The organism is Agrobacterium sp. V1 (genome assembly GCF_030518355.1).
GTDB lineage: Bacteria > Pseudomonadota > Alphaproteobacteria > Rhizobiales > Rhizobiaceae > Agrobacterium > Agrobacterium cucumeris.
Genome location: NZ_JAULSF010000002.1, coordinates 1149368 through 1206298, shown reverse-complemented (window position 1 = coordinate 1206298; position 56931 = coordinate 1149368). Strand labels below are relative to the sequence as shown.

General features: G+C 59.9%; 52 protein-coding genes (1 of these 52 running past the window's edge). 40 read left to right on the top strand and 12 right to left on the bottom strand.

Annotated elements, in window-relative coordinates:
• Window positions 1-114: 114 nt before the first annotated feature.
• From QSV77_RS19460 to QSV77_RS19430, 7 genes are all read left to right on the top strand, one after another.
• Complete coding sequence (locus QSV77_RS19460; protein ID WP_302734729.1) at window positions 115-921, top strand: transporter substrate-binding domain-containing protein; 807 nt, start codon at window positions 115-117, stop codon at window positions 919-921.
• Between the two features lie 72 nt (window positions 922-993).
• Entirely contained in the window at window positions 994-1659 is a 666-nt protein-coding gene (locus QSV77_RS19455; protein WP_065116852.1) for an amino acid ABC transporter permease, read from the top strand.
• A gap of 12 nt (window positions 1660-1671) precedes the next feature.
• A complete protein-coding gene (locus QSV77_RS19450) occupies window positions 1672-2325 on the top strand; it encodes an amino acid ABC transporter permease (protein WP_065116851.1) in 654 nt (217 codons plus the stop codon).
• Window positions 2318-3040: an amino acid ABC transporter ATP-binding protein gene (locus tag QSV77_RS19445; protein ID WP_020811659.1), complete on the top strand. Its 723-nt coding sequence runs from the start codon at window positions 2318-2320 to the stop codon at window positions 3038-3040. Before QSV77_RS19450 ends, QSV77_RS19445 begins: the two co-directional genes overlap by 8 nt.
• The gene (locus QSV77_RS19440) at window positions 3040-4281 is read left to right on the top strand and encodes an FAD-binding oxidoreductase (protein ID WP_302734728.1); all 1242 of its coding nucleotides are present in this window, start codon (window positions 3040-3042) and stop codon (window positions 4279-4281) included. Before QSV77_RS19445 ends, QSV77_RS19440 begins: the two co-directional genes overlap by 1 nt.
• A gap of 13 nt (window positions 4282-4294) precedes the next feature.
• A complete protein-coding gene (locus QSV77_RS19435; RefSeq protein WP_302734727.1) occupies window positions 4295-6004 on the top strand; it encodes an aconitase X in 1710 nt (569 codons plus the stop codon).
• Window positions 6005-6014: 10 nt separating this feature from the next.
• Window positions 6015-7043 (top strand): proline racemase family protein, encoded by a 1029-nt coding sequence (locus QSV77_RS19430; protein WP_302734726.1) that lies wholly within the window; start codon window positions 6015-6017, stop codon window positions 7041-7043.
• A gap of 216 nt (window positions 7044-7259) precedes the next feature.
• On the opposite strand, the gene QSV77_RS19425 is transcribed toward QSV77_RS19430, so the two are convergent.
• Entirely contained in the window at window positions 7260-8282 is a 1023-nt protein-coding gene (locus QSV77_RS19425; RefSeq protein WP_302734725.1) for a LacI family DNA-binding transcriptional regulator, read from the bottom strand.
• 157 nt (window positions 8283-8439) lie between these two features.
• A complete protein-coding gene (locus QSV77_RS19420; protein ID WP_003505663.1) occupies window positions 8440-8760 on the bottom strand; it encodes a hypothetical protein in 321 nt (106 codons plus the stop codon).
• Between the two features lie 296 nt (window positions 8761-9056).
• Here QSV77_RS19420 and QSV77_RS19415 point away from each other — a divergent pair, with 296 nt between their 5' ends.
• The 7 genes from QSV77_RS19415 to QSV77_RS19385 all read left to right on the top strand — a co-directional run bounded on the left by QSV77_RS19415 (window position 9057) and on the right by QSV77_RS19385 (window position 16856).
• Window positions 9057-9860 (top strand): transporter substrate-binding domain-containing protein, encoded by an 804-nt coding sequence (locus QSV77_RS19415; RefSeq protein ID WP_142841962.1) that lies wholly within the window; start codon window positions 9057-9059, stop codon window positions 9858-9860.
• A 68-nt stretch (window positions 9861-9928) separates the two neighbouring features.
• Window positions 9929-10633: an amino acid ABC transporter permease gene (locus QSV77_RS19410; protein WP_302734724.1), complete on the top strand. Its 705-nt coding sequence runs from the start codon at window positions 9929-9931 to the stop codon at window positions 10631-10633.
• The gene (locus QSV77_RS19405) at window positions 10630-11289 is read left to right on the top strand and encodes an amino acid ABC transporter permease (RefSeq protein WP_302734723.1); all 660 of its coding nucleotides are present in this window, start codon (window positions 10630-10632) and stop codon (window positions 11287-11289) included. Before QSV77_RS19410 ends, QSV77_RS19405 begins: the two co-directional genes overlap by 4 nt.
• On the top strand, window positions 11270-12001 hold the full coding sequence (locus QSV77_RS19400; protein ID WP_302734722.1) for an amino acid ABC transporter ATP-binding protein: 732 nt from the start codon (window positions 11270-11272) through the stop codon (window positions 11999-12001). Before QSV77_RS19405 ends, QSV77_RS19400 begins: the two co-directional genes overlap by 20 nt.
• A 23-nt stretch (window positions 12002-12024) precedes the next feature.
• Complete coding sequence (locus tag QSV77_RS19395) at window positions 12025-12960, top strand: 2-hydroxyacid dehydrogenase (RefSeq protein WP_302734721.1); 936 nt, start codon at window positions 12025-12027, stop codon at window positions 12958-12960.
• Between the two features lie 230 nt (window positions 12961-13190).
• Window positions 13191-15365, top strand: coding sequence for a bifunctional diguanylate cyclase/phosphodiesterase (locus tag QSV77_RS19390; RefSeq protein WP_302734720.1), 2175 nt, complete (start codon window positions 13191-13193; stop codon window positions 15363-15365).
• A 447-nt stretch (window positions 15366-15812) separates the two neighbouring features.
• Window positions 15813-16856 (top strand): porin, encoded by a 1044-nt coding sequence (locus QSV77_RS19385; protein ID WP_142841966.1) that lies wholly within the window; start codon window positions 15813-15815, stop codon window positions 16854-16856.
• Window positions 16857-17034: 178 nt separating this feature from the next.
• Here the strand turns inward: QSV77_RS19385 and QSV77_RS19380 are convergent, their stop codons facing one another.
• Window positions 17035-18573, bottom strand: a complete 1539-nt coding sequence (locus QSV77_RS19380) for an amidohydrolase family protein (protein WP_302734719.1) — start codon at window positions 18571-18573, stop codon at window positions 17035-17037.
• A gap of 159 nt (window positions 18574-18732) precedes the next feature.
• Between QSV77_RS19380 and QSV77_RS19375 the strand changes: the two genes are divergently transcribed.
• From QSV77_RS19375 to QSV77_RS19345, 7 genes are all read left to right on the top strand, one after another.
• Entirely contained in the window at window positions 18733-20298 is a 1566-nt protein-coding gene (locus QSV77_RS19375) for an ABC transporter substrate-binding protein (protein WP_302734718.1), read from the top strand.
• 261 nt (window positions 20299-20559) lie between these two features.
• Window positions 20560-21528 carry an ABC transporter permease gene (locus QSV77_RS19370; RefSeq protein ID WP_110759553.1) on the top strand — a complete coding sequence of 323 codons (969 nt, stop codon included), beginning with the start codon at window positions 20560-20562 and terminating at the stop codon, window positions 21526-21528.
• Window positions 21529-21546: 18 nt separating this feature from the next.
• Complete coding sequence (locus tag QSV77_RS19365) at window positions 21547-22494, top strand: ABC transporter permease (RefSeq protein WP_110759555.1); 948 nt, start codon at window positions 21547-21549, stop codon at window positions 22492-22494.
• 5 nt (window positions 22495-22499) lie between these two features.
• The gene (locus QSV77_RS19360) at window positions 22500-23693 is read left to right on the top strand and encodes an amidohydrolase family protein (RefSeq protein ID WP_302734717.1); all 1194 of its coding nucleotides are present in this window, start codon (window positions 22500-22502) and stop codon (window positions 23691-23693) included.
• Window positions 23693-25186, top strand: coding sequence for an amidohydrolase family protein (locus QSV77_RS19355; RefSeq protein ID WP_302734716.1), 1494 nt, complete (start codon window positions 23693-23695; stop codon window positions 25184-25186). Before QSV77_RS19360 ends, QSV77_RS19355 begins: the two co-directional genes overlap by 1 nt.
• Window positions 25179-26162 carry an ABC transporter ATP-binding protein gene (locus QSV77_RS19350; protein WP_174029989.1) on the top strand — a complete coding sequence of 328 codons (984 nt, stop codon included), beginning with the start codon at window positions 25179-25181 and terminating at the stop codon, window positions 26160-26162. The genes QSV77_RS19355 and QSV77_RS19350 overlap by 8 nt, the downstream gene beginning before the upstream one ends.
• Window positions 26159-27166 (top strand): ABC transporter ATP-binding protein, encoded by a 1008-nt coding sequence (locus QSV77_RS19345; protein WP_302734715.1) that lies wholly within the window; start codon window positions 26159-26161, stop codon window positions 27164-27166. Before QSV77_RS19350 ends, QSV77_RS19345 begins: the two co-directional genes overlap by 4 nt.
• Before the next feature lie 9 nt (window positions 27167-27175).
• Here the strand turns inward: QSV77_RS19345 and QSV77_RS19340 are convergent, their stop codons facing one another.
• Window positions 27176-27853, bottom strand: a complete 678-nt coding sequence (locus QSV77_RS19340) for a GntR family transcriptional regulator (RefSeq protein WP_142857939.1) — start codon at window positions 27851-27853, stop codon at window positions 27176-27178.
• Between the two features lie 130 nt (window positions 27854-27983).
• On the opposite strand from QSV77_RS19340, the gene QSV77_RS19335 reads away from it, so the two are divergent.
• Together QSV77_RS19335 and QSV77_RS19330 are read left to right on the top strand one after the other, a co-directional pair.
• Entirely contained in the window at window positions 27984-28613 is a 630-nt protein-coding gene (locus QSV77_RS19335) for a flavin reductase family protein (RefSeq protein ID WP_142857941.1), read from the top strand.
• A 22-nt stretch (window positions 28614-28635) separates the two neighbouring features.
• On the top strand, window positions 28636-29352 hold the full coding sequence (locus QSV77_RS19330) for an aspartate/glutamate racemase family protein (protein ID WP_302734714.1): 717 nt from the start codon (window positions 28636-28638) through the stop codon (window positions 29350-29352).
• 65 nt (window positions 29353-29417) lie between these two features.
• On the opposite strand, the gene QSV77_RS19325 is transcribed toward QSV77_RS19330, so the two are convergent.
• The 4 genes from QSV77_RS19325 to QSV77_RS19310 form a co-directional block, all read right to left on the bottom strand.
• The gene (locus QSV77_RS19325) at window positions 29418-29924 is read right to left on the bottom strand and encodes a DUF992 domain-containing protein (protein ID WP_302734713.1); all 507 of its coding nucleotides are present in this window, start codon (window positions 29922-29924) and stop codon (window positions 29418-29420) included.
• A complete protein-coding gene (locus QSV77_RS19320; protein WP_302734712.1) occupies window positions 29921-30268 on the bottom strand; it encodes a BON domain-containing protein in 348 nt (115 codons plus the stop codon). The genes QSV77_RS19325 and QSV77_RS19320 overlap by 4 nt, the downstream gene beginning before the upstream one ends.
• Before the next feature lie 7 nt (window positions 30269-30275).
• The gene (locus QSV77_RS19315) at window positions 30276-30455 is read right to left on the bottom strand and encodes a CsbD family protein (RefSeq protein ID WP_271363133.1); all 180 of its coding nucleotides are present in this window, start codon (window positions 30453-30455) and stop codon (window positions 30276-30278) included.
• Window positions 30456-30595: 140 nt separating this feature from the next.
• Window positions 30596-32074: a helix-turn-helix transcriptional regulator gene (locus tag QSV77_RS19310; protein WP_302734710.1), complete on the bottom strand. Its 1479-nt coding sequence runs from the start codon at window positions 32072-32074 to the stop codon at window positions 30596-30598.
• Window positions 32075-32264: 190 nt separating this feature from the next.
• Between QSV77_RS19310 and QSV77_RS19305 the strand changes: the two genes are divergently transcribed.
• The 12 genes from QSV77_RS19305 (at window position 32265) to QSV77_RS19250 (ending at window position 46737) form a co-directional block, all read left to right on the top strand.
• Window positions 32265-33200 (top strand): LysR family transcriptional regulator, encoded by a 936-nt coding sequence (locus QSV77_RS19305; protein WP_142841979.1) that lies wholly within the window; start codon window positions 32265-32267, stop codon window positions 33198-33200.
• A gap of 103 nt (window positions 33201-33303) precedes the next feature.
• Window positions 33304-33783, top strand: coding sequence for a formate dehydrogenase subunit gamma (locus QSV77_RS19300; protein WP_046801244.1), 480 nt, complete (start codon window positions 33304-33306; stop codon window positions 33781-33783).
• The gene (locus QSV77_RS19295) at window positions 33780-35336 is read left to right on the top strand and encodes an NADH-quinone oxidoreductase subunit NuoF (protein WP_302734709.1); all 1557 of its coding nucleotides are present in this window, start codon (window positions 33780-33782) and stop codon (window positions 35334-35336) included. Before QSV77_RS19300 ends, QSV77_RS19295 begins: the two co-directional genes overlap by 4 nt.
• A 4-nt stretch (window positions 35337-35340) precedes the next feature.
• Window positions 35341-38223: a formate dehydrogenase subunit alpha gene (gene fdhF, locus QSV77_RS19290; protein WP_302734707.1), complete on the top strand. Its 2883-nt coding sequence runs from the start codon at window positions 35341-35343 to the stop codon at window positions 38221-38223.
• A gap of 67 nt (window positions 38224-38290) precedes the next feature.
• Window positions 38291-38632 (top strand): formate dehydrogenase subunit delta, encoded by a 342-nt coding sequence (locus tag QSV77_RS19285; RefSeq protein WP_142841982.1) that lies wholly within the window; start codon window positions 38291-38293, stop codon window positions 38630-38632.
• A 113-nt stretch (window positions 38633-38745) separates the two neighbouring features.
• Window positions 38746-40398, top strand: coding sequence for an OFA family MFS transporter (locus tag QSV77_RS19280; RefSeq protein ID WP_142841983.1), 1653 nt, complete (start codon window positions 38746-38748; stop codon window positions 40396-40398).
• A 657-nt stretch (window positions 40399-41055) separates the two neighbouring features.
• Window positions 41056-42081: a LacI family DNA-binding transcriptional regulator gene (locus QSV77_RS19275; RefSeq protein ID WP_302735277.1), complete on the top strand. Its 1026-nt coding sequence runs from the start codon at window positions 41056-41058 to the stop codon at window positions 42079-42081.
• A gap of 34 nt (window positions 42082-42115) precedes the next feature.
• Window positions 42116-43069: a substrate-binding domain-containing protein gene (locus QSV77_RS19270; protein WP_142841984.1), complete on the top strand. Its 954-nt coding sequence runs from the start codon at window positions 42116-42118 to the stop codon at window positions 43067-43069.
• Window positions 43066-43869, top strand: a complete 804-nt coding sequence (locus QSV77_RS19265; protein WP_142841985.1) for an ATP-binding cassette domain-containing protein — start codon at window positions 43066-43068, stop codon at window positions 43867-43869. Before QSV77_RS19270 ends, QSV77_RS19265 begins: the two co-directional genes overlap by 4 nt.
• Window positions 43866-44870: an ABC transporter permease gene (locus QSV77_RS19260; RefSeq protein WP_269699981.1), complete on the top strand. Its 1005-nt coding sequence runs from the start codon at window positions 43866-43868 to the stop codon at window positions 44868-44870. The genes QSV77_RS19265 and QSV77_RS19260 overlap by 4 nt, the downstream gene beginning before the upstream one ends.
• Window positions 44871-44874: 4 nt before the next feature.
• Window positions 44875-45942 (top strand): phosphotriesterase, encoded by a 1068-nt coding sequence (locus QSV77_RS19255; RefSeq protein WP_302734706.1) that lies wholly within the window; start codon window positions 44875-44877, stop codon window positions 45940-45942.
• Window positions 45943-45966: 24 nt separating this feature from the next.
• On the top strand, window positions 45967-46737 hold the full coding sequence (locus tag QSV77_RS19250) for a glutamine amidotransferase (protein WP_302734704.1): 771 nt from the start codon (window positions 45967-45969) through the stop codon (window positions 46735-46737).
• A 9-nt stretch (window positions 46738-46746) separates the two neighbouring features.
• Here QSV77_RS19250 and QSV77_RS19245 read toward each other — a convergent pair whose 3' ends face one another.
• Window positions 46747-47643, bottom strand: a complete 897-nt coding sequence (locus tag QSV77_RS19245) for a ribokinase (RefSeq protein WP_302734703.1) — start codon at window positions 47641-47643, stop codon at window positions 46747-46749.
• A gap of 24 nt (window positions 47644-47667) precedes the next feature.
• On the opposite strand from QSV77_RS19245, the gene QSV77_RS19240 reads away from it, so the two are divergent.
• Complete coding sequence (locus QSV77_RS19240) at window positions 47668-48513, top strand: BtpA/SgcQ family protein (RefSeq protein WP_269699984.1); 846 nt, start codon at window positions 47668-47670, stop codon at window positions 48511-48513.
• A 10-nt stretch (window positions 48514-48523) separates the two neighbouring features.
• On the top strand, window positions 48524-49783 hold the full coding sequence (locus QSV77_RS19235) for a Zn-dependent hydrolase (RefSeq protein WP_302734702.1): 1260 nt from the start codon (window positions 48524-48526) through the stop codon (window positions 49781-49783).
• Between the two features lie 120 nt (window positions 49784-49903).
• Here QSV77_RS19235 and QSV77_RS19230 read toward each other — a convergent pair whose 3' ends face one another.
• The 3 genes from QSV77_RS19230 to QSV77_RS19220 are packed head-to-tail and all read right to left on the bottom strand — an operon-like array spanning window position 49904 to window position 52486.
• Complete coding sequence (locus tag QSV77_RS19230) at window positions 49904-50800, bottom strand: dihydrodipicolinate synthase family protein (protein WP_302734700.1); 897 nt, start codon at window positions 50798-50800, stop codon at window positions 49904-49906.
• A gap of 29 nt (window positions 50801-50829) precedes the next feature.
• A complete protein-coding gene (locus QSV77_RS19225) occupies window positions 50830-51711 on the bottom strand; it encodes an SMP-30/gluconolactonase/LRE family protein (RefSeq protein ID WP_302734699.1) in 882 nt (293 codons plus the stop codon).
• Between the two features lie 55 nt (window positions 51712-51766).
• Window positions 51767-52486 (bottom strand): FadR/GntR family transcriptional regulator, encoded by a 720-nt coding sequence (locus QSV77_RS19220; protein ID WP_046801252.1) that lies wholly within the window; start codon window positions 52484-52486, stop codon window positions 51767-51769.
• Between the two features lie 302 nt (window positions 52487-52788).
• On the opposite strand from QSV77_RS19220, the gene QSV77_RS19215 reads away from it, so the two are divergent.
• The 3 genes from QSV77_RS19215 to QSV77_RS19205 all read left to right on the top strand — a co-directional run.
• Window positions 52789-54738 (top strand): ABC transporter substrate-binding protein, encoded by a 1950-nt coding sequence (locus QSV77_RS19215; RefSeq protein ID WP_302734698.1) that lies wholly within the window; start codon window positions 52789-52791, stop codon window positions 54736-54738.
• A 122-nt stretch (window positions 54739-54860) separates the two neighbouring features.
• Complete coding sequence (locus tag QSV77_RS19210; RefSeq protein WP_142841996.1) at window positions 54861-55847, top strand: ABC transporter permease; 987 nt, start codon at window positions 54861-54863, stop codon at window positions 55845-55847.
• Window positions 55848-55856: 9 nt separating this feature from the next.
• Window positions 55857-56931, top strand: partial view of an ABC transporter permease gene (locus QSV77_RS19205; RefSeq protein WP_302734697.1) — the 5' portion only. Its footprint extends 50 nt past the window's final position; only the first 1075 of its 1125 coding nucleotides appear in the window; the start codon lies at window positions 55857-55859; its stop codon lies beyond the right edge, outside the window.

Below are 56931 nucleotides of genomic sequence, written 5' to 3'. Positions count from 1 at the left end.
GCAGCTGAAAAATTCTTTTTGTATACTAGTTGTATTTTTATGTTGATTTATCGGCCCCATAGGGAAATAGTGACCGCGCCTTCAACGGCAGACCAATTGTGGGAGCAATCAAGAATGAAAAAATCGGTCATCATCGCCAGCCTTCTGGCCGCTACTTCCGTTATCACGCCGGCCAAGGCCGACAAGCTTGACGACATCATTTCCGCCGGTACGCTGCGTTGCGCCGTCGTGCTCGATTTCCCGCCCATGGGTTCGCGTGACGACGCAAACAACCCTGTTGGCTTCGACGTCGATTATTGCAACGATCTCGCCAAGGCGCTCGGCGTCACGGCTGAAATCGTCGAAACGCCGTTCCCCGAACGTATTCCGGCACTGATGTCGGGCCGCGTCGATGTCGGTGTTGCCTCGACCTCCGATACGCTGGAGCGCGCCAAGACGGTCGGCATGACCGTGCCTTACTTCGCTTTCGAAATGGCTGTTACCGCCAACGACAAGTCGGGCATCAAGTCCTTCGAGGACATGAAGGGCAAGACGGTCGGCGCAACCGCCGGCACGTTCGAAGCCATCGCGCTTGAAAAGTCGGTCAAGGAGTGGGGAACCGGCGAGTTCCGTCCTTACCAGACGCAGGCCGACGTTTTCCTCGCGCTGAGCCAGGGCCAGATCGACGCCACCGTTTCCACCTCCACGGTTGCGCAGTCCAACGTCAAGGGCGGCAAGTTTGCCGGTATCTCGGTCGTCGGCAAGGCGCCCTACGATATCGATTACGTCGCGCTCTTCACCAACCGTGACGAGTATGGCTTCATCAACTACCTGAACCTCTTCATCAACCAGCAGGTTCGCACCGGCCGTTACGCCGAACTCTATGAAAAATGGGTTGGCGGCGAAGTTCCCTCGCTCACCGTCAACGGCGTTTATCGCTAATCAGGACTTTTCGTAAACGGCGCGGTCAAAATGATCGCGCCGTTGATCGTTTCTGAAAAGGCGGGACGCTTAATGTTCAACTATACATTCCACTGGAATCAGGCGCTGAAGGCTTTGCCGCAGCTTCTGGACGGTGCGGTGGTAACGCTGCAGATCGCCCTTCTGTCGATGGTGATCGGTCTTACCTTCGCCATCCTGCTGACGCTGTTCCGGCTCTCCGGCAACCGCGTTCTCGGCGCTTTGGCCTCCGTCTGGGTGGAGGTTGCCCGCAACACGCCGGCACTGTTCCAGATTTACATGGCCCATTTCGGGCTTGGCAATTTCGGCATCCACCTCAGCCCCTATACCGCGCTTCTGGTCGGTATCGCGTTTAACAATGCCGGTTATCTGGCGGAGAATTTCCGCGGTGCGCTGAAAGCCATACCGGATACGCAGACGCGGTCGGGCCGTTCGCTTGGCATGACCTCGATGCAGACCTTCCGGCTGATCATCCTGCCGCAGATGCTGCGCGTGGCTTTCCTGCCGGCCACCAACCAGATGGTCTGGGCGATCCTCATGACCTCGCTCGGTGTCACGGTCGGCATGAACACGGATCTCGCCGGCGTCACACAGGCGCTCAATGCGCGCTCGTTCCGCACCTTTGAATTCTTCGCGCTCGCCGCGGTCATCTATTACGTGATCGCCAAGATCGTCACGCTCGCCGCCAGATTGCTGGCCTGGCGTCTGTTCCGTTACTGAGAGAGGTGCGCCATGTTTGAAACCGCTCTCACCTGGAGTGATCTCGCCTTCCTGGCCAAGGGTGCCGGCATGACGCTCGCCGTCACCGCCGTCGCCGTCACGGCAGGCACCCTGATGGGGATCATCTTCGGTATCATCCGTTTCCAGTTCGGTCCCTATTGGTCGCTGCCGCTGACCTTCGTGCTGGATATTTTCCGCTCCGTGCCGCTGCTCATCCAGCTGGTTCTCGGCAATGCCTTCCAGTCGATCGCCAAGCTCGGCTGGCCGCCATTCACCACCTCCTGCGTGGTGCTGTCGCTTTATACGGCAGCCTATTGCACCGAGATCGTGCGCGGCGGCATCGATGCCGTGCCGTCCAATACGCGCCGTGCCTGCCGCTCACTCGGCATGACATGGTCGCAGGACATGCGCTACATCGTCCTGCCGCTCGCCACCCGCGTCTCGTTGCCGTCCTGGATCGGACTGACGCTCGGTGTCATGAAGGATTCGGCCCTCGTGCTTTGGCTTGGCCTTATCGAGCTTCTGCGCGCCTCGCAGATCCTTGTGACCCGCCTGCAGGAACCGCTGACCATCCTGATGATCTGCGGCGCCATCTACTTCCTTATCAGCTTCCCCATCGCCCGTTTCGGCGGGTATCTCGAAAGACGGTGGTCCCCCAATGATTGAGATCGAAAACGTCCGCAAATCCTTCGGCCCGCTGGAGGTTCTGAAAGGGATCAACCTCACCGTCAACAAGGGCGAGGTCGTCACCATCATCGGCGGTTCCGGTTCCGGCAAATCGACGCTGCTCACCTGCATCAACGGCTTGGAGCCGATCGACAGCGGCAAGATCGTCATCGACGGCACGGAAGTGCATGCCAAATCGACCGACCTCAACAAGCTGCGCCGCAAGGTCGGCATCGTTTTCCAGCAATGGAACGCCTTTCCGCATCTGACGGTGCTTGAAAACGTCATGCTGGCGCCGCGCAAGGTTCTTGGCATCTCGAAGGAGCAGGCCGAGGAGATCGCAGTCAAGCAATTGACCCATGTGGGCCTTGCCGAAAAGCTGAAGGTCTATCCGAACCGCATGTCGGGCGGTCAGCAGCAGCGTATGGCGATTGCCCGCGCGCTTGCGATGTCGCCGGAATACATGCTGTTCGACGAAGTCACCTCGGCGCTGGACCCGATGCTGGTCGGCGAAGTGCTCGATACGCTGAAGATGCTGGCGGATGAAGGCATGACGATGATCTGCGTCACCCATGAAATGGCGTTTGCCCGTGATGTCTCCAACCGCGTCGCCTTCTTCCATCAGGGCGTGATGGCGGAAATCGGCACGCCGGACCAGCTGTTCGGCGCGCCGCAGCATGCCGAAACCCAGAAGTTCCTGGCGAGCGTGCGGTAATGCCTGCAAATGATGTCATCGTCATAGGGGCCGGCGTTGTCGGCCTCTCGGCGGCAATCGCCGCGCAGGGCCGCGGTCTTTCGGTCACGGTCATCGATCGCGAGGGACCGGCGGCGGGCGCGTCCGCCGGCAATGCCGGCGCCTTCGCCTTCACCGATATCCTGCCGCTTGCATCGCCGGGCATTCTCTGGAAAGCGCCGAAATGGCTCATCGATCCGCTGGGGCCGCTCAGCGTGCCGCCGGCCTATGCGCTGAAGATCGCACCGTGGATGTTCCGCTTCTGGCGCGCCTGCGCGGCATCGAAAGTCGAGCATTCCACCGCCGCGCAGACGGCGCTGATGGACCTTTCCAAAGCAGAGCTGGAGCCGTTTCTCAAAAAGACGGACACGATTGCGATGCTGCGCAAGGAGGGGAACCTTCAGGTCTATGAAAGCGAAGCGGAATTCGAAAGCTCGCTTTCCGGCTGGAAGGCACGCGAACGCCACGGCATCGAGTTCCGGCATCTGAACGCCGAACAGATGGCCGAGATACAGCCCGGCATCGCGCCGCGTTTTACCTGCGGCACCTTTACGCCCGGCTGGTTTTCCATTGCCGATCCCAAGCTTTACACCCTGACACTGGCCGAGCATTTTCGCAGCATTGGTGGCCGCATTGAATGCCTCGATGTCGGCTCGCTCCGACCGCTGGATGATGGCGTCGAGGTGGTGAGCCATGATGGCCGCACCCGCAAGGCCGGCAAGGTGGTGCTGGCGGCGGGGGCTTTCTCGCACCGCATCGCCCGCTCGCTTGGCGAAAAAATTCCGCTGGAAACGGAACGGGGTTATAATACCACCCTGCCTCCAAGTGCTTTCGATCTGCGCACGCAGGTCACCTTCGGCGGCCATGGTTTCGTCGTTACCCGCCTTTCCTCCGGTATCCGCGTTGGCGGTGCCGTGGAGCTGGGCGGACTGGAGCTTCCGGCCAATTTCGCCCGTTCCGAGGCGCTTTTGACCAAGGCAAAGGCTTTTCTGCCGGGCCTGAAAACTGAAGGCGGCAAGCAGTGGATGGGCTTTCGCCCCTCGCTGCCGGACAGCCTGCCGGCCATTGGGCAAGCGCAGCACACGGCGCGGGTGGTTTATGCTTTCGGCCACGGGCATCTGGGGCTGACGCAATCGGCGGGCACGGCCCGCATCGTCGCCGATCTTCTGACGGGGCAAAAGCCCGCCATCGATACAAGGGCATTTTCGCCGCAACGTTTCTGACGGGGATTTTTCGATGTCTTCTTCCGTTTCGACAACAGCTGCTCCTCAGGCGCGCAGCATCCTGACCGGCGCCGCCGAAGGCAAGGTCATCGCCACCACCGAGGCGCTGAGCTTCTGGGGCGGGGTCGATCCCGCCACCGGCAAGGTGATCGATGTGCATCACCCGCTGCATGGCATCTGTCTCACCGGCGGCGTGCTGTTCATGCCGACCAGCCGTGGCTCCTGCACCGGTTCCGGCGTGCTGCTCGATCTCATCCTCACCGGCCGTGCACCCTCGGCGCTGGTTTTCTGCGAGGCTGAAGACGTCCTGACGCTTGGTGCCCTCGTTGCGGCGGAAATGTTCGACAGGGCTCTGCCGGTCGTCCGCCTTGATGCGGATAATTTCGCCCGCTTCTCGCGTGCTGCGCATGTCAGCATCAACGAGAACACCATTGAGGCCGACGGTATCTCGCTTGCCAGCGCGCCGCCGGCGACGGCCCATCTCGACCTGAAGGACGAGGATGGCGCAATGCTGGAAGGACGCGACGGCATTGCGACACGCCAGGCCATGCGCATCATCGTAGCCATGGCCGCCCAGCAGGGTGCGTCGACGCTTGTCGATGTGACGCAGGGCCATATCGATGGCTGTATCTATGCCAGCCCCGCCAACCTCACCTTTGCCGAAAAAATGGCTGACATGGGCGGCAAGGTGCGGGTGCCAACCACCATGAACGCCATTTCGGTGGACAAGGCGCATTGGCGGGCGCAGGGCGTGCCGGAGGATTTCGGCGATCCGGCCGCAAGGCTTGCGGATGCCTATGTTCGCATGGGCTGTCGCCCCACCTTCACCTGTTCGCCTTACCTGCTGGACAGTGCGCCAAGTGCCGGCGAATCGATCGGCTGGGCCGAGTCGAATGCGGTGATCTTCGCCAATACGGTGCTCGGTGCCCGCACCGCAAAGCACCCGGATTTCCTCGATCTCTGCATTGCGATGACGGGCAGGGCGCCGCTTTCGGGGGTGTATCTCGAAGAAAACCGCCGGCCGCAGCGCATAGTCGATGTGGCCCTGCCAGCTGGCATCGATGACGCCTTCTGGCCGCTCGTCGGTTATCTCGCCGGCAAGGCCGCGCCGGATTGCATTCCGCTGCTGCGTGGTCTTGGAGCTGCAAAACCGTCGCGGGATGATCTGAAAGCGCTTTGCGCCGCCTTCGGCACCACCTCCGCCTCGCCCATGCTGCATATCGAGGGTGTGACGCCGGAAGCGGGACTTGCGCCACTCGAAACCGCCGGGACCGTGACCATTTCGCTCGCCGATATGGCCGCCGGCTGGTCGCTTCTGAACGAGGGACCGGAAGAGGTGCAGCTCGTCGCCATCGGCAGTCCGCATGCCTCGCTGGAGGAATGTCGGGCGCTGGCGACCGTGTTTAATGGCCGCAAGCGCCATGCGGATGTGGCCGTCATCGTCACTGCCGGTCAGCAGGTCATCGATGCGGTCGTGCAGGACGGCACGCTGCAGAGCCTGAAGGACAGCGGCGTGCAGGTGCTGCCGGATCTCTGCTGGTGTTCGATTTCCGAGCCGGTCTTTCCGACGAAGACCCGCGCACTGATGACCAACTCCGGCAAATACGCCCATTACGGCCCCGGTCTCAGCGGCCGCGCGGTGCGCTTCGGCAGCCTTGCCGATTGCGTTGACAGCGCGCTGACCGGCCGTGCCGTATCCCGCCTTCCTGTCTGGCTTTCGTGAGGAGAACTGAATGCGCAGTATCAAGACAGTTCATGTGATTTCCGCCCATGCGGAAGGTGAAGTGGGGGATGTGATCGTCGGCGGGGTGAAGCCGCCGCCGGGCGAAACGATCTGGGAACAGAGCCGCTTCATCGCCCGTGATGAGACGCTTCGCAACTTCGTGCTCAACGAGCCGCGCGGCGGCGTGTTCCGCCACGTCAATCTGCTGGTGCCGCCGAAACATCCTGACGCGGATGCCGCCTTCATCATCATGGAGCCGGAAGATACGCCGCCCATGTCCGGCTCCAATTCCATCTGCGTTTCCACAGTGCTTCTGGATGGCGGCATCGTACCGATGCAGGAGCCGGAAACCCATATGCTGCTGGAAGCGCCCGGCGGATTGGTGAAGGTGCGCGCCGAATGCCGTAACGGCAAGGCCGAGCGCATTTTCGTGCAGAACCTGCCGAGCTTTGCCGCAAAGCTCGATGTCGAGCTTGAGGTCGAAGGCCTCGGCAGGCTGAAGGTGGACACCGCCTATGGCGGCGACAGCTTCGTTATCGTGGATGCCGAAGCGATGGGTTTCAGCCTGAAGCCGGAAGAGGCGCATGAGATCGCCCGCCTCGGCGTGCGCATCACCAATGCCGCCAACAAGGCTTTGGGTTTCGACCATCCTGAAAACCCCGACTGGCGGCATTTTTCCTTCTGCCTCTTCGCCGGCAAGGTGGAGCGCACGACGGAAGGCCTCAGGGCAGGGGCGGCCGTCGCCATCCAGCCGGGCAAAGTGGACCGCTCGCCGACCGGCACGGCGCTTTCCGCCCGTATGGCCGTGCTGCATGCACGCGGCGAAATGAAGGAAGGCGAAACGCTGACGGCGGTGTCGCTGATCGGCTCGACCTTCACGGGCCGCATTCTCGGAACAACAACAGTTGGCGACCGCCCGGCCATCCTGCCGGAAATCTCCGGCCGCGGCTGGGTTACCGGCATCCACCAGCATATGCTTGATCCGTCCGATCCATGGCCGCAGGGGTATCGGCTGACGGATACCTGGGGTGCTCGGTAAGGGCGTCAAAGGTCACTCAGGTGGCATTTTGAGATATGCCGCGGCGGTGCGGCATTTTTCTTCTCCCCGCCGGGGAGAAGGTGGCCCGAAGGGTCGGATGAGGGGGCAACGTCGCCGGAATTCGGAGAGCTCGCCCCCTCATCCCGCTGTCGCGGACTTCTCCCCCTCGGGGAGAAGAAACAAGCAGCACCCGCTCATTCCAACAGGGCTAAAGCCTCACCGGCTCAACCGCCTTGTCGTCTCCCGCACGATCAGCTCGAACCCGACATCCACCCGCGCGCCTTCGGGAATGGCGGCATCCTTTTCCGGCTCCAATATCGAAAGCAGCAATTCGCCCGCCCTGCGGCCGATCATCTGGGCGTCGACCCGGATCGTTGAAATCGCCGGGTAACATTGGCGGCTGATATCGAAATCGCCGAAGCCGAGGATGGACACCTGATCGGGAACGGCAATGCCGCGGCGGTGACATTCCATCAGCGCACCGACGGCGGAAATATCGGAGACGGCGAAAATGCCTTCGACATCGGGCGCCTTTGCGAGCAGGGAGCCGAGCGTCTTTGCCCCGTGATCATAGGAGACCGGCGCGCTGCCTTCGCGGATGATGAGATCGTCGGAAATGCCGGCTTCGCGCAACGCTGCCGCAAACCCGACAAGGCGGCTTTCGCCGCGCCAGTCGTTTACGGCGCCGTCAGCCCGGGAGCCGAGTGCGCCTATGCGCTTTAAACCAAGCGATATCAGATATTTGGCGGCGTTTCTTCCCACTTCGTAGTTGGAGAAGCCAACCGCGTGGTCGATCGGGTGCTCCGGAACGTCCCATATTTCCACGATCGGAATGCCGGCGCGCATCAGAACTTCGCTCGCCATCTTGGTATGCACCGTGCCGGCGACGACGATGGCATCGGGACGGCGCTCCATCATGGTGCGGATGACGCGCTCCTCTTCCTGCAGGTCATACATCGTATAACCGATCAGCAACTGGTAGTCGGCCGCGCGCAGCGCCTTGGCCAGCCCCTGCGCGCTGTCGGCGAAGTTGGAGTTGGTGAGCGTCGGCAGGATGGCGGTGATGAAATTGGTGCGCCGGGAAGAGAGCGAACCGGCGATTCGATCCGGCACATAGCCAAGCTTCTCGATGGCCTTCATCACCTTCTGGCGTGTCTCTTCCGACACAAGGGCAGGATCGGCCAGCACCCGCGAAACGGTCATCTTGGAGACGCCCGCGAGTTTCGAGACGTCGCTCATGGTTGCTTTTTTTGACGTGACTAACGCTGCGGCCAAGGGCGTGCGCTCCACCAAAGCATGTCTCCCTAAATTCGAACCGTTTCAGGACAAGACATACACGAAGATATCAAGGGAAAGCACGCCGTATGATTGCAGATCAATGCGGCGTGCACCGGATTTATGCGACGCGGCTATAGACCAGATGGTAAAAACGTCCGTCGCACATGCTCATCATCTCATCCGTCAGTACCCGGCCTTCCAGCCGGACCGGCGAGACCAGCGCTTCCTCGACGGCTTCCATCGAAGGATAGTCGATTTCCTGCACCATGATGATTGAGGCTGCGTCCGGGTCGGTGCGCTCGGTGCGCATCACCCGCACGGCCTGCGCATTCGGCATGCGTTTCCAGACCGGCAGCAGTTTCTCCTCGACGATGCGGAAAAACTCCTCCTCCCGGCCGGGGTGGATCCTGCCTTCGAAAATTGCCGAGCGTGTATACATGGTTTCCTCCCGAATGAATGTCCGATGCAACAGTTCTGTAGATCGGACTTGCAATGATACCGATAACATGCATTATTGATCCTGCCAAGAACGTGAAACGGTGTCGACAAGAGGAAAATCGATAACCAGCCGAAATTGTTGAATTTTAAGGAAAATTCACATGGTTTCGGGCTTTCGCGGTTTCTTGGGAGGAGTTTTTTGTCAATCGCGGTGAAATGTTATCGAGAACATTTTTCGCTTTGTGCAAGATCGCTGTTCCGCTTTGGGCAGCCACTTAAAAGGTTGGAGGAGAAACCATGAGCATTTCAAGATTTCTGAAGAACGTGACCGTTGCCGTCGGTGTTGCCGCAGCAACGCTTGCCGCCAGCACATCCGCCCATGCTGTCTCGCTCAGCGAGATCACGGCGCGCGGCAAGGTCAAGATCGGTGTTCTGACCGGCGCTCCGCCGATGGGCATGGTGGATGAGAAGGGCAATCCTTCCGGTTATGATGTGGATGTCGCCAACCTCATCGGCACCTATCTGTCGCTGCCGGTTGAGCTTGTGCCGTTGACGCCGCCTGCGCGCATTCCGGCCCTTCAGACCGGCAAGGTCGACTTCCTTGTCGCAACGCTTGCGCCGACCGGCGAGCGCGCCAAGACCGTGATGTTCACGCAGCCTTACAGCGCCTTCAACATGGACATCATCTCGGGCAAGGACCAGAAGTTCGAAAATCTCGACAGCCTCAAGGGCAAGCGCGTTTCGGTCAATCGCGGCTCCTCGCAGGAAACCGCGCTGCGCAAGGCCAATGTCGAAGGCCTCGAAATCGTCGTTTACGAAGACGATTCCACCAGCGCCCAGGCACTGCTTGCCGGCCAGGTCGATGCCGTCGCCCTGCCGTCCACGGTTGGCGAAGCGATCATCAAACAGCGCCCGGAAGCCGGTCTGCAGGTTGGTTTCACCTTCTTCCAGCAGGGCAATTCCATGGCGACGAAGCTTGAGGATTTCGAGCTACGCCAGTGGCTGAACACCTCCATCTACCTCATGAAGATGTCGGGCGATCTCGACCGTATCTCGGTGAAGTGGACCGGTCGTCCGCTGCCGCAATTGCCAAGCTTCTGATTGAGCCTTTCAACGCGTTCGCCGGAGAAAAATTTCCGGCGGACCGGGAAATGTCAACGGAGTGACGCATGTCCTATACTTTTCAATTCGGCGCGCTCGCCCAGTATCAGAATGAAATTCTGAACGGCATATCGCTGACGATCAAGCTGTCGGTCCTCTCCATCGTGCTCGGCTGTGCTTTCGGCATTCTTTTGGCCTCGCTGCGCTCCATCAAGGGCGGCATCGTCCGCATCATCGTGGACGGCTATGTGGAGGTGATCCGTAACACGCCGTTCCTGGTGCAGCTTTTCATCGTCTATTTCGGCCTTCCGGGTCTCGGCTTTCGCGTCGGGGCGGATACCGCGGCGCTGATCGGCATGACGATCAATCTCGCTGCCTATTCGACGGAAATCATCCGCGCCGGCATCGAGGCGGTGCACAAGTCGCAGATCGAGGCGGGCGAAGCGCTTGGTTTCACCAGATACCAGATCTATCGCCACGTCATCATCGTGCCGGCCATCGCCAAGGTCTATCCATCGCTCTGCAGCCAGTTCGTGCTGATGATGCTGGCGTCGAGCATATGTTCGGCCATTTCCACCCACGAGCTTGCGGCTGCCGCAGCCTTCGTGGAATCGCAGACCTATCGCTCCTTCGAGGTCTATATCGTCGTCACGCTCATCTATCTGGCGCTGGCGCTCAGCCTGCGGCTTATCCTTGCCCTTATCGGCATGTGGCTGTTTGGTCGTCGTGTCGCCCGCAAGACGATGACCGCTTTGCCGGAGGTGCAGTCATGACTCTTCGAACTTTCGGCTGGAACGAATTCGGCTTCCTGCTGACCGCCCTGCAATGGACCGTGCTTTTGACGATCATTGCGCTTATCGGCGGTGGTATCGTCGGCTTTTTCATCGCTCTTGCCCGCACCTCGGATAACAGGCTGCTGCGCATTGCCGCCGGCACCTATATCCAGGTCATTCAGGGTATTCCGGTGCTGATGATCCTGTTCCTGTCCTATTATGGCCTCAGCCTTGCCGGACTGGAGCTGCCGCCGCTCATCGCCGCCGGCGCATCGATGACCATCTATACGTCAGGTTATCTCGCTGAAATCTGGCGCGGCTGCATCCAGGCGGTGCCGAAGCAGCAATGGGAAGCATCGGAATCGCTGGCGCTCACCCGCGCCCAGCAATATCGTTACGTCATCCTGCCGCAGGCGATCCGCATTTCCCTGCCGCCGACCGTCGGTTTTGCCGTTCAGGTCGTCAAGAATACGTCCATCGCATCGATCATCGGTTTCGTCGAACTGGCGAGAGCGGGGCAGCTCATCAACAATGCCACGTTCCAGCCGTTCCGCGTCTTCGTCGCGGTGGCCGTGCTTTATTTCATCGTCTGCTACCCGTTGTCCCAGCTGTCGCGTTGGCTGGAAAGGAGGCTTCATGCCGGAAGTAATCGTTGAAAACGTTCACAAGAGCTTTGGCGCTCTGGAAGTCCTCAAAGGCGTGTCGCTGAAGGTTGGTCGCGGTGAAGTCTTTGCCCTCATCGGCCGCTCGGGTTCGGGCAAGAGCACGCTGCTGCGCTGCATGAACGGGTTGGAGAAGATCAATTCGGGCCGCATCGAAATTGCCGGCCATGCGATTGGCGAAGATGCCAAGGCGCTGCGCAAGCTGCGCACCGACGTCGGCATCGTGTTCCAGAGCTACAATCTTTTCCCGCATCTGACGGTCGGTGAGAACATCATGCTCGCGCCACGCATCGTCAAGGACGTGGCGAAATCGGAAACCAGGGATATCGCCCGCGAGGTTCTGCAACTCGTCGGCCTGTCGGAGAAATTCGATTCCTATCCCGACCAACTGTCCGGCGGCCAGCAGCAGCGCGTGGCGATTGCCCGCTCGCTTGCCATGCGGCCGAAGGTGATGCTGTTCGACGAGGTGACCTCGGCGCTCGATCCTGAATTGACCGAGGAAGTGCTGACCGTCATGGAAAACCTCGCCAAGGGCGGCATGACCATGATCCTCGTGACCCACGAAATGGCTTTTGCACGCCGCGTGGCGACTGAAACCATCTTCATGCACAAGGGCAAGATCTGGGAGCAGGGCCGCTCGTCCGAACTCTTCGCCAATCCGCAAACGCCGGAACTCCGGCAATTCGTCAAGGCCGATGTGAAGTAGTTCACCGGCACAAAGGAAAGTCCATGACCACTGAAATCGTGCAACTGTGCCCGCTCATCCCGGCACTGGAACAGGAACTCGCTGAGCGCTTCACCGTGCACCGCCTGTTCGAAGCGGCAGACAAGGCGGCGTTCCTTGCTGAAAAGGGCGCTGCAGTCCGCGGCGTCGTCACCGGCGGCCATATCGGCCTGCCGGCAGATATTGGTGCTGCACTCCCCAATCTTGAAATCGTCGCCATTAACGGCGTCGGTTTCGACAAGGTCGATCTCACTGATGCCAAACGGCGCGGTTTCCGCGTTTCCAACACGCCTGACGTATTGACGGCGGATGTCGCTGACCTCGCGCTCGGTCTCGTTCTGGCGCAGGCGCGCAAGCTGCCGCAGGCAGATCAGCATGTGCGCACCGGGCAGTGGCTGAAGGGCGATATGGGGCTTTCCACCCGTGTGGCCGGCCGCCGTTACGGCATTTTCGGCCTTGGCCGCATCGGTCAGGCAATCGCAAAGCGGCTCGAAGGTTTTGACGCGCGGATTGCCTATACCGCCAGAAACCGCCGCGACGTCGCTTATGATTATCACGACAGCATTGAGGCGCTGGCTGCCAATTGCGACGTGCTGATCATCGCCGCCGCTGCCACCGCCGAAACGCGCCACATCGTCAATGCCGGTGTGTTGCAGGCGCTTGGGCCACAGGGTGTGCTCGTCAACGTGGCGCGCGGTTCGCTGGTGGATGAGAAGGCGCTGGTCGAGGCGCTTTCAAACGGCACGATCGGCGGCGCGGCGCTTGATGTCTTCGAGGATGAACCGCGTGTGCCGGAAGCGCTTTTCGCCTTCGACAACGTCACGCTTGCCCCACATGTCGGCAGCGGAACGCACCAGACGCGACGCGCCATGGCCGATCTCGTTCTTGCCAATCTCGACGCACATTTTGCCGGCAAGGAACTGCCGACTCCAGTGGTCTGACAGACCTCTATCGAAGCCTTTAATCTGACGGCGCGGCTTTTATCCGCGCCGTTTCGATTCGTGCTGTTGGCTGTTCCTCATTTAGCCTGCAAAAGGCAGCCATTTGCCCGTAATCCCGGCCTGTCGTTCATATTTATATAATATGTATAATCCTACTATTCTGCTTCCTTATAAAGCGATGAGGCGGAGAGGTGCGTTCCAAAGGCCCGAAGACACCCGAGCAGAACCGGATGTCGCGAGAAAAGCGCGACGCTACGCCATCTGCCCCTCCTGCAACGACTGAAAACGCCAATCCCTCCGACCGGCACGTACTTCTGGAAGCGATGATCAATCATGTGCCGGATTTCATCTATGCCAAGGATCTGGAGGGCCGTTTTCTTTTCGCCAATCGCGCCATCGTTACGGAAAACGGCTTTAAGAGCGTCGAGGAACTGATCGGCCTTACCGATTACGATATTCACGGCGACGCGGCGCGGCGCGCCGGCATTCCCGATACCGAAGCGCGGGTGATGCGCACCGGAGAGCCTGATCTTGGCTACGAGGAACCTGCCATGCGCGGCGATATCGACCGTTGGTTGATGATGTCGCGTGTGCCGCTGAAGGATGAGAGCGGCAAGATCATCGGTGTGGTTGGCGCTTCCAGGGATATCACCCAGAAAAAGGCCTCGGAAAGACTGCTTCAGGCGCAGGCGCGTATCCTGGAAATGATCGTCGCGGCGGCGCGGATCGAAGATTTTCTCGAGGAATTCGTCAAGGCCATTGAAAACCTTGCCACCGGGCTTGCCTGCGCTGTCAGGGTGTTCGAGGCGGCGGCGGGAGAACCGTCCGTTTATGTCTCTCCGGCACTGGTGTCGCATGCGGGCCTGACGGCGCTCATTTCCACCGTCAGCGATGCCGGCAAGCTTACCCATCCGCCCGACAGCACTGCTTTCAGTTTCGATATTCCCGCCAGCGAGGGTAAGGCGCATGGCTTTGTCTGGTGCGTGCTGGCGGGCCGCCAGGCGGATGCGGCGCTGGTCGAATTCATCGGGGCTGCCGCCCGCATGGCGGGACTGGCGATCGACCGAAAACGTGCCGCCGCGCATATCGCTTTTCTCGCCGACCACGACATGCTCACCCGGCTACCCAATCGCCGTTTTCTCGATACGCGGCTACCGAAAATATTGGCGGTGGCGGCAAAGGCAAAACGGCAGGTCGGCATCGGCTTTCTTGATCTCGATAATTTCAAGCAGATCAATGATACGCTTGGTCACAGCGTTGGCGACGCGCTGCTTTCGAGAACGGCGGAGCGCATCGCGCATAGCCTCAGCCGAAACGATCTCGTGCTGCGGGTGGGCGGCGACGAATTCGTCGTCATTCTGGAAAAGCAGAAACTCGGTTTCGAAGACCGTCTGCAGCGCATTCAGGCGGCGGTCTCGCAGCCGCTGCGCATCGGCAATTACGATATCAAGGTCACCTGCAGCATCGGCATGGCGTTTTTTCCAGAACACGGGGAAACCACGGCGGAAATCGTCGCTGCCGCCGATCTTGCCATGTATGAGGCCAAACATAACGGCCGGGATGGCATTGCCACCTTCACGCCGCGCATGGCGGACGATCTGAGAAAGAAGTTCACTCGCATCGAGGAGTTGCGCAAGGCGGTGGAGCGGGATGAGTTTGTTCTGCATTTCCAGCCGCAGGTTGACCTTCTCACCGGCCGTATCAGCGGGGTGGAGGCGCTGGTGCGCTGGCAGCACCCGGTGGAGGGTCTTTTGGCTCCATTGGAATTCATCGGTCTTGCTGAAGAAACCGGCCTCATCGTGGAGCTTGGGGAAAGCATTCTGAAAAAAGCCTGCCAGCAGGCGCAGGCTTGGATCGCGGCCGGCCTGTCGCCCATTAAAATGGCGGTCAATATTTCGCCCCGGCAGTTTCAGGGCGGGCTTGTGGAGCAGATCCAGTCGGCGCTGAAGGAAAGCGGTCTTTCGTCCTCGCTGCTCGAAATCGAAATTACCGAGACGCTTATCATCCAGGACGTCGAAACATCGGTGCGGATCATGCGCGCCATCAAGCAGATGGGCGTCAGTCTCGCATTGGACGATTTTGGCATCGGTTATTCCTGTCTCGGCATGCTCAAGACCTTTCCCCTGTCCTGCATGAAGATAGACCGTTCGTTTCTTACCCACCTGCCGGAAAAAACCAAGGACAGCGCCATCGTTTCGATCATGATCCAGCTTGCTGGGTCTCTGGATATCGACGTCATTGCCGAGGGTGTGGAGACCGGCGAGCAGGCGGCGTTTCTGCGCGCGGCCGGCTGTCCCTACGGGCAGGGTTATTATTTCAGCCGCCCGGTTCAGGCGGACGTGATTGAAGACATGCTGGCGAAGATGACGACATTCCCGACAGGCCCTGCCGGCCATCTGCAATAAACCGGCTATGAAGGCCCTGTTTTGACGGGCCTGTTGTGGGCGAGGCCGGAAGGGCTCCGGCAGTATTCCCGCGCCTCTTATTTCTATAACCCTCAACCTCCTTGTGATCGTACCGGGTCAAGATGGCGGACATCCGTCCTTTGCGGCGTGGTGTATTTATATTTTATGATCAATAAATTTATTATAATCGATTATTTTTATTAAGTAATGAATGCCGTTATTTGAAAATATAAAATGAAATTATTATATTTTGAAGTATTTATTTGTTGTAATTTTACTACTTAATATTGTTCTGTACTTTTATTGTATTTGTAATCTGCCGATTTGAATTGCGAGTCTCCTGCTATTTCTGTCATTTGCTGAATCAGCGCAGGGAAGCGGGCGGCAGGGAAAGACCAGCCCTCAGTTTTGCGCATTTGTTGAAAAATTTTTGACTGGAGATTACAAATGAACATCAAGAGCCTTCTTATCGGCTCCGCTGCAGCTCTCGCAGCAGTATCCGGCGCACAGGCCGCTGACGCTATCGTCGCTGCCGAGCCCGAGCCCATGGAATATGTTCGCGTCTGCGACGCTTTCGGCACCGGCTTCTTCTACATCCCCGGCACCGAAACCTGCCTGAAGTTCTCGGGTTACATCCGTTTCCAGACCAACGTGGGTCGGGATGCAGCCAGCCCGTCTGACTGGGATTCGACAACACGTGCCCAGTTCAACATCGACACCCGCACTGACACTGATCTCGGCGCTCTGCGTGGCTACATCGGCCTTCGTGGAAATGCTGACTCCGGCGTTGGCGGCGCGACTGCCGGTACGAGCGGTAACCTGGGTTCTGGCGTTTTCGTTGACCAGGCCTTCATTCAGCTTGGCGGCTTGACGGTTGGTAAGGTTTACAGCTGGTGGGACGAAGACCTTTCCGGCGAAACCGACGTATTGTCTTCCAACGCCCTGTTCAACTCTCTCCGCTATGTCTACGATGCCGGTTCCTTCTGGGCAGGCGTTTCGGTCGATGAACTCGAAGGCATCACTGTTTCGAGCTTCAATGAACGTGACAACAATATCGGTGTTGCTCTCGGCGCAGGCGCAAAGCTCGACAGCGTAACTCTGCAGCTCATCGGCAGCTATGACACCGATCGTGAAAACGGTGCGGTACGCTTGATGGCGACTGCCGACGTTGGCCCGGGCACGCTTGGTCTGGCCGGTGTTTGGGCATCCGGCGCAAATGCTTATTACAATGTCTCCGAATGGGCAGTTGCCGCAGAATACGCCATCAAGGCAACCGACAAGCTGAAGATCACCCCCGGCGCCCAGTTCTTCGGTGGTTACGGCCTCGCTTCCTGGGACGAATTCAAGGACGTCGATGCTTGGAAGGCCGGTGTGACGGTTGATTACAAGATCACCGATGGTTTCAACGCAAAGCTCACTGCAAACTACCTCGACGTCGACAACCAGCCTGAGGCTTGGACCGGCTTCCTTCGTCTGCAGCGTTCGTTCTAATAACTCGCATAACCAAAAAGCCTAAACCGGGTTAGACAACTCAGATCCACCCCGTTTCCGAACGGGTGAGTCACTAGCTCCAGTCAAAGTTCCTGACATGATGTCAGGTTTGCTCCCCGGACCCCTCCAGGCCGGGGAGTTTTTGTTTCTGTACGAGGTCTCCGGCAATTCACTTCCGCTATCGCAAGAATTCCGGCCCATTACCCTCTTCTTGGTCAGTAACGCCCTGTTGCCCGTGGGCAGCCGGCTCCGGTGGCCGGGGAGGGTCGACCGGTTCTTCAAAGGTCCGCAACAGGCGGCCCCAACCCGGATCGTGCATATGCGCTTCAAGACCGGCGCGGGCGGCGAGGGCCAGTGCTTCTTGCTGGCCGAAGTCAAGTGCTGCATCAACGTCGGTTGTCAGAACCCGGCCGTTTTCCATCAACATCCTGCCATCCACGAAGACGGTATCGACATCACTGCCCAGCACCTGATGCACCAGCCGGTGCACCGGCATCCACATCGGCATCAGATGCGGTTTGCGCATGTCGATAACGACGACGTCGGCCTTTTTGCCGATTTCCAGCGAGCCGATCTCGTCCTCCATGCCGATGGCATGGGCGGCGTCGATGGTGATCATTTCGAATATCTTGCCGGGCGGCAGCAGGTAACGATCATGGTTGTGCAGCAGATGCTGGGTAAATTGCGCCAGACGCGCCGTCTGCAACATGTCGAAATGACGGCTGGGGGCCGCGCCGTCGGTGGTGATGGCAACACGAATGCCTTTCGACATCATTTCCATGATCGGCGTCGCCCGGCCGGGCGGGGCGTGGGTAACCCGAGTTCCGGTTTCCGCCAGAATGTCGATCTCGTCATGCGAGATGCCCCAGCAATGCTGGAGATGGATATCAGGACCAAGCAGCGCATTTTCCTTGTCCTGATACGCCATGCGGATCTGTCCGGCAAAGGCGTCCGAATGCAGCCTGACGCCGGTTTTTCGTGCCGTTTCGCGGATCCGGCGCGCCTGCATCCGGTCATTTTCCGTCAGTTTCACTGCCTGATCGGGTGTCGAGGCATTGGAGGGCTCCACTGACGGAACGATGGTGAAAGGTGTGAGGAAGACGCTGATGCGGCCATCCGCCGTGCCGTGCAGGGCATCGATGGTTGCCTCGCTGCCTTCGATCATCTCTTCGAAGCTGATATGGCGGCGCTCCGGCGAACCGCTCTCCCATCGGGTGACTGGATGCGGCCATGGCAGGCCGGATGGGCCGACACAGATGATTTCGCGAAGGCCGATCTCCTCATAGGCGCGGGCATGGTTTATGGCGAAGACGGGATCGTCGGCGCGCGGCATCGAGGTGATGATGCTGGCGCCGGTCGTCACGCCGGCGCGTAACCGCTCAATGCCGGAGACTAGGCCGTCGGCGTACCAGTAATCGCGGGTGACATAATGATAATAGGTCGGCGTCACCACCTTCATCCACATGGCATTGGTATCGGCGGCAATGCTGCGGATGAGCGCATGCCCGGCATGGCCATGCGCATCGATCAGGCCGGGAATGATGAGTTTGCCCCGGCACTCGATGATCTGCTTGTCGGGGTGACGTGCGGCGAGTTCCCCGGCCGTGCCGATGTCAACGATGCGATCATCCTGAATGGCAAGGCCGCCATCCTCGATAATCCGTCTTTCCCGATCCACGGTGATGATCGTGCCATGCAGCAGCAGATAATTTCCCATTCGCCTTCTCCCATATGTTTGCAGTCGGTATCCAGAATTTCCAAATTTTGAATACGATAATTGTCAACAATATTATTGACAATAAGCCGCAGCAAAACAATACTCCGCTTGCTCAGCCGCCAGCCGGCTTTCCAACGACCTATAAAAAGGGGGGATCAAATGTCCCGAATTAGAAGTTTTGTCCTGGCCGCCATGGCCGCCGCCGCCATTGCCGCTCCCGCAAGTGCCGAGACCCTGCGCTGGGGTAGCCGCGCCGATCTTTATTCGCTCGATCCGTATTCGGTGCCTTCCACCTCCAACCTTGCTTTCCTCAATCACATCTATGAAGGGCTTGTCCGTTACGGACCGGACTTCAAGATCGAGCCGGCGCTGGCGACGGAGTGGAAACTCGTTGATGGAAAGACCTGGCGCTTCACCTTGCGCAAGGGTGTGAAGTTCCATGACGGCTCGGATTTCACCGCTGATGATGTGGTCGCTTCCTTCACGCGCGCTTCGGATGCCACCTCGCCATTGCGCGGCAATATTCCGGTCTTTGCCGGGGTGAAGAAGGTCGATGATTACACTGTCGATCTTGACGTCAGCGCACCGACCTCGCTTTTCCTGAACGACATCACCAATATCTTCATTTTCAACGCCAAGTGGTTGAAAGATAACAATAGCGAGAAGCCGACCGACTTCGCCTCCAAGGTCGATGGTTATACGACGATGCACACCAATGGCACCGGGCCGTTCAAGCTTGAAAGCCGCGTGCCTGATAGCAAGACTGTTCTCGTTGCCAACGAAGGCTGGTGGGATCAGAAAAAACACAATCTCGACCGTATCGAATTCGTCCCGATCGCTTCTGCCGCGACACGTGTTGCAGCGCTGCTTTCCGGCGAAATCGACCTGATCGATTCCGCGCCGATCCAGGATCTGCCGCGGCTTGAATCCTCAGCCAATATCACGGTGAAGAAGCGCACCGAACTGCGCACGCTGTTCATCGGTTTCAACCGTCGTGAAAAGCTGGAAGACGGTAAGCCCAACCCGTTTAATGACCTGCGCGTGCGTCAGGCATTTGAGGCGTCGCTTGATCGCGATCTCATCAACAAGAAGGTCATGCGCGGCCTTGCAAGACCTTCGGGCTCGCTCATCGCGCCTGAAATCGCCGGTTATGCCAAGTCGCTCGATACCTATGAGCCCGCCGATCCGGCAAAAGCGCAGAAGCTGCTTGCCGATGCGGGCATGAAGAACCTCGCTTTCACCTATACCTGCATGAATGATGAAAGCATCAATGAGGAAGATATCTGCTCCGGCGTTGCCAACATGCTGAAGCGCGGCGGTTTCCAGCCGACGATCGACATCGCCCCGCGCTCCGTGCAGTCGCCCAAGCGCAATGGCGGCAAGGCCGATGTCTTCAATCTCAGCTGGGCGAACGAGCCGACGCTCGATGCCTTCTCGTTCCTGTCGCAGATCCTGTCGACCCGCAAGGGTGCGATGGGCGTCTCCAATTATGGCGGCTGGTCGAACCCCGAGATCGACAAGCTGGTCGATCAGGCAGCGCAGGAACAGGACAACACCAAACGTCTGGCGCTTGAAGAAGCCGCGTTGAAAATCGCCAAGGATGAAACCATGCTTGTTCCGCTGCATCAGCAGCCCATTGCATGGGCCATGCTCGGAAAGGTCAAGAGCGTCGATTTCCGTGCCGATAACAAGCCGCGTCACTGGCTGACACAGCTCGACAAATAATGCAGGACGCTGGAAGGGCGTCGGCCTGTCGCCGAACGCCTTTCCAGCCTTTCCGGCGCAGTTCGCCTCAGCCGTTGAAACCGTGATGCTCGCGGACAGGGACGGCCGAAATGCGATCCTCCGCCGGTGCAATTGTCGACAATGTGACGGGTTCAGGCGCGCGGCATCGTCGCATCGTTGCGAAAGCTCTACCCTGTCTCTGGAAGAGAATGGTCGAACCTGGCACGCCTTGTGGCGCGGGTTCGCATCCGAGAGGTAACCATGCTGGTTTTCATCATCAAGCGTTTGGGAAATGCCGTGCTCGTCATGCTTTCCGTCGCGCTTATCGCATTTCTGATTTTCCGGCTCGCGGGTGATCCCGTTGAGCTGATGGTCGGCGAACAGACCTCGCAGGAGGATCGGGCGGCCCTGCGTGAGCGCCTCGGCCTCAATGACAGCCTGCCGACGCAATATCTGCGGTTTGTGAAAGATGCGGCAGAGGGCAATTTCGGCGTTTCCTATCGCAACGGCCAGCAGGTGCTGCCGCTGATAGCGGAGAGGTTTCCGGCAACGCTGGAGCTTGTTCTTGTCGCCACCGTCCTGTCGCTGGTCGTCGGTCTGCCGCTTGGAGTGCTGACGGCAATCAGGCGTGGCAGGTGGTATACGGAGGGCCTGCAGTTCCTGTCGATCGTCGGCGTCTCGCTGCCGAGTTTCGTCGTCGGCATTCTGCTCATTCTCGTCTTTTCGGTGTCCCTCGGCTGGGCGCCGGCCTTCGGTCGCGGAGATGTGGTGCAGATCGGCTGGTGGTCCACCGGGCTGCTGACCTCATCAGGGCGTGCGGCCATCATTTTGCCGGCCATCGCGCTTTCGCTTTATCAGATCACGCTCGTCATGCGTCTGGTTCGCGCCGAGATGCTGGAGGTGTTGCGCTCCGATTTCGTGAAGTTTGCGCGTGCCCGCGGCATACCCCGCTGGCGTATCTATTTCCGCCATGCACTTCGCAACTGTCTCATGCCTGTCGTGACGCTGACGACGATGAATGTCGGCTCGCTCATCGCCTTTGCGCTGATCACGGAAACGGTGTTTCAGTGGCCGGGCATGGGCATGCTGTTCATACAGGCGGTGACGTTTCTCGATATTCCCGTCATGGCGGCCTATCTCTGCATCATTTCCTTCATCTTCGTTGTTCTCAACACGTTCGTCGACATTGCCTATGCGGTGATCGATCCGCGTCTGCGCACCGCGCGTTAACCGAAGGGAGCCGGTTTCATGACAGACCTTCCACAAATGGCAAAACCTGCCCGCCGGTCGCTTTTCAGCCGCATGCGCGACAGCGATCTCTACTGGTCCTTCAGTCGCAGCAAATCGGCGAAGATCAGTGCGCTGGTCCTCTCGATCCTGATCCTCGCTGCCATATTCGCACCGCTGATTGCGCCCCAGAACCCCTATGACGGCGCTTCGCTGGACATGTGGAAGGCCGAGTTGCCGCCGGTGTGGCAGGAGGGCGGCGAATGGCCCTATCTGCTCGGCACCGATACGCAGGGGCGGGACATGCTCTCCGCCATTCTTTACGGCACCCGCATATCGATCGTCATCGGTGTCGCCTCCGTGGCGCTGTCGCTGGTCATCGGCATGACGGCCGGGCTGGTCGCGGGTTATTTCGGCGGCTTTGCCGATAATCTCCTGATGCGGATCGGCGATATCACGCTCTCCATCCCGACAATTCTGGTGGCTATCCTCGTCTCGACGGTGGTGCGGCAGATGTTGCCGGACAGTCTGCGCGAGGTGGGGGCATCCGCCGTGCTCATTTTCGCCATCGCCCTTTCCGCCTGGGTGCAATATGCGCGCACCGTGCGTGCCCAGGCCATCGTCGAAACCGGCAAGGATTATGTGCAGGCGGCCAAACTCATCGGCGTTCCCGCCCGTCGCATCATGGCCAACCATATCCTGCCCAATACGCTCACACCGATCATGGTTGCCGCCACGCTCAATTTCGGCATGGCGATCCTAACCGAAGCGACGCTGTCCTTCCTCGGCATCGGCATGCCGCCCAGCCAGCCTTCGCTCGGAACGCTGATCCGCATCGGCAACCAGTTCCTGTTCTCGGGTTCGTGGTGGATCGTATTGTTTCCCGTTTTCCAGCTCTGTCTGCTCGTCGTTACCGTCAACCTTCTGGGTGACTGGCTGCGCGATGCGCTCAATCCGAAACTGAGGTGAGTTCCATGCACGATCTTCTGCTCCGCAACATCAGGCCCATGGCGGGCGATACCTGCGACATTCTGATCAGGCAGGGAAAGATAGCCGATTTCGGAAAGTTTGAGGCCGAGCCGGGCATGCCGGTCGAGGAGGGGAATGGCGCGATTGCCGTTCCAGGCCTTATCGATGCCCATACCCATCTCGACAAGACGACATGGGGCATGCCCTGGCATGTCAATAATCGCGCCGCGATCCTGCGCCAGCGGATCGACTTTGAACGCGAAAACCGGACACAGATCGGCATCGATCCGCACCGCCAGTCCATGCGCCACGCCATCGGCCTTGCGGCCAACGGCGGCACACATATTCGCAGCCACGTGGATATTGACCCGACCCATGGCCTGGCGCTTGTGGAGGGCATCTGGGAGACCCGCGAGAAGCTGAAGGGCATCATCGACATCGAAGTCGTCGCCTTCCCGCAATCCGGCGTCATGGTCATGCCCGGCACCGTGGAACTTCTGGACGAGGCCTTGAAACAGGGCTGCGAAGTGCTTGGCGGCATCGATCCCTGCGGCATCGACCGCGATCCGAAAGGCCAGCTGGATATTCTCTTTGCGCTTGCGGTCAAGCATGGCGTGCCTATCGACATCCATCTGCATGAGGCTGCCGATCTCGGCGCCTTCACCATGGAGCTGATCTTCGAGCGTATCCGGGCCAATGGCATGGAAGGCAAGGTTGCGATCAGCCATGCCTTTGCACTTGGAATGAATGATTACCTGCGGGTCGGCAAGCTGATCGAAGAGATTGCAAGGCTCGACGTGGCGATCCTGACGACCGGTGCGCCTTCGGCAAACGTGCCGTCGATCATGCGGCTGAAGGAAGCGGGCGTGCGTGTCGGCGGCGGTTGCGACGGCATTCGCGATACCTGGGGGCCATGGGGTCAGCCGGACATGCTCGACCGGGCGAAAATCATCGGCATGAAGAACGGCCTGCGCTCGGATATCGAGCTTGCCCATGTGCTGCATGTGGTCTCGCAGGGCGGAGCCGATGTCATGGGGCTTGGTGATTACGGCCTGCGGCAAGGCTGCGCCGCGGATTTCACACTGCTTACGGGCGAAACGCTTGCCCATGCCGTTGTCGATATCGCGCCCCGGCCGCTCGTGGTCAAAGGCGGCCGCGTTACCGCCAGAAACGGCAAAGCCATCGTGGAGGCGCCGTGATGAGTGCCGCTTTACAATCTCTCGCGCTTGGCGAACGGCCGTCGGGCCGCACGCTGCTTACCGCAAGCTGGGTTGTCGGACACAAGGACGGATCGCACCGGCTCTTGAAAAACGGCGAGGTGGTCTTTGAGAATGGTGAGATTCTTTTCGTCGGGCACGGTTTTCCCGGCGAGGTCGCCCGTCGCGCCGATTTCGGCAACGCCCTCATCAGCCCCGGCCTGATCGATCTCGACGCGCTTTCCGATCTCGATACGACGATCCTGGGGATCGATCACTATCCCGGCTGGGCCAAGGGCCGCGTCTGGCCGCGATCCTATGTCGAGGCCGGTCCTTACGAGATGTATTCCGAGGAGGAACTGGCCTTCCAGAAGCGTTTCGCTTTCGGCCAGCTGCTTCTCAACGGCATCACCACGGCAGCACCCATCGCTTCCCTGTTTTACCGGCAATGGGGCGAAACCGTCGCCGAATTCGAGGCTGCGGCCGATGCTGCCGGCGAACTTGGCCTGCGCGTCTATCTCAGCCCCGCATACCGCTCCGGCGGCATGGTGCTGGAAGAGCCGGGACGCATGGTGCCTGTCTTTGACGAAGAGCGCGGCTTTCAGGGGCTGAAGGATGCGGTGTCCTTCATCGAAAGACAGAGCGGACGGCATGGTGATCTCGTGCGCGGCATGCTCGCGCCGGATCGGGTCGAGACATCGACACTCGCCCTGTTGCAAAGAACCGATGCGGCCGCGCGTGATCTTGGATGCAAGTTCCGTCTGCACATGGCGCAGGGCACGATGGAGGTCGATACCGTCCGCAGCCTTCATGGCTCCACGGCGCCCGTGTGGCTGGCCAAGGCCGGCCTCCTCAGCGACCGCCTTGTCGCGCCGCACGCCACCAATGCGACGGACGAGGATCTGGCGCTCTACGCTGAAAATGGCGTTTCCATTGTCCACTGTCCGCTGGTGTCGGCCAGAGGCGGCAGCAAGCTGTCGTCGTTTTCGTCGTGCCGGCAGCGTGGCATCAACATCGCGATGGGCACGGACACGGCGCCGGCCGACATGCTGATGAACCTTCTGGTTGGGCTCATCACCTGCCGCATCAGTGATGGCGTGCCCGACAGGGTTCGTTCGGCCGATCTGTTCGACGCCGCCACGATCGGTGGCGCAAGGGCACTGGGCCGTGCCGATCTCGGACATCTCTCAAAGGGTGCCCGCGCCGATATCGCGGTCTTCGATCTCGATGATACCGTCATGGCCCCGAGCGTCGATCCGATTACGACCATCGTTACCGGCGGTTCGGGCAAGATCACGCGTGCGGTCTTCGTTGATGGCCGCCTGTCGATGCGCTCAAGGCAGGTCGCGAATATCGACATGGAGCAAGCCCGCGTTCAGGCGCAGGCGCAGTTCGATGGGCTGATCGCGAAATATCCCGAACGAAGCTGGGCCAACCCGCCCGTTTCGGAAATTTTCCCCCCGAGCTACCCGGTGGAGGTTGACGCCAATGGATAACATGAACCAGTCGGTTATCGACGTTCGCAATCTGAAAGTCGAGTTTCCGGGCCGCAGAGGCACGGTGACCGCCCTTTCGGATGTCAGCCTGTCGATCCGCCCCGGCGAAATCCTCGGTGTTGTCGGCGAATCCGGTGCCGGAAAATCCATGACCGGACTTGCGATACAGGGCTTGCTGGAAAAACCCGGCCGCATCGCCGAGGGCGAGATATGGCTCGGGTCGCGGCGTATCGACAAGTTGGACGACAGGGCGATGGAGAGCATTCGCGGCCGCGAGATCGGTGCGATCTTTCAGGATCCGCTTACCTCGCTCAACCCGCTCTTTACGGTTGGCGCACAGCTGGTCGAAACCATCCGCCAGCATCTGCCGCTCTCCAGGAAAGAAGCGCGGGGGCGGGCGGTTCAACTCCTGAAAGATGTCGGCATTCCGTCTCCGGAAGACCGCGTCGATCATTATCCGCATCAGTTCTCCGGCGGCATGCGCCAGCGTGTCGTCATCGCATTGGCGCTGGCGGCCTCGCCAAAGCTCATCATTGCCGACGAGCCGACCACGGCGCTTGACGTATCCATTCAGGCGCAGATCATTTCGCTGCTGCGCAGGCTGTGCAAGGAGAAGCAGACGGCCGTCATGCTGGTCACGCATGATATGGGTGTCATCGCCGAAGCCGCCGACCGCGTTGCCGTGCTTTATGCCGGCAGGTTGATCGAGGTCGGGCCGGTCGAGCAGGTTCTGCATGCCCCGAAACATCCCTATACGCAGGGCCTGATGGCCTCCATCCCATCGCTCGGCGCGCGGGTGGAGCGGCTCAACCAGATCGACGGGGCGATGCCGCGTCTTGATGCGATCCCGCCGGGCTGCGCCTTCAATCCGCGCTGTGGCTTTGCCGGCCCCCGCTGTCTTCGCGAGCGCCCGGAACTGGAAACGCAGGGCAACAGCGCAAGCGCCTGCTGGATGAATGCAGGAGGAACCGCATGAAAACCTCGGTGACAAAAACACCCGCACTGACGGTGAAGGGTCTGACCAAGACCTTCGATGTGTCCGCCCCGTGGCTCAACCGCGTCATCGAGCGCAAGCCCCGTCAGTTCGTGCAGGCCGTCAACGACATCGATTTCACGGTGCCAGCCGGTGGCTGTCTCAGCATTGTCGGCGAAAGCGGCTGCGGCAAGTCCACCGTCGCGCGGCTGGTGACAGGGCTGTTCCGTCCAAGCGCCGGTGACTTTCGTTTTGCCAAAGGGCGGAAAGACGCACCGCTTTCAGCGCAGATGATCTTTCAGGATCCCTATGCCTCGCTCAATCCGCGCTGGCGGGTGAAGAACATCATCGCAGAGCCGATCCGCGAGCTGAAACTGCGCGCCACCCGTGCAGAGACAATGGAGCGGGTGGAGGAACTGCTGCGAACGGTCGGCCTCTCTGCCTCCGACGGCGAGAAATTCCCGCATGAATTTTCCGGCGGCCAGCGCCAGCGCATTTCGATTGCCCGCGCCCTGGCAAGCGAGCCGGAGTTTCTGGTCTGCGACGAACCGACATCCGCGCTTGATGTATCGGTGCAGGCGCAGGTGCTGAACCTGATGCGGCGGCTGCAGGACGAGCTGGGGCTGACTTATCTGTTCATCAGCCATGATATGAGCGTGGTTCGCCACATGTCAGACCGTATCGCTGTGATGTATCTCGGCCGCATCGTGGAGGAGGGCGATACGGAGGAGCTGTTCGCCCGCCCGCGTCACCCCTATACGCAGCTTCTGCTGCAGACCATTCCCAATATCGAGGCCCCGCGCCGCGACCGGGAACTGGTGGCAGGCGAAGTCCCAAGCCCGCTCAGGCCGCCCTCGGGCTGCACCTTCCATCCGCGCTGCCCGCTTGCAACGGCGCGCTGTTCGGCGGAAGTGCCGCAGGTGCGCACGCTTGCCGGCGGCACACGCGTTGCATGTCATCTGGTGGAGGATGAAGAGGTGTTGATGCAGGAACGGGAGCGCGCCTGAGCCGCAAGGTCAGGCGAGTGCCGCCCGCAGATCATGGGAAAGGTCGCGGATTTCGCTGAGGTCGAGTTCCGCTTCCACATGTTCGAGGTGATGGGTCATCAGATGCGTGGCCCTCGCCGGGTCGTTATTGGCGATCGCGTCGACAATTTCCGCATGTTCGTCGGGGCCGCAGTTAAAGCGGTCCGTATTGCGGTAAACGGCGGTGATGAGGGAGGAACGCGAAATGAGGTCGCGCATGGTGGTGAACAGGAAATCGGAACCGACCGTTTCCGCAAGCAGCAGGTGGAAGCCGCCGGAAAGCTTGATGATGTCGGTGGTGATGTTGTGAGCGTTGGCCACACGCTCTTTTTCGACATGGTCGCGAAGCCGCTTCAGAGCGGCCTTGGTGGCGGATTTGCAAAGCCGCTCAACAACGCATTGTTCCACGGTACGGCGCACGAAGAACACGTCTCTCGCCTCTTCGACCGAGGGTTTGGAAACGAAGGCGCCGCGATTGGGAACGATGGTGACGAGACCGTCTCGCTCCAGCACGGAAAGCGCTTGGCGGATGCGCGCGCGGCTGACACCGAAAATCGTGGCGAGCTGTTCTTCTTTCAGCTGCACGCCCGGGCGAAGCCGTCGTTCAGCGATCGACAGCCAGACTTTCTCGACAATTTGCTGCGTGGACTGGCCGTTCTGTTCGGTCATCGGTTTCGCTCTCCATTGTGGGTAGAGAAGCGTGATGCGGTGGAAAAAGTCAACCGTTTCAACAGAGTTTTGGTTGCAAGATTGTCAACAATCTGAAATAATATTGTGTACTATAAACAGGGCAGTTGTCATGGAATTCGACTTCACCACGCTCGAGCCGCAGAGCCGTTACCGTCTGCTGACGAATTTTATCGGTCCCCGGCCGATTGCGCTCGTCACGACGCGTTCGGCTGCCGGCCACAATAATGCGGCGCCGATGAGCTTTTTCAACGTTTTCTCCCATGATCCGCCGATCGTCGTCCTCGGTATCCAGCCGCGGGTGACGGGCGAGGAGAAGGACACGATGGTCAATATTCGCCGCACCGGCGAATTCGTCATCAACATGGTGGACATGGCCCTGTCGGAACAGATGCTCGTCTGCGGCCTCGGCTTCGACAGCGAGGTGGACGAACTTTCCATGGCGCGGCTGACCGCGACCCCGTGCAGCAAGATCGATGCAAGCTTTGCGGCGGAATCACCCTGCGCCTTTGAGTGCCGGGTGGAGCGCCTGATCGATTATCCGCGCCGTACGCTGGTTCTGGGTGAGGTCGTGCATATGCATGTGCACAAGGATTGCCTCGATGAAGAGGGGCGTTATGTCGATCCGGACCGCTACCAGCCGATCGCACGTCTTCACGCCGACAATTACATTACTTCGGACCGCCAGTTCGTCCTCAAGGCGCCAGCGATTACCGACTTCATCAAGCCAGATGGCGCGTGAAGGTCCTGAAAGGCTTACCCCGATGCATATTCGCCTGATCAACCCGAACTCTACGGCCTCGATGACGGCGCAGGCGCTCGACAGTGCCTTGCGCGTCAAACACACGGATACCAAGATTTCCGCTGCAAATCCCCTCGATACGCCCGTCAGTATCGAAGGTGGAGCGGATGAGGCGCTGGCCGTTCCGGGCCTGCTGCAGGAAATCCGCAAGGGTGAACAGCTGGGCGTTAACGCCTATGTCATCGCCTGCTTTGACGATCCGGGACTGCATGCTGCCCGCGAAGTCGCGCGCGGGCCGGTCATCGGCATCTGCCAGGCCGCCGTGCAGGTGGCCATGACGATCAGCCGCCGATTTTCCATCATCACCACCCTGCCGCGTTCGATCCCCATCATCGAGGACCTTGTCGGCAACTATGGGGCGGAGCGGCATTGCCGCCGGGTTCGTGCCATCAATCTGCCGGTGCTTGGTCTCGAAGAAGACCCTCTCGCCGCTGAGATGATGCTGATCCGCGAGATCGAAGCGGCCAAGAAGGAGGACGCGGCGGAAGCGATCATCCTTGGATGCGCCGGCATGTCGGCTCTGTGCGACAGGCTGCGCGAGGCAACCGGTGTGCCTGTTATCGATGGGGTTACGGCGGCGGTGAAATTGGCAGAGGCGCTGGTGGGGGCAGGTTACAGCACTTCGAAGGTCAATGCCTATGATTATCCGCGCATCAAGGAAACCATGCTGGTTGCCTGAGCCGTGAGACGGCATACGGTTTCGGGCAATGTGGATGCCCGAAACCGCGCCATTTTCGACCTGAATTAGCGGACGTGCTTCAATTGCAGGCGTGATACGCCCGCCGCGATGTTCACGCCCGTGCCAACCTCCGCGCTGATCGGCTGAAGCGCGAAATTCTTGGCATTACCGCCGATCAGGGCGTTTGCGCCAATACCGATGCCGACAGAGGCTGCGGCGGAGGCGCCGACGTAGTCGCCGCCAAGCGCACCGTCGCCGATGCGGCTTGCCGCCGTGTTGAACACGATCCAGCTCATATAGGTCTTGCCCGTCACGCCGATATCGAGGCCGAGCTTGCCGATGGTGCCGGTGTAGCGCTCGGTCTTGCCGGAACGCTGGCGAAACTGGCAATCGACATTTTTGCTGGAACCGATCACAAGTCCGACCCCGCCGGCGATTTCGCAGGACAGGGTACCGACGCGTTCCTTCTGGACGGTTTCAGTGGCACGCTTCGAGTTATGCCTGGTTTCGGCTGAAGCGAGCGGGGCAAGTGCCAGGGTTGCGATGGCGGTTGCGAGAACGAACTTCTTCATTGTTTATCACTCCTGTTATTGTTGACGAGGTGGAGGCGCGGGGAGGCCGCGTCCAGCCTGATCGACGGCCGCTGGCGGATCGCCAGATCGGCGATGATGGGTCGCGATGTGAAACATTCGGCGATGATAACCGCCCGTTCGAAGGCAGAGAGTGTTTCAACTTCCCCTGTAAGGACGATGCACCCATCAGAGGAACTGACGGAGATGCAGCTGTTTTCCTGCCCGTCCGCATAGGCGATCAGTGCCTGCAAGGCGGCGCACAGGCTGATTTCCTGGGGATTGCAGCCCGGTGCCGTATCTGCGTTCCATGAAAGCATCATCGTGAAACCTCCCGCCTTGAACATTGACGGATCACTTCAGGGCTTTGGCGATGGCGTCTTTTGCCCGGCCAAGTTTCTCCTGTGCGTGGCCGGCCACTTTTTCGGCCTTGCCTTCCGCTTCAAGTCGCCCATTGCCGGTGATTTTTCCGGTCGCTTCCTTGATGGTGCCCTTTGCCTGACGGGCAATGCCTTCGATACGGTTTTTGTCCATGATGCACTCCTTCCATCGTTGGATCGTGCCGCTGCTGACAACGGCATGATGGGAAGGTAGTGCGGTGCAATGGCCTGAAGCAGAGCATTTTCTACTAGTTGAACTGGTATAAAGTGACCTATTTTGGCAAAAGCAGGCCGCTATTTTTCCCTGCGGCCGGAAAAGCCCCGTTCGCGTGCCCAGATAACCGCGGCGGTCCGGCGGTTCACGCCGATCTTGCCATAAAGCGACGCGATGTGATTGCGGATGGTGTGCTTGGAAAGATGAAGCCTGTCGCTCATTTCCCTGTCGCTGCACCCGTCACAGATCAGCGACAGGATTTCCTCCTCGCGATCCGTCAGGTCCTTCAGCGATGCCGACGGCGTCGCGCTGCGCGCGTTCTGGCGCAGTCCCGCCAGTCTTTCGACGACGGTTCTGCTGAACCATGAGGTATCGGTCATCACGCTTTCGATCGCTTCGATCAGTTCATTTTCCGAGCGTCTGCGCTCGGTCACGTCCTGTATCGCCCAGATGACACATTGCTGGTCGTTGATCTCGGCGCGTTCGGCAGAAACGATGCATTCGGCCGTGCCGCCATCGCTCAGCTTCATACGCATATTTTCGTTGCGGATGGGGATGTTGTCCTTCAGCCGCTTCTCAATATCCCGGCGCGCCGCCACATCTTCCCAAAGTCGCAATTCGCCGGCGGTTTTTCCCACCACCTCCGGCTCCTTGCGGCCGCATAGCTGCAGGAAGGCGTCGTTGACTTCAGTCAGCACGAAATCCTCCAGCCGCGAAACGGCAGCGGGTGCGGGCGAAAGGCGGAAAGACTTGAAGAACCGTTCCTCGCTCTGGCGCAGCGCGTTCTGTGCCCTGCGACGCCCGTCAAGATCGGCGAAGGTGAAGAGCATGCAGGGCTCTTCGGCAACCGCGATGGTTTCGCCGGCGACGATCACCAGCCTGTCGCCTCCCGGTATGGGAATGAGCGCCTCCCGCTGACGGATGATCCTGCCCTCATGCAGTCGCTTCAGTGCGTCCTCGCCGGTGTCGCATTCGGAAAACAGTCCAAGCTCCTCGACGCTCACGCCGATAATCTCCTCACGCGTGAAGCCGGTCATTTCAAGAAAGCCCTGATTGACGCGGATGAAACGCTCGTCTTCCAGCCGGCAGATCAAGCCCGGGGCAGGGTTTGCGTTAAAGGCGCTTTCAAAGCGGGCTTCGGCCTCGAAACGGGGTGTCTCGTCGCGGATGATGAGGACGAGAACATCGGGTCTGGCACCGGCATCCTCAAGAACGAGGCCACGTATCGTATGGACCCAGCACTCCTCCTCATTGCCGCTCGGCGACACTTCAACCGTCACGTCGTCGAAATCATCGCCGGCCAGAAGACGCTCAAGCGGATATTGTCCCTCTTCGAGCAAATGGTTGTTGCGATAACGAAGCGTGAAATTGCGCCTGTAGGCCGCGGCATCCTCTCCCAGATCCGCAAGTGCCTCGATGCGGTGCATACGAAGTGCCGCCCTGTTTGCCCAGGCAATCGTTCCGTCGTTCTCGAGCAGGATCAAGCCGTCGCTCAGCCCGGCGATCAGATTCTGCAATACCAGCCGGTTGATCTTCGGAACCTCTGCGATCGCGTCCATGCTTCCCCCGATATCCTGATCCTTGACCCGATTATAACGCATGGTTGCGGCAAGTGTTGCAATGAGGTCCTGCCTGTGTTTCCGCGATCCGGCAGTCTCCTGTTGCTGCCGGATTTGCGACAAGGCGCGTCAGGCACTAGTGTCCGGTTGCGTGCTGTCGCGCGCAGCGACACGTGTCATGGGAGGACGCATGATCGACAAGCTGGAATTTTTCATCGCATTGGCGCGCGCGGAGCATTTCGGGCGGGCCGCGGAGGAATGCGGTATTTCGCAGCCCAGCCTCTCGGCGGCGATCCGGCAACTGGAGGATCAGCTGGGTGTCGTTCTGGTGGTGCGCGCCGCTCGTTATCAGGGGCTGACGCCGGAGGGCCAGCGTGTGCTGGAATGGGCGCGCCGCATCGTTGCCGATACGCGCACCATGCGCGAGGAAATGCGCGCCGCCCGCAAGGGTCTGGCCGGCCATATCCGCCTTGCGGTCATTCCCACCGCGCTTGCAATGGTGCCGCGATTGACGGAACCGTTTCAGGCGCGCCATCCGGATGTTACCTTTTCCGTGACGTCACGTACCTCGCTTCAAGTCTTGAGCCAGATCGAGAATCTCGAGATCGATGCGGGAATCAGCTATCTCGACAATGAGCCGCTGGGGCGGGTGACGACGGTGCCGCTTTATTCGGAGCGATATCACCTGATTGCAGCGGCCGGAACGCCTTTGGCCGATCAGGAAAGCGTTACCTGGAGGCAGGTTGCCGGTCTTAGGCTATGCCTATTGACTTCGGACATGCAGAACCGCCGCATCATCAACAAGCACATGGCGGAAGCGGGTGTGGAGGTGAAACCTACGCTCGAATCCAATTCGATGATCGTGCTTTTTTCCCATATTCGAACCGGACAATGGGCTTCAATAATGCCGCGTAACATAGCGGAATCATTTGGTTTTCCAAAGCAGATAAAAATGATCCCGATCATCGAGCCCGATGCTGAGCATCTCGTGGGGTTGATTGCGACTTACCGCGAACCGCACACGCCGCTGGTTTCGGCGCTTCTTCATGAGGCGCGGCAGCGCGCTTCGGAGCTGGTTTTTGATAGGAAATCCCTATCGAGCGACGGAAACACCGTATTGACCTGATCCTGCCGCTCTCGCCATTCTCGCTGTCAATGCAGGGGCTGCGAAAGGGCTGAAAATGTCCCGCCCGCCATCCTTGCCCCTGTCGGTTTGGGAGGACTGGCTTATGAATATCCAGGCGGTTGCCGCAGATGAGGCGGCCCGTGTTTCCGCGGTCATTGACGACTTTCTTCACCTCGAAGGGCCGATGCTGCCCATCCTGCACGCGGTTCAGGAAGAATTCGGCTACATTCCCGAAAGCGCCAAGCAGATCATCGCCTCCGCACTGAATGTGTCGCGGGCGGAGGTGCATGGGGTCGTAACCTTCTATCCCGATTTTCGTGATCATCCTTCCGGCCGACATGTCTTGAAGCTCTGTCGCGCCGAGGCTTGCCAGTCGATGGGTGGCGAGCCTCTGGCGGATACCATCAAGTCCCGGCTCGGCCTTGACTGGCATGAAACCGCCGCTGACGGCTCCGTCACGCTGGAACCGGTTTTCTGTCTCGGGCTTTGTGCGCAGGCGCCGGCCCTGATGCTGGACGGCGAAGTCCATGCCCGCCTTGACGAGGACTGTCTTGGCGACATTCTGACGGAGGCGCGCCGATGAGTGTCACCGTTTTTGTTCCCGGCGATTCCGCCGCGCTTGCCGTTGGCGCAGACCGCGTGGCTGACGCCATTGCACGGGAGGCGGCCAGCCGTAATCTTGATGTGCATATTGTCCGCAACGGTTCGCGCGGCATGCTCTGGCTCGAAGTGCTGGTCGAAGTGCGCACCGACCATGGCCGCATCGCCTACGGGCCGGTGAACGCCGGCGACGTCGCCTCGCTTTTCGATGCGGATTTTCTGACCGGCGGCGAGCATCGTCTCTGTCTCGGGCCGACCAAGGACATCCCGTTCCTGAAAAGCCAGACGCGTCTGACATTTGCGCGCTGCGGCGTCACTGATCCATTGTCGCTTGAGGATTATCGCGCCTATCAGGGCATGAAAGGCCTCGAAAAAGCCGTCGCCATGGCGCCGCTCGACATTGTCGCCCAGGTGACCGAAAGCGGCCTGCGCGGGCGCGGCGGCGCAGGTTTCCCCACGGGCATCAAATGGAAGACCGTTGCCGATGCGGTGGCCGACCAGAAATATATCGTCTGCAATGCGGACGAGGGCGATAGCGGCACCTTCGCCGACCGCATGATCATGGAAGGCGATCCCTTTGTGCTGATCGAAGGCATGGCGATTGCCGGCCTTGCCGTTGGCGCGACGAAGGGTTTCATCTATACGCGCTCGGAATATCCGCACGCGATCAAGGTCATGGAGCAGGCAATCGAAATCGCCCGCCGTGAAGGCATCATCGGCGCCTCCGTCCTCGGTTCCGGGCGGGCCTTTGATCTCGAAGTGCGCATGGGTGCCGGCGCCTATGTCTGCGGCGAGGAAACATCACTTCTCAACAGCCTGGAAGGCAAGCGCGGCACCGTGCGTGCCAAGCCGCCGCTACCCGCCCTGCAGGGACTGTTCGGAAAACCCACCGTCGTCAACAATGTGATTTCGCTGGCATCCATTCCGGTCATCATGGATCTGGGTGCCGCCTTTTACCGCGATTTCGGCGTCGGCCGTTCGCATGGCACGATCCCCATCCAGCTTGCCGGAAACATACGACATGGCGGGCTTTACGAGACCGCCTTCGGCCTGCCGCTCGGCCAGCTGGTTAACGATATCGGTGGCGGCACGATCACCGGACGTCCCGTCAAGGCGGTGCAGGTGGGCGGTCCGCTCGGCGCCTATTTCCCGGTTTCGCTGTTCGACACGCTCTTCGACTATGAAGCCTTTACGGCGGCTGGTGGCCTCATCGGGCATGCCGGTATCGTGGTTTTCGACGACACCGCCGACATGCTGCATCAGGCCCGGTTCGCGCTGGAATTCTGCGCCGTTGAAAGCTGCGGCAAGTGCACGCCCTGTCGCATCGGCTCGACGCGCGGCGTCGAGACGGTTGACAGGATCGCGCTCGGCATCGAGCGGGAGAAAAATACGGCGCTCCTTGAAGATCTCTGCGAGACCATGAAATTCGGTTCGCTTTGTGCGCTTGGCGGCTTTACGCCCTATCCCGTCATGAGCGCGCTCCGGCATTTCCCTGATGATTTTGCCCCCATCCCACGTGTTGAAGCGGCGGAGTAAGACCATGGCCCTTGTTTCTGAATTCGACTACGGAACCCCGAAATCCCGCGCAACGGACATGGTGACGCTCACCATCGACGGCCGGCAGATCACCGTACCGGCGGGAACGTCGATCATGCGGGCCTCACGCGAAGCGGGTATCGACGTGCCGAAACTCTGCGCCACCGATATGGTGGATGCGTTCGGTTCCTGTCGGCTCTGTCTTATCGAGGTGGAAGGCCGCAACGGCACTCCCGCCTCCTGCACCACGCCTGTCGCCGCCGGTCTTGTTGTGCATACGCAGACGGAGCGGCTGAAGCAGATCCGCAAGGGTGTGATGGAGCTTTATATTTCCGATCACCCGCTCGACTGTCTGACCTGCGCGGCCAATGGCGATTGCGAGCTGCAGGACATGGCGGGTGCCGTGGGCCTGCGCGATGTGCGCTACGGTTATGAAGGTGACAATCACGTCAAGGCACGCACCGGTGATGGCGATCTCAATGCCCGCTGGATGCCGAAGGACGAAAGCAATCCCTATTTCACCTATGATCCTTCCAAATGTATTGTCTGCTCGCGTTGCGTGCGCGCCTGTGAGGAAGTGCAGGGCACATTTGCACTGACGATTGAAGGGCGTGGTTTTGAAAGCCGCGTGTCACCCGGCGCGCATGAGGCCTTCCTTGATTCCGACTGCGTTTCCTGCGGTGCCTGTGTGCAGGCCTGCCCCACCGCGACACTGACGGAAAAATCGGTGATCGAGATCGGCCAGCCGGAGCATTCGCTGGTCACGACCTGCGCCTATTGTGGTGTCGGCTGTTCCTTCAAGGCGGAAATGCGCGGCGAAGAGCTGGTGCGCATGGTGCCGTGGAAGGACGGGCAGGCCAATCGCGGGCACTCCTGCGTCAAGGGCCGTTTCGCCTATGGCTATGCGACCCACAGGGACCGTATCCTCAACCCGATGATCCGCGAAAAGATCAGCGATCCCTGGCGGGAAGTCAGCTGGGAAGAGGCCTTCTCCCATGTCGCGTCGGAGTTTCAGCGCATCCAGGGCCAATATGGCCGGGAAGCGATCGGCGGCATCACCTCGTCCCGCTGCACGAATGAGGAAACCTTCCTCGTTCAAAAACTCATCCGTGCCGGTTTCGGCAACAACAATGTCGATACCTGTGCCCGCGTCTGCCACTCACCCACGGGCTATGGTCTCGGTCAGGCTTTCGGCACCTCGGCGGGAACGCAGAATTTCGATAGCGTGGAGCATTCCGACGTCGTCGTGGTCATCGGTGCCAATCCGACGGACGGGCACCCGGTCTTCGGTTCCCGGCTGAAAAAGCGGCTGCGGCAGGGCGCAAAACTCATCGTCATCGATCCCCGCCGTATCGATCTCGTGCGCGGCCCGCATGTGGAGGCGTCCTTCCACCTGCCGCTGAAGCCCGGCACCAACGTCGCCGTGCTGACAGCGCTTGCACATGTGATCGTCACCGAAGGCCTGTTCAACGAGGCCTTCATCCGCGAGCGTTGCGACTGGTCTGAATTCGAGGATTGGGCCGCTTTCGTTGCCGAGCCTCAGCACAGCCCGGAAGAAACCGAAAGTTTCACCGGTGTTCCGGCGGAAGAACTGCGCGGGGCCGCCCGCCTTTATGCCCGGGGCGGCAATGGTGCGATCTATTACGGCCTTGGCGTGACCGAGCACAGCCAGGGGTCGACCACGGTCATGGCGATTGCCAATCTGGCCATGGCAACCGGCAATATTGGCCGCCCCGGCGTGGGCGTCAATCCGCTGCGCGGGCAGAACAACGTTCAAGGCTCCTGCGATATGGGCTCGTTCCCGCATGAGCTTCCGGGTTACCGGCATATTTCCGATGACGCCACGCGCGACATCTTCGAGAAACTCTGGGGCGTAAAGCTCAACAACGAGCCGGGACTGCGTATCCCCAACATGCTAGACGCTGCCGTGGATGGCAGCTTCAAGGGCATCTACATTCAGGGCGAGGATATTCTCCAGTCCGATCCGGACACGAAGCACGTGTCCGCCGGTCTTGCCGCCATGGAATGCGTTGTGGTGCACGATCTCTTCCTGAACGAGACCGCGAATTATGCGCATGTCTTTTTGCCCGGTTCCACCTTCCTCGAAAAGGACGGCACCTTCACCAATGCCGAACGCCGCATCAACCGCGTGCGCCGGGTCATGTCGCCGAAGAACGGCTTTGCCGACTGGGAGGTGACACAGAAGCTGGCGCAGGCCATGGGGCTTTCATGGAACTATGCACATCCGTCGGAAATCATGGATGAAATTGCGGCGACGACACCGAGTTTCGCCAGCGTTTCCTATGATTATCTCGAGCGGAACGGTTCGGTGCAGTGGCCCTGCAACGAGAAGTTCCCGCAGGGGTCGCCGATCATGCATGTGGACGGTTTCGTACGTGGCAAGGGCAAGTTCATCCGCACGGAATATGTGGCGACGGATGAACGCACCGGCCCGCGCTTTCCGCTGCTGCTCACCACCGGCCGCATCCTGTCGCAGTACAATGTCGGCGCGCAGACACGGCGCACGGAAAACGTCGTGTGGCATGAGGAGGATCGGCTGGAAATCCACCCGCATGATGCCGAACAGCGCGGCGTCAAGGATGGTGACTGGGTGAAGCTTGCCAGCCGCTCCGGAGATACGACGCTGAGGGCGCTGATCACCGACCGCGTGGCGCCGGGCGTGGTCTATACGACCTTCCACCATCCCGGCACGCAGGCGAACGTCATCACCACCGACTTCTCCGACTGGGCAACGAACTGTCCCGAATACAAGGTGACCGCCGTGCAGATATCACCTTCCAATGGGCCGACGGAATGGCAGGAGGAATATGACGCGCTCGGCCGCCAGTCGCGGCGGATCACCGGCAAGCTGGAGGCAGCCGAATAATCGGGGCCGGGGGTGCCCCGGCCACTTGAAACATGGACGCCGACCGGCAGGCGGCGCGGGGAACAGTATGTTGCTTAATCACACCGACGAAAAACTGGTGAGAATGGCGAACCAGATCGCGACTTTTTTCCTGTCTCAGCCGGAGGATGTCCGCATTGACGGTGTCGCCACCCACATCAACAAATTCTGGGAGCCGCGCATGCGCCGCCGGTTTTTCGAGATCGTGGATGCCGGTGCCGGCGATTTTCTGCCGCTGGTGATCGCAGCCTCAGCGGAGATCAAGAGACCCGGAACACCCACCGCCGATGCGGTGGGGCTTGGGGAGGATGCAAAGGGCGCGCCGGGAGGCAAGGGGCCGGCTGCGGGTGAGTCCCTGTCCGAGCCGAGTATTCCCGAAACCAGACACTGAACGCGGCGAGGGCCGCCTTTATCTATTGCCGCATGGGAGAGCATTCGGCGGTTTCGCCCTGCCATATGGGGCGTATGAAATTTGTCCAGACATCCACGAGGGAGGTAATGTCGATGGCAGTAGCAGGCGTATCTGCGGGAGAACCGGTGCAGGCCGGAATTCTGGACCGCGAACGGATCATAGCAAAACCCGGATTTAACCGCTGGCTGGTGCCGCCGGCAGCATTGGCCATTCATCTGTGCATCGGCATGGCCTATGGCTTCAGTGTTTTCTGGCTGCCATTGTCGAAGGCCCTGCCGGCGACGGACCCCAGCTGCTCCAGTCTCACCCTTGTCGGCGCTTTGTTTACCACGCAGTGCAACTGGCGCGTGGCCGATCTTGGCTGGATCTACACGCTGTTTTTCGTCCTCCTGGGTTGCTCGGCGGCAATCTGGGGCGGCTGGCTGGAGCGGGTGGGACCACGCAAGGCCGGTTTCGTTTCCGCCTGCTGCTGGTGCGGCGGCATTCTGGTCGCAGCACTCGGCGTCATGACGCATCAATTATGGCTCATGTGGGTGGGCGCGGGTGTCATCGGCGGTATCGGTCTCGGCCTTGGTTATATCTCGCCGGTCTCGACGCTGATCAAATGGTTCCCCGATCGTCGCGGCATGGCGACCGGCATGGCCATCATGGGCTTCGGCGGTGGGGCGATGATCGGCGCACCGCTTGCCAATATCCTGATGAACACCTTCAAGACGGATGTTTCCGTCGGCGTCTGGCAGACTTTCGTCGTCATGGCGCTGATCTATTTCGCCTTCATGATGGCCGGCGCCTTCGGTTACCGCATTCCGCCGGCCGGCTGGCGTCCGGAAGGCTGGACGGCGCCTGCGGCCAAGAGCGCGATGATAACCCATCGTCACGTGCATCTGCGTGACGCGCACAAGACACCGCAGTTCTGGCTGATCTGGGCGGTTCTGTGCCTGAACGTCTCGGCCGGCATCGGTGTTATCGGCATGGCCTCGCCGATGCTGCAGGAAATTTTCGCCGGCTCGCTGATCGGCCTGCCGGGCGTGGGCTTCGCCGAGCTGGATGCGGGGCAGAAGGCGCAGATTGCCGCCATCGCGGCAGGGTTCACTGGTCTGCTGTCGTTGTTCAACATCGGCGGGCGGTTCTTCTGGGCCTCCATGTCCGACAAGTTGGGCCGCAAGAACACCTACTTCTGCTTCTTCATCCTCGGCATCATTCTTTACGCGCTGGCCCCGACACTGGCGACGATGGGTTCCAAGGCATTCTTCGTTCTGGCTCTGGGCATCATCCTGTCGATGTATGGCGGTGGTTTTGCGACCATTCCAGCCTATCTCGCCGATATCTTCGGCACGCAGTTCGTCGGCGCCATCCACGGCCGGCTGCTGACGGCATGGGCAACGGCCGGTATTGCCGGACCGGTGGTGGTCAATTACATCCGTGAAGCGCAGATAGCAGCCGGTGTTGCGCCGGGTCCGGCGCTTTACACCAGCACCATGTATATTCTGGCGGGCATGCTGGCGATTGGCCTTGTCGCCAATGCGCTGGTGAGGCCGTTGCCGGAGAAATGGTTCATGTCGGATGCGGAGGTTGCCGCACTTCAGGCAAAAACCGCTGCCGCCAGCGCCGGCCCGACCGGTTCCTTCGGCATCGGCAGGGGCGGTCTCGACACCAAGGCTGTCTTTGCCTGGCTCGCTGTCGGCATACCGCTCCTCTGGGGCGTGTGGGTCACGGTAAAGAGCAGTCTGGCGCTGTTCGGCTGAGCGTTCATCCCGTTCGGGTGGCGCTAATCAACGTGCCACCCGGAGAAGTGCGTGCCGGCCCACGGTCGGCATATCATTTGATCAGGCCATATCAGGGGGCGGCTCGGACCCATGTCCGGTAAGCCGCCCCCCGTTTGCGAAAAACTCCGGTTCACGGCGGGTTCAAATCCCGCTTCGCAATCATCTGACCCTCGAGAATTTGTCAGCCAAGCCACGTCTTGGAGCATTTTTCAGTAAAAATGCTTGCCTGTTTTACGTCCGGAAAACTTGGAAAAACAAAAGGATAGAGCACGTCCAACGAACTCGTTTGGATTGGGCGTCCTTTAGTAATTTCCCCGGCGTCAGGGGTGCGGGAGACTTTGTTCTTCCCAAGTTATCTCACGGTCGGCAGCAGGCCGGTTCTCTCGGCGATTGCGGGTTTTCGGCTTAACGTTTGATCGGTCACCCACAATCTCGCCCTGTCACGCCTGTCGATCCGCTCGGGAGATCGAAACGCGGGCGACACCCTTGCCTGGCAGCAATTTTCGTGGCGGCGACGAAACCATATTGACTCCGTTCGAATTTTGGATTTCTTTGTAAACCGGTTTAGTAAAGCGATTTACAAACCGAAGAGAGGTCGAAAAAGACCCGATGAGTGGAACAGGAAATGGGAATATGATGGCGCGAAATCATGCGACCAGTCTGAAGGACGTTGCCCGGGCCGCGGGTGTTTCCGTTGCGACGATATCACGATTGCTGAACGGTACGCTGGAGCTGCCGGCAGAGACGAAAACGCGCATCGAGAGCGCTATTCGTGAGCTCAATTATGTCCCTAATCCCCACGCCCGGCGTTTGAGCCGCGGGCGCTCGGACACGATCGGCCTTGTGGTTCCAGATATCGGCAATCCGTTTTTCGGCATGCTCGTCGCGGCCGTGGAAGAAGAGGCAGATCGACGCGGTCTTGCCGTATCGCTGTTTGCCACGCTGAACCGCACGGGTCGCGAATTGTCATATCTGCGACTGCTTGCCCGTAACCATGTCGATGGGCTCGTCTTTATCACCAACCATCCCAATACCGATGAACTGGCAGAACTGATCAACACGACCGGCAAGGTCGTGGTGGTGGATGAAGATGTGCCGGGCGCAATCGTTCCCAAGCTCTTTTGCGATAACGAGCAGGGGGGGCGCCTCGCGGGAGCGCATCTGGCGGAGCACGGCCATCGCCAGGTGCTTTACGTCGGTGGTCCCGAGGACATGATCAGTACAGAACGTCGTTTCAGCGGGTTCAGATCCGCACTCTCCGAAAGAGTGGCGCAGGCGGAGCTTTCGATTTCCAGATATTGCGGCGCATATACAGTTGAATTCGGCCGGGCGGCTGCCCGACGCTTTCTGGAGGAGGGGCGTCCGGCGACGGCGATATTCGCAAGTTCGGACGAAATCGCCATCGGGTTTATCGAGGTCCTGCGTGCTGAAGGCGTGCGCATTCCGCAGGATGTCTCGATGATCGGCTTTGATGATGTCGGGCCACTGCATCTTTTTGCGCCGCCGCTCACCGCCATTCGCCAGCCTGTCAGCGCCATTGGCCAGCGCGCCCTGTCGCTTCTGCTTGAAACCAATTGGGATCAGGACCCTCCGTTTCCATCGGAGGAGTTGCTGCCCGTCGAAATCGTCGTGCGTGAATCCGTTGCGCCGCCCGCGATCTAATAAAAAGCAACGAACTAACAGAGGAAGAACGATAATGCCAAATTTGAAACGTCGATATTTTTCTGCGGCTCTCGCTGCGACCGTCCTTTCCGGCGCGACCTTGTCTGCCGGTCTGGTTCATGCCGCTGAAAAGACCATTGCCCTGGTGCAGATCAATCAGCAGGCGCTGTTTTTTAACCAGATGAACGAAGGTGCGGAAAAAGCGGCGAAAGAAGCCGGCGTCAAGCTGGTAATCTTTAATGCCAATAACGATCCCGCAGCCCAGAACAGCGCGATCGAAACCTACATCCAGCAGAAAGTGGACGGCATCGCCGTCGTCGCCATTGACGTCAACGGCATCATGCCGGCCGTAAAGCAGGCGGCTGCCGCCAATATTCCCGTCGTTGCGATTGACGCCATTCTGCCGGAAGGCCCGCAGAAGGCGCAGATCGGCGTGGATAACGGCAAAGCGGGTGCCGACATGGGGACATTCTTCCTCGACTACGTGAAATCAGACATGGGCGGCAAGGCCAAGATCGGCGTCGTCGGCGCGCTGAATTCCTTTATTCAGAACATTCGCCAGAAGGGCTTTGAAGAAACCATCAAGGACAAGTCCGGCATTACGGCTGCCGGTGTTGTCGATGGCCAGAATGTTCAGGACACCGCACTTTCCGCAGCGGAAAACCTGATCACCGGCAATCCGGACATGACCGCAATTTATGCCACGGGTGAGCCGGCCCTTCTGGGCGCGGTCGCTGCCGTTGAAAGCCAGAGCAAGCAGAAGGACATCAAGGTCTTTGGTTGGGACCTGACCAAGCAGGCGATCGCCGGTATCGATGCGGGTTATGTCGCAGGTGTCATCCAGCAGGATCCCGCCGCAATGGGTGCGGCTGCTGTCAAGGCGCTCAAGACGGTTGCCGATGGCGGCACCGTCGAAAAGACCATCGCCGTGCCGATAACCATCGTCACCAAGGCCAATGTTGAACCCTACCGCGCGGTTTTCAAATGATTGCCGCCGGACAGCACACAGGCGCTGTCGACGGCACCGGGGGAGATATTCTCTCCCGGCAAGCCGATCGTGAAGCGCGTATCTCGTTGCGTAACATCCGCAAGACATTCGGGTCGCATCAAGCACTTCGGGGTGTCGATCTCGACATTTTTCCTGGTGAATGCCTCGGCCTCGTCGGCGACAATGCCGCGGGCAAATCGACCCTGACCAAGGTAATCTCGGGAACTTACATTCCAGATGAGGGCACGATCACAATGGAAGGCGAAACCATTCGCCTTTCGGGCCCGGCCGACGCCCGTAACCGCAACATTGAAATGGTCTTTCAGGACCTGAGCCTCTGCGACCATATCGATGTGGTGGGGAATCTCTTCCTTGGACGTGAAATCACCAAGGGACCGTTCCTCGACCGGCAAACCATGCTTACGGAGGCTCGCAAGATGCTGGATGCGCTGGAAATCCGCATACCGCGTCTCACCGCCAAGGTGGAAAAGCTCTCCGGCGGCCAGCGCCAGGCGATTGCCATTGCCCGGGCGGCCTCTTTCAATCCAAAGGTCCTGATCATGGATGAGCCCACCTCGGCGCTTGCCGTTGCGGAGGTGGAAGCCGTGCTTTCGCTCATCAATCGCGTCAAGGCGAAGGGCGTATCGGTCATTCTCATCACCCATCGCCTTCAGGATCTCTTCCGCGTCTGCGACCGCATTGCTGTCATGTATGAGGGCACCAAGGTGGCGGAGCGCCAGATCAACGAGACCGGCCTTGAAGACCTCGTCCGGCTGATCGTGGGAGGACAACGCCATTGAACGTCTATACTGAACGCGCCAAGGGCTCACCGCTGTCGGATTTCATCGCGGAAAATGCGCAAGTCCTGTCGATCGCGGTGTTTTTCGCCCTTTGCCTGGTGTTTTTCTCCGCCACGACGGATACGTTTCTGACGGCCGGCAATCTGTTGAATGTCATTCGTCAGGCCGCGCCGATCCTGATCGTCTCGATTGCCATGACACTGGTTATCATAACCGGCGGTATCGACCTGTCGGTCGGTTCCATGGTGGCGCTTATCAATGCCGTTGGCGCCATTCTGCTGGCGGCGGGTTACGCCTGGCCGCTGGTTCTGGTGGCCATGCTGATGCTGGGTGGGGTGCTTGGCCTGCTGCAGGGCTGGTTCATCGCCTATCAGGGCATTCCAGCATTCATCGTCACACTGGCCGGCCTGTCGATCCTGCGTGGCGTGGCACTGTACATCACCCAGGGTTATTCCATACCGATACCTGACGCGCCGGGCTTTTTCTATCTCGGTCGCGGCGACTTGCTGGGTATGCCCGTTCCGGCATTGATCGGAATATTCATGACGGCGATCGCCTATGTCATTCTCTCGAGCACACGATATGGACGCCGCGTCGTGGCCGTCGGCTCCAACCTTGAGGCGGCTCGGCGCGTCGGCATGCCGGCGAAGTGGATTCTCGCTTCCGTCTATCTCGGCGCCGGGGTGGCGTCCGCCATTGCCGGTCTCCTGATTGCGGCCCGGCTGGGTTCGGGTTCCTCTAATGCTGCGGTCGGCTTTGAATTGCAGGTCGTGGCGGCGGTGGTTCTCGGCGGGACATCACTAATGGGCGGCCGCGGCACCATTCTCGGCACCGTGCTCGGTACCATGACGATCGCGGTGATCGGCAATGGCCTCATCCTCATGCATATCTCGCCGTTTTTCACCCAGATCGTCACTGGTGCGATCATCCTTGCCGCTATCTGGCTCAACACGCGCATCTTCACCACCAATTTCCGTTTCGGCGTGAAAAGAAAGGGTTGATGTCATGACCTCAGAATTGTCCGAAGGACATGTCCGTTCCGGCAAGGTCATGACCGTGCGCGGGCCCGTTCCGGCAGAACAGCTCGGTGTGACGTTGATGCACGAGCATATTCTCAATGATTGCCGGTGCTGGTGGCATGCGCCGAAAACGCCGGAGCGGCAATATCTGGCCGATGGTTTCGTCTGTATGGAAATCCTCGGCGAGTTACGCCAGGACCCTTTCGTCAACAGGCATAATATTACGCTGGATGACGAGCCGCTGGCGATTGCGGAATTGATGGATTTTGTCAGTGCCGGCGGGCAAACGGTCGTCGAGCCCACCTGCCAGGGGATCGGCCGAAACCCGGCGGCGCTGAAAAGGATATCCGAGGCCACCGGGCTCAACATCGTCATGGGCGCGGGCTATTACCTTGCCTCATCCCATCCCGGAAAGGTGGCGAACCTCAGTGTCGAGGCGATTGCGGACGAAATCGTCGGCGAGGCGCTGCATGGTGTCGATGGCACTGGCATCAAGATTGGCCTGATCGGTGAAATCGGCGTCTCCGCCGATTTCACACCGGAAGAGGAGAAATCCCTGCGCGGCGCGGCACAGGCACAGGTCCGTATCGGCCTGCCGCTAATGGTACATCTGCCGGGATGGCTGCGGCTGGGGCACAGGGTTCTCGACATCGTCGCCGGGGAGGGGGCGGATTTAAAGCATACCGTTCTTTGCCACATGAACCCTTCGCATGACGATCTGGCCTATCAGGGGGAGCTTGCCGCGCGCGGCGCCTTCATCGAATACGACATGATCGGCATGGATTTTTTCTATGCCGACCAGCAGGTGCAATGCCCGAGCGACGAGGATGCAGCCCGCTCCATCGTCGCGCTGGCGCAACGCGGTTACCTGGATCGTATTCTCCTCTCCCATGACGTCTTCCTGAAAATGATGCTGACGCGATATGGCGGCAATGGCTACGCCTATATTCTCAAGCATTTCCTGCCGCGCCTGAAACGGCACGGTCTTGGCGACACCGCTCTTCAAACCCTTATGCGGGATAATCCGCTCTCGGTCTTTCAGGCGAAGGCCTGATGAACTTATGGAAATGGAAAGATCATGACAAAAAAAGTGCTTCTCGTCGGTGAAAGCTGGGTCAGCTCGGCTACTCACTACAAAGGTTTCGATCAGTTCGGCAGCGTCACCTTCCATCTCGGAGCCGAGCCTCTGGTCAAGGCGCTGGAGGGCAGCGACTATGAGCTGACCTATATGACAGCCCACGATGCGGTGGAAAAATTCCCGTTCGAGATGGCCGGACTGGACGTCTATGACGCGATCATTCTTTCAGATATCGGCGCAAATTCGCTTCTATTGCCGCCAGCCGTCTGGCTGCACTCCAAAACAGTGCCGAACCGTTTGAAACTGCTGAAGGCCTGGGTCGAAAAGGGCGGCGGCCTGCTGATGGTCGGCGGTTATTTTTCCTTCCAGGGGATCGACGGCAAGGCCCGCTGGCGTCGTACGCCGGTCGAAGATACTTTGCCCGTGACCTGCCTTCCCTGGGATGACCGGGTGGAAATTCCGGAAGGCTCGACCGCAGATATTCTGAAACCCGACCATCCGACCGTCGCGGGCCTTTCTGGCGAGTGGCCGCTTCTGCTCGGGGTGAACGAGGTCGAGGTTCGCGATCGCGCCGATGTCGAGGTGGTTGCCCGGCTGCCGGAAGATCAGGGTTCCCATCCCCTGCTCGTGACCGGACGTTTCGGCAAGGGCCGCACGGCGGCATGGACCTCCGACATCGGTCCGCACTGGCTCTCTCCTGCCTTCTGCGAATGGGACGGGTATGGTCGCCTGTGGAAGAACATTCTCGGCTGGCTGACGGAAAAGTCGTGATCGGAGGGGCTAAGTCCGCAGAATGGCCATCAGCTCTTCATGGCTGGGAAAGGCATCCTGCGTACCACGGCGACCGACCGTGATGGCGGCGGCCCTTGAGGCATCTTCAAGGGCGCGCGCATCCACGGCGACACCGCGAAGCATGGCGGAAGCAAGCGCCACGCCCGTGAAGCAATCGCCGGCACCCGTGGTGTCGACGATTGCGGCGGGTGCGGCCGGCACTTCGGTAGCACCCTCGGTGGACACGAGCACGCAGCCCTGTCCACCAAGCGTGACGATGACGAGGCCGACACCGGCACGCAGCAGAAAAGCGCCAGCCTCGGCACCGTTCTCGCCGGTCAGCGCTTCAGCCTCGATACGATTGAGAACGGCGATATCGATAAGCGGCAGGACGCTTGCGAACCAGGGTTGCAGGGGTGAAGGATTGAAGGCCGTATTTAACCCCTTCGATCTTGCCGCATTGAGAATGGCGAGGGTTGTTTCTTCCGAGAGATTGCCCTGCAGGACGAGGAGGTCACCGGATGCGGCGTCGCCAAGCGCGTTCAAGGCTGCCTTTTCATCAAGCGCTGCTGCTGCTGCACGGGTGGTGATGATCGAGTTTTCGCCGTCCGGAGTTGTCAGAATGATGGAAATATCGCTGGTGGGGCTGTCGACGGGAATGAGATTCGGTGTCAGGCGCTCGCGGGTGAGCGCTCTTCCGATCGCAATGGCGCGATCGTCCATGCCGACGGCAGCAACCAGCGTGGTTTCGACGCCGCATCGTGAAAGAACAATGGCCTGATTGCAGCCTTTTCCACCGAGACTGCGCGAGGCCTGCTCGCCAAATATCGAAGCGCCTGCCTCGGGCAGCGCGGAAATGGAATAGGTTTCATCGAGTGCGATATTGCCGATAACAAAGGCGCGCATGAAGAACTTTCGAAAGGGATTTAAATGCAGACCATATCCGACAACACAGCCAATGCCATTCAAGAAATTTTCGGCCGAAGCAAGGCATTGATCGGCATGGTCCACTGCCCGGCCTTTCCGGGAGCGCCGCGTTATCGGAACGCGAGCATGGATGCCATCTACGATACGTGCATGCGCGATGCGGAACGCCTTGTCGAGGGCGGCATGCATGGTCTGGTCATCGAAAACCACGGAGACGTGCCATTTTCCAAGCCGGACGATATCGGACCGGAAACGTCAGCCTTCATGAGCGTGGTGACGGACCGTATCGTTCGCGCCGCCGGCGTGCCGGTTGGCATCAACGTGCTGGCCAATGCGCCCATCCCGGCCTTCGCGATCGCCATGGCGGGCGGGGCAAAGTTCATCCGCGTCAACCAATGGGCAAATGCCTATGTGGCCAATGAAGGTTTCATGGAGGGGCGAGCGGCCGAGGCGATGCGCTACCGTTCGCTGCTGAGGGCGGAGCATATCAAGGTTTTTGCAGACAGCCATGTCAAGCACGGCGCCCATGCCATCACGGCGGATCGCAGCATTGATGAGCTGACGCGCGATCTCGCCTTCTTCGATGCCGATGGTGTCATTGCGACGGGCCAGCGCACCGGCAACAGCGCATCCCTTGAGGAAATAGAGGAAATCGGTGCGGCGACGCATCTGCCGCTGCTGGTCGGATCGGGTGTTAATGAGGGCAATATCGTCGAAATCCTCAAACGTACCAACGGCGTGATTGTCGCCTCATCGCTCAAGGAAGGTGGGGTGTGGTGGAACCCCGTGGAGCTGTCGCGCGTGCGTTCTTTCGTGGCGGCTGCCCGGCCCGCCCTTGATGCCCGATGAGGAGATGAAGATGGGACAGTTTGCGATCAACGGTGAAAGACTTCTGGCAAACCTGGATCGTTTCGCAGCAATCGGTGCCACCGACAGGGGAGGCGTGAATCGGCAGGCCCTTACACGGCTTGATCGCGAGGCACGACGGCTGTTGACGCAACTTGCCCTGGAGCGCGGATTTTCCGTGTTTCAGGATCCCATCGCCAATCTTTTCATTCGCAGAAATGGGCGGGACGACAGTCTTTCACCGCTGGTGATCGGCAGCCATCTCGACAGTCAATCGTCGGGTGGCCGATTTGATGGCGCGCTTGGAACGCTTTCAGCTTTTGAGGTTCTTGAGACCCTTGAAGATTTCGGCGTTGAGACGGAGCGTCCCGTTGAGGTCGTAGCTTTTACCAATGAAGAAGGCTGCCGCTTTGCGCCCGGCTGCATGGGGTCGACGGCCTTTGCGAGCGGGACAATACCAACGAACTGGTCAAGCCTGCCGGCAACGGATGATGGCGCCGAATTTGCAGGTGAGCTTGCCGCAACCCTGCAAAGCCTGCCCGAAGCAACCATGCGTGGCCTCGGGTTTCCGGTCTTTGCTTTTCTTGAAGTCCATATCGAGCAGGGACCGTCTCTCGAAAAAGAGGGACTGCCGATCGGCATCGTCACGGGGATACAGGGTACACGCTGGCTGGAAGTGACGTTGACCGGACAGACCGCTCACGCAGGGACGACGGCACTCATGTACCGACGCGATCCGTTTCATGCCGCGGTGAATGCGCTTGGATCCCTTTTTCCCGCTATCATGCCGTCAGACCCTGACGCTCGTTTCACGGTCGGTCGAATTGCGTTGCAGCCCGGCGCCGTCAACGCCATTCCGCAAACCGCCACCTTCACCGTGGATCTCCGACACCCGTCTTCCGAAAGGCTTGACGACATGGAGGAGAAAATCCGTGCGGTTGTTGGGGATGCTGCATTGGCGCAGGGCTGCGAAGCGACAATCCGTCAGATATTCGACATGCCGCCCGCAAATTTTGAGGAAGGCATTCTATCGGCCCTCGACCGTGCTGCGCTCGAGCGCGGTTTTGCGACGCGACGGATGTTGTCGGGTGCTTTTCACGATGCGCTGTTCATGAACCGGGTCGCGCCATCGGCGATGATTTTCGTTCCGTGCCGCGATGGCCTCAGTCACAACGAGGCGGAACATGTTGAACCCGAGCATAGTATTGCCGGCTGCAACATGCTTTTGGCCGCGCTCCTTCAATTGCCATCGCTGGCGACAGTCGAGGGGTGAGGCCCGACTGCCACTCGTTTGATGGAAACGTAACCGGCAACCGGCGAGTTGCCGGTCACAAGCTGGCCCATCAGGTCAGACTCGAACACGGAGACATACGGCCCGCGGGCGGTGCGTCCGTCAGCGCCAGCTGGCAAGCAATCCTTCCAGCGTTGCGCGATCTTCCTTGTCGAGACGTGCAAGTCCGGGTGCGCGAACGGGACCGACAGCGAGGCCGAGGATTTCCATCGCTTCTTTCACCACCGTCACATTTGCGCCATTGCGATAACGTGTCCGCAACCGTTCGAACAACTCGATCTTTTCGACGATCTTGCGCGCCGCGTCAAAATCCCCTGATGTCAGTGCGTCGAGGACCTGCAATGAGAATTGCGGCGCAACGTTCACCAGACCGGATGTGAAGCCGCGTGCACCGGCGGCGCAAAAGGCGGGCGCCCAGCTTTCAGCCAATCCGCAGACATATAGTGCGCCGTTCGGATTGGAGGCGGCGATCGCGCGCGACAGAAGCATGATATCCGTCGTTGCGAATTTGATGCCGGCGACATTCTGGTGGCTGGAAAGCCTTACCATGTCATCGACCGAAAAACCGTCGGCCCTGACATAGGCCACTAGCGGCAATTCGCTGCCCTCAGCGAGGCCGAGAAAATAGTCGATCTGCGATTGCGGGGCTGCAAACGGGTCGACCGGCTGATGCGACATGACGGCGGAAGCCCCCATGTCCTTTGCCTGCCGCGCCATGGACAGCGCTTCGCGCTGCGAGCGTCCGATCGCCGCCGTTACCGGGGCCTTCCCGTTTACGCCTTTTATCGCGGCCTCACAAACCCGTAGAATTTCAGCCGGCGTCAGGGCGTAGAACTCGCCGGTATTGCCCGCCGCGACGATGTTGTGGATGCCTGCCTTTGCCACGCGGGCGTAAACCTCGGCGGTGACACCGGCGTCCACTTCGCCGCCTGCATCATAAGCCGTCACGGGAACGCCGGAGATACCCTGCAGGGCCTGGCGAAAATCGAATGTCGTCATCAATTTGTTCCTCAAGGTAAAAGGGCGTCTCAGATGGAGAATGTGTGAACGGGCGTGCCGGCGACAGGCGCATCGAACGCAACGACGGTGCCGGCCGTGGAGACACCGTCGGTTTCGGTTACCAGACTGGTGAGATAGATCGTCTTGAGGTCCGGACCGCCGAAACACGGCATGGTCGGCCCCTTGAAGGGCAGCTTGTAGATCTCGAACAATTCGCCTTCAGGCGTAAATCGGTTGAGCCGTCCGCCCTGAACGCCGGCGCTCCAGTAGCAGCCGTCGCTATCGGTCGCCGCGCCATCCGGCCTGCCTTCGTCGGGCGCAAAATCGTGAAGGCGTTCGGCCGGGCCGAGCCTGCCGGTTGCGACATCGAAATCGAACGCCTGATACATGAGCCCGCTGCTGTCGGAATGATACATCCGCTTTCCATCCGGGCTCCAGGCGAGGCCGTTTGATGTGAACATATTGCCGTCGATGATACGCTCGATGCCGCCGTCAGGTGCCACCCGATAGAGGCGTGCATTGCCTGTAGGCACGGCGGCCTCGTCGCGGGTTCCCACCCAGAAATGCCCGTCCGGGCCAACCTTGCCGTCATTGAGGCGGCTGTCGGGTCGTCCTTCGTCGGGGTCGCATAGAAGGTCGAGCCTGCCGCTTGCGGGGTCGAGCAGATGCACCCCCATCTTGAGGCCCGCCACAACGAGGCCATTGTCACACAGACCAAGACAGCCCACCTGGGCGGGCATGTTGAACCTGTCCAGCTTTCCGTCCGGATGCAGGCGGAAAATCGCCGGGGCAAGAATATCGACGAACCACAGATTGCCCGTCCGCTCGTCCCATGCGGGCGATTCGCCAACCTTCAAAGGCGTATCGACGAGGGGACGGAGTTTCGGTTCTATGATGCGCGGCTGGCTCACTGATTATTCTCCATCGCCCTTTCAGGCCTCGTTCTCTTAAGATTGCGGGATCGGTCTAGCCACCGACGCCCTGAAACATGCGGGCGCGGGCTTTAAGGATGTGGTCTTTCATCGCGTCATGCGCCGCCTGCTCGTGGCGCGCAAAAATCGCTTCGACGATGGCGGTGTGCTCGTTCTGCACTTCGCGCACATGCTGCGGCGTACGTTTGAGGCTGAGACTGCGTGTCACCGACTGGCCGATGGCGAAATGCGGTTTGAACCAGATGCGTACGGTGATGTGGAACTGGTTATGGCTTGCCCTGGCAATGGCTTCGTGCAGGGCGAAATCTTCCTCTGCGCCAAGATCGTTGCGCTCGAGACATTGTTCCAGCGCTGCGATGGCCTGCTCGATCCGCGTCTTGTCGGCCGCCTGCCAGTTGCGCGCCGCAAGTTCGGCTCCCGAGGCCTCAAGGCCGGCCCGGAACTCGAAGAAGCGCTGCACGTCGGCGAGTGACCCGACCGGCACCTGCTGCAACACCGAAGAGTCGGGTTGCTGGCGCACATAGGAGCCGGAGCCTTTTTGCGAAACGATAAGCTCGTCATTGCGCAGCCTCTCCAGCGCCGCGCGCACCACCGGCCGGGAAGCCCCGAACAGCGACGCCAGGCTTTGTTCAGACGGAAGCCGCTCGTTTATGGGAAACCGCCCGTCCGAAATCATGCCGACGATCTTTTCGTAGACGATGTCGCTGAGCCGGGTCTCGCCGCGTGCGGCCGACGATGTGGTCGTATTGTCCATCAGCACACCTTTCGTTGCAAATCGCTGAAGTTGAACGGTTTCCTGTATGTCATTCGCAACAGAAATACCGGGGTTTTATCAGCGTGGAGCGCTGCCGTTCCGATCTTTATCGTCAAACCTGTCTTCGAAAATCGCTCTACGAATAAAAAATATGTAAAAAGCTGTCAATACTTGTAATCATCTGAAAACGCCCATATGGTCTGCCCCTGCCGGTGGAGGATCGGCGTGCTGGCTGGCCGGGAGGGCCGCTGCGACACAGTGAAGGCTGTTTTGCTGCCGGTGATTTTTTGGGAGGATAATCGATGCGCGATGGGGATAAATTTTCGCTTGGCGTGACGCGCCGGACCTTTATGGCGGGGCTTGGCGGCGTCGCCGCCCTTTCCGTCATCGGGACTTCGGCGCGGGCCGCCACCGGCAAGGAAGCGCCGGAACTGGCTGCCTTGGTAAAAGACGGCAAACTGCCGCCCTTGGCCGAGCGCCTGCCGAAAAATCCGATGGTGGTGACGCCGCATGAAAAGATCGGCACCTATGGCGGTACATTGCGCCGCGGCCTGCGCGGTTCGTCGGACCATAACGGCATTCTGCGCATGGTCGGCAACCAGGGGCTGGTGCGCTGGAACATGGACTTCACCGAAGTTCTGCCGAACCTTGCCGAGAAATGGGAGGTCAATGACGACGCCTCGCAGTTCACCTTCCATCTGTTGCAGGGCGCGAAATGGTCGGACGGCCACCCATTCACCGCAGATGACGTGGTGTTCGCCATCGAGGACTGCATCAAGAACAAGGAGCTTTACAGCGCCACCCCGGCCCAGCTTTCCGTTGCGGGTGAGGCCGTCGACGTCGAAAAGGTCGATGATTTCACGGTAAGGTTCAAATTCGCGGCGCCGAATGCCCTCTATCTCGAGAACCTCGCCACACCGCTCGGCCAGCATCCGACATTGTTTGCCAAGCATTATTGCAGCAAGTTCCTGCCGAAATACAACCCCTCGCTGGATGCCGATGTGAAGGCGGCCGGCGTATCCAGCTGGACGGAATTGTTCCGCGCCAAATGCGGTGATATCGAAATCCCGTCGCGCTGGTCGAATGTCGACAAGCCGACGCTTGATCCATGGGTGGTGAAGGAACCCTATTCCGGCGGCGCGACCCGCGTGGTCATGACCCGTAACCCTTATTTCTGGCAGGTCGATACCGAAGGCAACCAGCTTCCTTACATCGACGAAGTCAACTTCGGCATCTCGCAGGATGTCGAATCGCTGATGCTGAACGTCATTTCCGGCAAGATCGACATTCAGGAACGCCATATCAGCGTTCTCGCCAACAAGCCGACGCTCTCGCAAAACATGAAAAAAGGCGATTACCGTCTGTTAACGCTGGTGCCTTCTGCCTCGCAGCAGTGCCAGATTTACCTGAACATCACCCATAAAGACCCGGCAATGCGCAAGATGTTTGCCGACAAGTCCTTCCGCCAGGCGCTGTCCATTGCGCTCAACCGGCAGGAAATCATCGACATCGTCTATTTCGGCCAGAGCGAGGGATATCAGGCCGGGCCACGCCCGACCCACCCCTGGTACAATGAAAAGCTGGGGCGCCAGTACACCGAATATGATGCCGCCAAGGCGAATGAACTTCTCGACAAGGCCGGCTACGACAAGAAAAACGGCAATGGCATGCGGCTTCGTCCCGACGGCCAGCCGATCTTCTTCTCCATCGATGTCATCCCGACGCTTTATCCCGATCTGGTCGATGCGCTGGAACTGGTGAAGGCGCAGTGGGCGCAGATCGGCGTCGATATCAAGGTCAATACCATCGAACGCGCTCTCTATTACACGCGCGGCGATGACAACGCCCATGATGCGGCGGTCTGGCCTGGCCCGGGTGGTCTCGATCCAATGCTTGACCCGCGCGATTTCTTCGCTTTCCACCCGCAGGGATCGCGTTACGCCATTCCATGGGCGCTCTGGTATACGTCCAACGGCCAGAAGGGCGAGGAGCCGCCGGAAAGCCAGAAAAAACGCTTCAAGCTGTTCGATGAGGCGCGCTCCACGGCCGACCTTGCCAAGCGCGGTGAGAAGATGAAGGAAATCTTCGATATCGCGGCGGAAGAGTTCGAGACGATCGGCCTCTGCCTTGCTGTCGGTGGTTTCGGCATCATTCGCAATAATCTGCGCAACGTGCCCGAGACGGAACCCGACAGCTGGTCGTGGCCCAATCCCGGGCCGGCGCTGCCACAACAGTTCACCTTCACAAGCTGACACCACCATATGGGCGTCGCTGCCTCATCGCGGCGACGCCTCTCAGGTTGTTTCCACCGCCCACAATCCGTCTCCCTGGTTGGAAGGCGGCGGGTGCGGTCCAATGTGATTGCGAGAACGACATGCTGCTTTTTATCGTAAAACGCCTGCTGTGGATGATACCGTCCCTGTTTGCCGTCAGTTTCCTTGCCTTTGTCCTGATCCAGCTGCCACCCGGCGATTATGTGACGACCTATATCGCCACCCTGGCCGCCTCCAACGAGGTCATCGACCACAATACGGCGGCGCAGCTGCGTGAACGCTTCGGTCTCGATGACCCGATGATCGTGCAATATCTGAAATGGATATGGGGCATCATCAGCCGCGGTGATTTCGGCATTTCGTTCGAATGGCAGCAGCCGGTTTCCGGCCTCATCTGGGAGCGCATGGCGCTGACGCTGGTTCTCGCCGTCGCCAGCCTTCTCGCCACCTGGGCCATCGCCCTTCCGATCGGCGTTTTCTCCGCCGTGCGCAAATATTCGATCGGCGACTATCTCTTCACCGCCTTTTCCTTTTTCGGCCTGTCCATACCGTCGTTCCTGCTGGCGCTGGTGCTGATGTATGTGGCGGCGGTGGAGTTCGGGGCTGATGTCGGCGGGCTGTTTTCGGCAGAATATGAAACGGCGTCCTGGAGCATTGCCAAGATGATCGACCTGATGGCCCATATCTGGCTGCCGGTCGCCATCCTTGCCGTGTCTTCCACCGCAAGTCTCATCCGCGTCATGCGCGCCAACATGCTGGACGAATTGCCCAAGCCCTATGTGACCACGGCGCGGGCGAAGGGATTGTCCGAGTTCAAGCTGCTGACGAAATACCCGCTCAGAATTGCGCTCAACCCGTTCATTTCCACCATCGCATGGCTGCTGCCCAATCTCATTTCGGGCTCCGTGGTGGTCGCCATCGTGCTCAATCTGCCGACGGCCGCACCGCTGCTTCTGCAGTCATTGATGGCGCAGGACATGTATCTCGCCGGCGCTTTCGTGCTGTTGATCTGCGCGCTGACGCTGATCGGTTCGCTTATCAGCGACATCCTGCTTGCGCTGGTCGATCCGCGCATCCGTCTCGAATAGGAGGGCGCCATGAGCGATATCACCATGACCACCAATGCCCGGCAGGACCGCGCCGCCGTCGCTTCGCAGTGGCAGCTCATCTGGTGGGCCTTCAAACGCCACAAGCTGGCCATGGCCGCCCTGTTCATCACCATCGCCATGTATATCGTCGCGCTGGTGCCGGGCTTCTTCGCCATCAACGATCCGGTGCTGCAGAATGCCCGCGCCACCTTCCATCCGCCGCAGCGCGTCCACTTCATCGATACGACCGACGGTTTCTCGCTCGGGCTGCATTATTATCCGCTGAAGCTGACCCGCAATCCCGAGACACTGGCGGCGGTGTTCGTCGAAGATACGGCGACGAAAATCCCGGTCCAGCTTTTCGGCCGTGGTTACGAATATTCCGTGTTCGGCCTGTTCACCACGGATATCCACCTGCTTGCTTCCACCGACAAGACGCGGCCGCTGTTTCTTTTCGGCGCGGATCGTCTCGGCCGTGATGTCTTCAGCCGGGTCGTGCAGGGGTCGCAGATTTCGCTGTCGATCGGTCTTGTCGGTGTGTTCTTCTCGCTATTGCTTGGTGTCGTTCTCGGCGGCATCTCCGGTTATTATGGCGGCCGCATCGATTTCGTCATGCAGCGCGTGATCGATTTCGTTTTGTCTCTGCCCACCATTCCCATCTGGCTGGCGATGGCCGCCGCCCTGCCGCAGGGTTGGCCGGCGACGCTGCAATACATGATGATCACCATCATCCTGTCCTTGACCGGCTGGGCGCAGCTTGCCCGCGTCGTGCGCGGCCGTTTCCTGTCGCTCAGAACCGAAGAGTTCGTGGCTGCGGCCCGGCTGGATGGCGTGCCGGAAGGGCGCATCATCTTCCGCCACATGCTGCCGAGTTTTTCGAGCCATATCATCGCCTCGGTCACGCTTGCGGTTCCAGCGATGATCCTTGCGGAAACCTCGCTGTCCTTCCTTGGCCTCGGCCTTCAGCCGCCGACGATTTCCTGGGGCGTTTTGCTTCGCGAGGCGCAGAATATCCGCTCGATCGCAACCGCACCCTGGCTGTTCCTGCCCGGCGTCGCTGTTGTCGTTGCCGTCATGGCGCTCA

Excerpts from the sequence above, each read along its gene's own strand:
- QSV77_RS19335 (WP_142857941.1), top strand. The coding sequence starts at position 27,984 with ATGGAATTCGACTTCACCACGCTCGAGCCGCAGAGCCGTTACCGTCTG.
- QSV77_RS19325 (WP_302734713.1), bottom strand. The coding sequence starts at position 29,924 with ATGAAGAAGTTCGTTCTCGCAACCGCCATCGCAACCCTGGCACTTGCC.
- QSV77_RS19235 (WP_302734702.1), top strand. The coding sequence starts at position 48,524 with ATGGGACAGTTTGCGATCAACGGTGAAAGACTTCTGGCAAACCTGGAT.
- QSV77_RS19220 (WP_046801252.1), bottom strand. The coding sequence starts at position 52,486 with ATGGACAATACGACCACATCGTCGGCCGCACGCGGCGAGACCCGGCTC.
- QSV77_RS19280 (WP_142841983.1), top strand. The coding sequence starts at position 38,746 with ATGGCAGTAGCAGGCGTATCTGCGGGAGAACCGGTGCAGGCCGGAATT.
- QSV77_RS19240 (WP_269699984.1), top strand. The coding sequence starts at position 47,668 with ATGCAGACCATATCCGACAACACAGCCAATGCCATTCAAGAAATTTTC.
- QSV77_RS19305 (WP_142841979.1), top strand. The coding sequence starts at position 32,265 with ATGATCGACAAGCTGGAATTTTTCATCGCATTGGCGCGCGCGGAGCAT.
- QSV77_RS19400 (WP_302734722.1), top strand. The coding sequence starts at position 11,270 with ATGCCGGAAGTAATCGTTGAAAACGTTCACAAGAGCTTTGGCGCTCTG.
- QSV77_RS19450 (WP_065116851.1), top strand. The coding sequence starts at position 1,672 with ATGTTTGAAACCGCTCTCACCTGGAGTGATCTCGCCTTCCTGGCCAAG.
- QSV77_RS19395 (WP_302734721.1), top strand. The coding sequence starts at position 12,025 with ATGACCACTGAAATCGTGCAACTGTGCCCGCTCATCCCGGCACTGGAA.
- QSV77_RS19350 (WP_174029989.1), top strand. The coding sequence starts at position 25,179 with ATGGATAACATGAACCAGTCGGTTATCGACGTTCGCAATCTGAAAGTC.
- QSV77_RS19385 (WP_142841966.1), top strand. The coding sequence starts at position 15,813 with ATGAACATCAAGAGCCTTCTTATCGGCTCCGCTGCAGCTCTCGCAGCA.
- QSV77_RS19410 (WP_302734724.1), top strand. The coding sequence starts at position 9,929 with ATGTCCTATACTTTTCAATTCGGCGCGCTCGCCCAGTATCAGAATGAA.
- QSV77_RS19310 (WP_302734710.1), bottom strand. The coding sequence starts at position 32,074 with ATGGACGCGATCGCAGAGGTTCCGAAGATCAACCGGCTGGTATTGCAG.
- QSV77_RS19215 (WP_302734698.1), top strand. The coding sequence starts at position 52,789 with ATGCGCGATGGGGATAAATTTTCGCTTGGCGTGACGCGCCGGACCTTT.
- QSV77_RS19375 (WP_302734718.1), top strand. The coding sequence starts at position 18,733 with ATGTCCCGAATTAGAAGTTTTGTCCTGGCCGCCATGGCCGCCGCCGCC.
- QSV77_RS19320 (WP_302734712.1), bottom strand. The coding sequence starts at position 30,268 with ATGTTCAAGGCGGGAGGTTTCACGATGATGCTTTCATGGAACGCAGAT.
- QSV77_RS19245 (WP_302734703.1), bottom strand. The coding sequence starts at position 47,643 with ATGCGCGCCTTTGTTATCGGCAATATCGCACTCGATGAAACCTATTCC.
- QSV77_RS19275 (WP_302735277.1), top strand. The coding sequence starts at position 41,056 with ATGGCGCGAAATCATGCGACCAGTCTGAAGGACGTTGCCCGGGCCGCG.
- QSV77_RS19405 (WP_302734723.1), top strand. The coding sequence starts at position 10,630 with ATGACTCTTCGAACTTTCGGCTGGAACGAATTCGGCTTCCTGCTGACC.
- QSV77_RS19360 (WP_302734717.1), top strand. The coding sequence starts at position 22,500 with ATGCACGATCTTCTGCTCCGCAACATCAGGCCCATGGCGGGCGATACC.
- QSV77_RS19415 (WP_142841962.1), top strand. The coding sequence starts at position 9,057 with ATGAGCATTTCAAGATTTCTGAAGAACGTGACCGTTGCCGTCGGTGTT.
- QSV77_RS19230 (WP_302734700.1), bottom strand. The coding sequence starts at position 50,800 with ATGACGACATTCGATTTTCGCCAGGCCCTGCAGGGTATCTCCGGCGTT.
- QSV77_RS19255 (WP_302734706.1), top strand. The coding sequence starts at position 44,875 with ATGACCTCAGAATTGTCCGAAGGACATGTCCGTTCCGGCAAGGTCATG.
- QSV77_RS19370 (WP_110759553.1), top strand. The coding sequence starts at position 20,560 with ATGCTGGTTTTCATCATCAAGCGTTTGGGAAATGCCGTGCTCGTCATG.
- QSV77_RS19435 (WP_302734727.1), top strand. The coding sequence starts at position 4,295 with ATGTCTTCTTCCGTTTCGACAACAGCTGCTCCTCAGGCGCGCAGCATC.
- QSV77_RS19355 (WP_302734716.1), top strand. The coding sequence starts at position 23,693 with ATGAGTGCCGCTTTACAATCTCTCGCGCTTGGCGAACGGCCGTCGGGC.
- QSV77_RS19460 (WP_302734729.1), top strand. The coding sequence starts at position 115 with ATGAAAAAATCGGTCATCATCGCCAGCCTTCTGGCCGCTACTTCCGTT.
- QSV77_RS19440 (WP_302734728.1), top strand. The coding sequence starts at position 3,040 with ATGCCTGCAAATGATGTCATCGTCATAGGGGCCGGCGTTGTCGGCCTC.
- QSV77_RS19455 (WP_065116852.1), top strand. The coding sequence starts at position 994 with ATGTTCAACTATACATTCCACTGGAATCAGGCGCTGAAGGCTTTGCCG.
- QSV77_RS19330 (WP_302734714.1), top strand. The coding sequence starts at position 28,636 with ATGCATATTCGCCTGATCAACCCGAACTCTACGGCCTCGATGACGGCG.
- QSV77_RS19345 (WP_302734715.1), top strand. The coding sequence starts at position 26,159 with ATGAAAACCTCGGTGACAAAAACACCCGCACTGACGGTGAAGGGTCTG.
- QSV77_RS19295 (WP_302734709.1), top strand. The coding sequence starts at position 33,780 with ATGAGTGTCACCGTTTTTGTTCCCGGCGATTCCGCCGCGCTTGCCGTT.
- QSV77_RS19270 (WP_142841984.1), top strand. The coding sequence starts at position 42,116 with ATGCCAAATTTGAAACGTCGATATTTTTCTGCGGCTCTCGCTGCGACC.
- QSV77_RS19365 (WP_110759555.1), top strand. The coding sequence starts at position 21,547 with ATGACAGACCTTCCACAAATGGCAAAACCTGCCCGCCGGTCGCTTTTC.
- QSV77_RS19285 (WP_142841982.1), top strand. The coding sequence starts at position 38,291 with ATGTTGCTTAATCACACCGACGAAAAACTGGTGAGAATGGCGAACCAG.
- QSV77_RS19265 (WP_142841985.1), top strand. The coding sequence starts at position 43,066 with ATGATTGCCGCCGGACAGCACACAGGCGCTGTCGACGGCACCGGGGGA.
- QSV77_RS19445 (WP_020811659.1), top strand. The coding sequence starts at position 2,318 with ATGATTGAGATCGAAAACGTCCGCAAATCCTTCGGCCCGCTGGAGGTT.
- QSV77_RS19315 (WP_271363133.1), bottom strand. The coding sequence starts at position 30,455 with ATGGACAAAAACCGTATCGAAGGCATTGCCCGTCAGGCAAAGGGCACC.
- QSV77_RS19425 (WP_302734725.1), bottom strand. The coding sequence starts at position 8,282 with ATGAGCGACGTCTCGAAACTCGCGGGCGTCTCCAAGATGACCGTTTCG.
- QSV77_RS19430 (WP_302734726.1), top strand. The coding sequence starts at position 6,015 with ATGCGCAGTATCAAGACAGTTCATGTGATTTCCGCCCATGCGGAAGGT.
- QSV77_RS19340 (WP_142857939.1), bottom strand. The coding sequence starts at position 27,853 with ATGACCGAACAGAACGGCCAGTCCACGCAGCAAATTGTCGAGAAAGTC.
- QSV77_RS19390 (WP_302734720.1), top strand. The coding sequence starts at position 13,191 with ATGTCGCGAGAAAAGCGCGACGCTACGCCATCTGCCCCTCCTGCAACG.
- QSV77_RS19380 (WP_302734719.1), bottom strand. The coding sequence starts at position 18,573 with ATGGGAAATTATCTGCTGCTGCATGGCACGATCATCACCGTGGATCGG.
- QSV77_RS19420 (WP_003505663.1), bottom strand. The coding sequence starts at position 8,760 with ATGTATACACGCTCGGCAATTTTCGAAGGCAGGATCCACCCCGGCCGG.
- QSV77_RS19210 (WP_142841996.1), top strand. The coding sequence starts at position 54,861 with ATGCTGCTTTTTATCGTAAAACGCCTGCTGTGGATGATACCGTCCCTG.
- fdhF (WP_302734707.1), top strand. The coding sequence starts at position 35,341 with ATGGCCCTTGTTTCTGAATTCGACTACGGAACCCCGAAATCCCGCGCA.
- QSV77_RS19250 (WP_302734704.1), top strand. The coding sequence starts at position 45,967 with ATGACAAAAAAAGTGCTTCTCGTCGGTGAAAGCTGGGTCAGCTCGGCT.
- QSV77_RS19300 (WP_046801244.1), top strand. The coding sequence starts at position 33,304 with ATGAATATCCAGGCGGTTGCCGCAGATGAGGCGGCCCGTGTTTCCGCG.